This window comes from Kitasatospora purpeofusca, assembly GCF_034043715.1.
In the GTDB taxonomy this organism is placed as follows: domain Bacteria; phylum Actinomycetota; class Actinomycetes; order Streptomycetales; family Streptomycetaceae; genus Kitasatospora; species Kitasatospora purpeofusca_A.
Genome location: NZ_JAXCLC010000044.1, coordinates 1 through 57,671 on the forward strand (window position 1 = coordinate 1; position 57,671 = coordinate 57,671).

General features: G+C 74.3%; 46 protein-coding genes (1 of these 46 running past the window's edge). 10 read left to right on the plus strand and 36 right to left on the minus strand.

The features are described from left to right. Positions 1 to 98: 98 nt before the first annotated feature. The 11 genes from SM793_RS22280 to nrdR all read right to left on the minus strand — a co-directional run bounded on the left by SM793_RS22280 (position 99) and on the right by nrdR (position 12,481). Positions 99 to 1,529, minus strand: coding sequence for an ABC transporter substrate-binding protein (locus SM793_RS22280; RefSeq protein ID WP_320440021.1), 1,431 nt, complete (start codon positions 1,527 to 1,529; stop codon positions 99 to 101). Positions 1,530 to 1,821: 292 nt separating this feature from the next. After that, positions 1,822 to 3,033 (minus strand): cytochrome P450, encoded by a 1,212-nt coding sequence (locus tag SM793_RS22285; RefSeq protein WP_320440022.1) that lies wholly within the window; start codon positions 3,031 to 3,033, stop codon positions 1,822 to 1,824. A gap of 140 nt (positions 3,034 to 3,173) precedes the next feature. After that, positions 3,174 to 4,418, minus strand: a complete 1,245-nt coding sequence (locus tag SM793_RS22290; RefSeq protein ID WP_320440023.1) for a cytochrome P450 — start codon at positions 4,416 to 4,418, stop codon at positions 3,174 to 3,176. Beyond that, positions 4,415 to 5,080, minus strand: a complete 666-nt coding sequence (locus tag SM793_RS22295) for a GTP-binding protein (protein ID WP_320440024.1) — start codon at positions 5,078 to 5,080, stop codon at positions 4,415 to 4,417. The genes SM793_RS22290 and SM793_RS22295 overlap by 4 nt, the downstream gene beginning before the upstream one ends. Further along, the gene (locus SM793_RS22300) at positions 5,061 to 5,441 is read right to left on the minus strand and encodes a DUF742 domain-containing protein (RefSeq protein WP_320440025.1); all 381 of its coding nucleotides are present in this window, start codon (positions 5,439 to 5,441) and stop codon (positions 5,061 to 5,063) included. Before SM793_RS22300 ends, SM793_RS22295 begins: the two co-directional genes overlap by 20 nt. Further along, positions 5,438 to 5,884 (minus strand): roadblock/LC7 domain-containing protein, encoded by a 447-nt coding sequence (locus tag SM793_RS22305; protein ID WP_320440026.1) that lies wholly within the window; start codon positions 5,882 to 5,884, stop codon positions 5,438 to 5,440. Before SM793_RS22305 ends, SM793_RS22300 begins: the two co-directional genes overlap by 4 nt. Continuing rightward, positions 5,881 to 7,728 (minus strand): ATP-binding protein, encoded by a 1,848-nt coding sequence (locus tag SM793_RS22310; protein ID WP_320440027.1) that lies wholly within the window; start codon positions 7,726 to 7,728, stop codon positions 5,881 to 5,883. Before SM793_RS22310 ends, SM793_RS22305 begins: the two co-directional genes overlap by 4 nt. Positions 7,729 to 7,916: 188 nt before the next feature. Further along, entirely contained in the window at positions 7,917 to 8,480 is a 564-nt protein-coding gene (locus SM793_RS22315; RefSeq protein ID WP_320440028.1) for a Clp protease N-terminal domain-containing protein, read from the minus strand. Between the two features lie 3 nt (positions 8,481 to 8,483). Beyond that, positions 8,484 to 8,723, minus strand: coding sequence for an RNA polymerase subunit sigma-70 (locus tag SM793_RS22320; protein ID WP_320440029.1), 240 nt, complete (start codon positions 8,721 to 8,723; stop codon positions 8,484 to 8,486). A gap of 136 nt (positions 8,724 to 8,859) precedes the next feature. Continuing rightward, on the minus strand, positions 8,860 to 11,769 hold the full coding sequence (locus SM793_RS22325; RefSeq protein ID WP_320440030.1) for a vitamin B12-dependent ribonucleotide reductase: 2,910 nt from the start codon (positions 11,767 to 11,769) through the stop codon (positions 8,860 to 8,862). Between the two features lie 214 nt (positions 11,770 to 11,983). After that, positions 11,984 to 12,481, minus strand: coding sequence for a transcriptional regulator NrdR (nrdR, locus tag SM793_RS22330; protein ID WP_320440031.1), 498 nt, complete (start codon positions 12,479 to 12,481; stop codon positions 11,984 to 11,986). Positions 12,482 to 12,827: 346 nt separating this feature from the next. Between nrdR and lexA the strand changes: the two genes are divergently transcribed. Next, a complete protein-coding gene (lexA, locus tag SM793_RS22335) occupies positions 12,828 to 13,709 on the plus strand; it encodes a transcriptional repressor LexA (RefSeq protein ID WP_413816014.1) in 882 nt (293 codons plus the stop codon). A 207-nt stretch (positions 13,710 to 13,916) separates the two neighbouring features. On the opposite strand, the gene SM793_RS22340 is transcribed toward lexA, so the two are convergent. Genes SM793_RS22340 through SM793_RS22360 form a run of 5 tightly spaced genes read right to left on the minus strand, consistent with a single transcriptional unit; the run spans position 13,917 to position 21,848 of the window. Next, positions 13,917 to 16,049: an ATP-dependent DNA helicase gene (locus SM793_RS22340; protein ID WP_320440032.1), complete on the minus strand. Its 2,133-nt coding sequence runs from the start codon at positions 16,047 to 16,049 to the stop codon at positions 13,917 to 13,919. Positions 16,050 to 16,061: 12 nt separating this feature from the next. Then, positions 16,062 to 17,888, minus strand: a complete 1,827-nt coding sequence (locus SM793_RS22345) for an IucA/IucC family siderophore biosynthesis protein (protein ID WP_320440033.1) — start codon at positions 17,886 to 17,888, stop codon at positions 16,062 to 16,064. Next, positions 17,866 to 19,317, minus strand: a complete 1,452-nt coding sequence (locus SM793_RS22350) for a lysine N(6)-hydroxylase/L-ornithine N(5)-oxygenase family protein (protein ID WP_320440034.1) — start codon at positions 19,315 to 19,317, stop codon at positions 17,866 to 17,868. The genes SM793_RS22345 and SM793_RS22350 overlap by 23 nt, the downstream gene beginning before the upstream one ends. Positions 19,318 to 19,332: 15 nt before the next feature. Beyond that, positions 19,333 to 20,070: a GNAT family N-acetyltransferase gene (locus SM793_RS22355; protein ID WP_413816016.1), complete on the minus strand. Its 738-nt coding sequence runs from the start codon at positions 20,068 to 20,070 to the stop codon at positions 19,333 to 19,335. Continuing rightward, positions 19,962 to 21,848 carry an IucA/IucC family protein gene (locus SM793_RS22360; RefSeq protein WP_320440035.1) on the minus strand — a complete coding sequence of 629 codons (1,887 nt, stop codon included), beginning with the start codon at positions 21,846 to 21,848 and terminating at the stop codon, positions 19,962 to 19,964. Before SM793_RS22360 ends, SM793_RS22355 begins: the two co-directional genes overlap by 109 nt. A 329-nt stretch (positions 21,849 to 22,177) precedes the next feature. Between SM793_RS22360 and SM793_RS22365 the strand changes: the two genes are divergently transcribed. Continuing rightward, positions 22,178 to 23,365 (plus strand): trypsin-like peptidase domain-containing protein, encoded by a 1,188-nt coding sequence (locus tag SM793_RS22365; RefSeq protein WP_320440036.1) that lies wholly within the window; start codon positions 22,178 to 22,180, stop codon positions 23,363 to 23,365. A gap of 152 nt (positions 23,366 to 23,517) precedes the next feature. On the opposite strand, the gene hflX is transcribed toward SM793_RS22365, so the two are convergent. The 5 genes from hflX to miaA all read right to left on the minus strand — a co-directional run bounded on the left by hflX (position 23,518) and on the right by miaA (position 30,610). Continuing rightward, positions 23,518 to 25,026 (minus strand): GTPase HflX, encoded by a 1,509-nt coding sequence (hflX, locus tag SM793_RS22370; protein WP_320440037.1) that lies wholly within the window; start codon positions 25,024 to 25,026, stop codon positions 23,518 to 23,520. Between the two features lie 107 nt (positions 25,027 to 25,133). Next, complete coding sequence (locus tag SM793_RS22375; protein WP_320440038.1) at positions 25,134 to 27,611, minus strand: RelA/SpoT family protein; 2,478 nt, start codon at positions 27,609 to 27,611, stop codon at positions 25,134 to 25,136. Positions 27,612 to 27,825: 214 nt separating this feature from the next. Then, positions 27,826 to 28,737, minus strand: a complete 912-nt coding sequence (gene dapF, locus SM793_RS22380) for a diaminopimelate epimerase (protein ID WP_320440039.1) — start codon at positions 28,735 to 28,737, stop codon at positions 27,826 to 27,828. 137 nt (positions 28,738 to 28,874) lie between these two features. Next, entirely contained in the window at positions 28,875 to 29,423 is a 549-nt protein-coding gene (locus SM793_RS22385; RefSeq protein WP_320440040.1) for a hypothetical protein, read from the minus strand. Between the two features lie 227 nt (positions 29,424 to 29,650). After that, positions 29,651 to 30,610, minus strand: a complete 960-nt coding sequence (miaA, locus tag SM793_RS22390; protein WP_320440041.1) for a tRNA (adenosine(37)-N6)-dimethylallyltransferase MiaA — start codon at positions 30,608 to 30,610, stop codon at positions 29,651 to 29,653. A gap of 136 nt (positions 30,611 to 30,746) precedes the next feature. Here miaA and SM793_RS22395 point away from each other — a divergent pair, with 136 nt between their 5' ends. Further along, on the plus strand, positions 30,747 to 31,115 hold the full coding sequence (locus tag SM793_RS22395; RefSeq protein ID WP_320440042.1) for an antitoxin: 369 nt from the start codon (positions 30,747 to 30,749) through the stop codon (positions 31,113 to 31,115). Positions 31,116 to 31,141: 26 nt separating this feature from the next. On the opposite strand, the gene SM793_RS22400 is transcribed toward SM793_RS22395, so the two are convergent. Together SM793_RS22400 and miaB are read right to left on the minus strand one after the other, a co-directional pair. Next, entirely contained in the window at positions 31,142 to 31,840 is a 699-nt protein-coding gene (locus tag SM793_RS22400; RefSeq protein WP_320440043.1) for a class III extradiol dioxygenase subunit B-like domain-containing protein, read from the minus strand. A 153-nt stretch (positions 31,841 to 31,993) separates the two neighbouring features. After that, the gene (gene miaB, locus SM793_RS22405) at positions 31,994 to 33,496 is read right to left on the minus strand and encodes a tRNA (N6-isopentenyl adenosine(37)-C2)-methylthiotransferase MiaB (RefSeq protein ID WP_320440044.1); all 1,503 of its coding nucleotides are present in this window, start codon (positions 33,494 to 33,496) and stop codon (positions 31,994 to 31,996) included. 84 nt (positions 33,497 to 33,580) lie between these two features. On the opposite strand from miaB, the gene SM793_RS22410 reads away from it, so the two are divergent. After that, complete coding sequence (locus SM793_RS22410) at positions 33,581 to 34,588, plus strand: TAXI family TRAP transporter solute-binding subunit (RefSeq protein WP_320440045.1); 1,008 nt, start codon at positions 33,581 to 33,583, stop codon at positions 34,586 to 34,588. Between the two features lie 3 nt (positions 34,589 to 34,591). Here SM793_RS22410 and SM793_RS22415 read toward each other — a convergent pair whose 3' ends face one another. Together SM793_RS22415 and SM793_RS22420 are read right to left on the minus strand one after the other, a co-directional pair. Then, positions 34,592 to 36,031 carry a HAMP domain-containing sensor histidine kinase gene (locus tag SM793_RS22415; protein ID WP_320440046.1) on the minus strand — a complete coding sequence of 480 codons (1,440 nt, stop codon included), beginning with the start codon at positions 36,029 to 36,031 and terminating at the stop codon, positions 34,592 to 34,594. A 6-nt stretch (positions 36,032 to 36,037) separates the two neighbouring features. Further along, the gene (locus SM793_RS22420; protein ID WP_320440047.1) at positions 36,038 to 36,793 is read right to left on the minus strand and encodes a response regulator transcription factor; all 756 of its coding nucleotides are present in this window, start codon (positions 36,791 to 36,793) and stop codon (positions 36,038 to 36,040) included. A gap of 413 nt (positions 36,794 to 37,206) precedes the next feature. Between SM793_RS22420 and SM793_RS22425 the strand changes: the two genes are divergently transcribed. The 5 genes from SM793_RS22425 (at position 37,207) to SM793_RS22445 (ending at position 42,619) form a co-directional block, all read left to right on the plus strand. Next, positions 37,207 to 37,980 carry an amino acid ABC transporter ATP-binding protein gene (locus SM793_RS22425; RefSeq protein WP_320440048.1) on the plus strand — a complete coding sequence of 258 codons (774 nt, stop codon included), beginning with the start codon at positions 37,207 to 37,209 and terminating at the stop codon, positions 37,978 to 37,980. Between the two features lie 139 nt (positions 37,981 to 38,119). Next, complete coding sequence (locus SM793_RS22430; protein ID WP_320440049.1) at positions 38,120 to 39,028, plus strand: glutamate ABC transporter substrate-binding protein; 909 nt, start codon at positions 38,120 to 38,122, stop codon at positions 39,026 to 39,028. 80 nt (positions 39,029 to 39,108) lie between these two features. Beyond that, the gene (locus SM793_RS22435) at positions 39,109 to 39,759 is read left to right on the plus strand and encodes an amino acid ABC transporter permease (RefSeq protein ID WP_320440050.1); all 651 of its coding nucleotides are present in this window, start codon (positions 39,109 to 39,111) and stop codon (positions 39,757 to 39,759) included. Beyond that, positions 39,756 to 40,607, plus strand: coding sequence for an amino acid ABC transporter permease (locus SM793_RS22440; RefSeq protein WP_320440051.1), 852 nt, complete (start codon positions 39,756 to 39,758; stop codon positions 40,605 to 40,607). Before SM793_RS22435 ends, SM793_RS22440 begins: the two co-directional genes overlap by 4 nt. A gap of 134 nt (positions 40,608 to 40,741) precedes the next feature. Then, a complete protein-coding gene (locus SM793_RS22445; protein ID WP_320440052.1) occupies positions 40,742 to 42,619 on the plus strand; it encodes an FAD-dependent monooxygenase in 1,878 nt (625 codons plus the stop codon). A 42-nt stretch (positions 42,620 to 42,661) separates the two neighbouring features. Here SM793_RS22445 and rny read toward each other — a convergent pair whose 3' ends face one another. The 7 genes from rny to SM793_RS22480 all read right to left on the minus strand — a co-directional run bounded on the left by rny (position 42,662) and on the right by SM793_RS22480 (position 50,706). Then, positions 42,662 to 44,113 (minus strand): ribonuclease Y, encoded by a 1,452-nt coding sequence (gene rny, locus SM793_RS22450; protein WP_320440053.1) that lies wholly within the window; start codon positions 44,111 to 44,113, stop codon positions 42,662 to 42,664. Between the two features lie 270 nt (positions 44,114 to 44,383). Further along, a complete protein-coding gene (locus SM793_RS22455; protein ID WP_413816015.1) occupies positions 44,384 to 45,415 on the minus strand; it encodes a regulatory protein RecX in 1,032 nt (343 codons plus the stop codon). Positions 45,416 to 45,419: 4 nt separating this feature from the next. After that, positions 45,420 to 46,541 carry a recombinase RecA gene (gene recA / locus SM793_RS22460; protein WP_320440054.1) on the minus strand — a complete coding sequence of 374 codons (1,122 nt, stop codon included), beginning with the start codon at positions 46,539 to 46,541 and terminating at the stop codon, positions 45,420 to 45,422. A 154-nt stretch (positions 46,542 to 46,695) separates the two neighbouring features. Then, positions 46,696 to 47,997: an AI-2E family transporter gene (locus SM793_RS22465; protein WP_320440055.1), complete on the minus strand. Its 1,302-nt coding sequence runs from the start codon at positions 47,995 to 47,997 to the stop codon at positions 46,696 to 46,698. A 93-nt stretch (positions 47,998 to 48,090) separates the two neighbouring features. Further along, complete coding sequence (locus tag SM793_RS22470; protein ID WP_093860300.1) at positions 48,091 to 48,285, minus strand: DUF3046 domain-containing protein; 195 nt, start codon at positions 48,283 to 48,285, stop codon at positions 48,091 to 48,093. A 62-nt stretch (positions 48,286 to 48,347) separates the two neighbouring features. Further along, positions 48,348 to 48,899, minus strand: coding sequence for a GNAT family N-acetyltransferase (locus tag SM793_RS22475; protein WP_320440056.1), 552 nt, complete (start codon positions 48,897 to 48,899; stop codon positions 48,348 to 48,350). 136 nt (positions 48,900 to 49,035) lie between these two features. Beyond that, the gene (locus tag SM793_RS22480; RefSeq protein WP_320440057.1) at positions 49,036 to 50,706 is read right to left on the minus strand and encodes a S8 family serine peptidase; all 1,671 of its coding nucleotides are present in this window, start codon (positions 50,704 to 50,706) and stop codon (positions 49,036 to 49,038) included. A 202-nt stretch (positions 50,707 to 50,908) separates the two neighbouring features. Here SM793_RS22480 and SM793_RS22485 point away from each other — a divergent pair, with 202 nt between their 5' ends. Further along, positions 50,909 to 55,660 carry a DEAD/DEAH box helicase gene (locus SM793_RS22485; protein WP_320440058.1) on the plus strand — a complete coding sequence of 1,584 codons (4,752 nt, stop codon included), beginning with the start codon at positions 50,909 to 50,911 and terminating at the stop codon, positions 55,658 to 55,660. Positions 55,661 to 55,879: 219 nt separating this feature from the next. Here the strand turns inward: SM793_RS22485 and SM793_RS22490 are convergent, their stop codons facing one another. The 4 genes from SM793_RS22490 to pgsA all read right to left on the minus strand — a co-directional run. Further along, positions 55,880 to 56,173, minus strand: a complete 294-nt coding sequence (locus SM793_RS22490; protein WP_320440059.1) for a hypothetical protein — start codon at positions 56,171 to 56,173, stop codon at positions 55,880 to 55,882. A 52-nt stretch (positions 56,174 to 56,225) separates the two neighbouring features. Next, entirely contained in the window at positions 56,226 to 56,594 is a 369-nt protein-coding gene (locus tag SM793_RS22495) for a helix-turn-helix transcriptional regulator (RefSeq protein ID WP_320440060.1), read from the minus strand. A 384-nt stretch (positions 56,595 to 56,978) separates the two neighbouring features. Next, complete coding sequence (locus SM793_RS22500; protein ID WP_320440061.1) at positions 56,979 to 57,548, minus strand: CinA family protein; 570 nt, start codon at positions 57,546 to 57,548, stop codon at positions 56,979 to 56,981. A 94-nt stretch (positions 57,549 to 57,642) separates the two neighbouring features. Then, positions 57,643 to 57,671, minus strand: the 3' end of a protein-coding gene (gene pgsA / locus SM793_RS22505) for a CDP-diacylglycerol--glycerol-3-phosphate 3-phosphatidyltransferase (RefSeq protein WP_320440062.1). 610 nt of this gene lie beyond the right edge of the window; the window shows 29 of its 639 coding nt (coding positions 611–639); the start codon falls outside the window, past its right edge; it ends in the stop codon at positions 57,643 to 57,645.

Consider the following 57,671-nt stretch of genomic DNA (forward strand, 5'->3'; position numbering starts at 1 on the left):
TAAACGAACCGCCGAGGGCGGGGGGGCGGGGGGGGGGGGGGGGGGGGGGGGGGGGGCCCCGCACCGCCCTTCGGCAGGTGGTCCTGCGACGCTCGCCGCTACTGCGGCCAGGCGGCGTCGATGTCCGCGGCGGTCTTCTGGATCGACTGCCCCTCGGCGAACCAGGCGGTGAGCGACTTCCACTCCTGCCCGGCGCCGACCGCGGCCGGCATGAGGTCCGAACCGTCGAACCGGAAGGTCGCCGTCGGGTCGGTCAGCGCGTCCGCGGAGAGCCGGTCGATCGGATCGGTGTAGAGGCTCTTGTCCACACCCTGATTGGCCGAAACCCAGCCGGTCGCGGTCCTCACCCGGCTGCTCGCCCACTCGGCGCTGGACAGGTAGTTCTGCACCGCCTGCACCTCCGGCCGGCTCGCGAAGGCGGTGAGGAACTCCCCGCCGCCCTCGACCGGATTGGGCACCGAGGGGTTCACCGCGGGCAGGTGGAAGGCGAAGATGTCGCCGTCCGGCCCGATCTTGGTGTCCTTGGGCCACTGCGCCTTGTAGAACGAAGCCTGTTGGAGCATCAGGCACTTGCCGGTGAGGATCGGTGCGCCCGCGTCCTGGAAGATCGTGGTGGCGATCGACTTCACGTCACCGTAGCCGCCGTTGACCCAGGCGGGGTTCTGCATCCAGTCGGCGACCGTCCGCATCGCCGCGGCGATCTTCGGATCGGAGAACTTCACCTGGTGGTTCACCCACTGGTCGTAGACCTCACCGCCGTACGAGCCGAGGACCACCTCCTCCAGCCAGTCGGTGGCCGGCCAGCCGGTGGCCGTGCCGGAGGCGATGCCACCGCACCACGGCTTGGCGCCGCCGCCCGCCTTGGCGACCTTGTCGCTTAGCGCCGTCAGGTCGGCCCAGGTCTTCGGGACCTCGTAGCCGGCCTGCTTGAACGTCTTGGGCGAGTACCAGACCAGGGACTTCATGTTGGCGCTCATCGGCGCCGCGTAGAAGGTGCCCTTGACCGACCCGTAGGTCTTCCAGACCGGGTTCCACTTCTCCTGGTTCGCCACGGTCTGCTGCGGCGGCTTGGCCACCTTGCCGCTCTTGACCATCTGCGCGAGCAGGCCGGGCTGCGGGATGATCGCGAAGTCCGGGGCGTTGCCGCCGCTCACCCGCACCGGCAGCTGGGACTCGAAGTCGTTGGTGCCCTCGTAACTGATCCGGATGCCGGTGCACCGGCTGAAGTCGGCCCAGGACTTCTCCAGGTTGTCCGACTCGGGACTGAGGATCGAGGCGAACACCGTCACCGTGGTGCCCCCGTGGCCGGCGTAGGGCTGGTAGCGGGCGCAGTCGCCGGACAGGGTCTGGTTGCCGCCGCCGCCCGAACCTCCCGAGCTGTCGGAGCTGTTGGAACTGTTGGAGCAGGCCGCGGTCACGGCCGCGACGGCCAGCAGCGCCACCGCCGCGAGCGGACGGCGACGGCGGCCAGCGCGGCCGGGGGACGGGGGCGGCACGGTCGTGGACGGCACGGTCGGGGTGGGAGTCAACGCGGTCCTCCTCGCCGGGGCGTGAACGCTCGGCTGTACGACAGAACGACATTGCGCTGTACCGGAGTTCGACGTTCGACATGGATGCGGCGGCCGGCCGATCCGACGACGGTAACGCAGCCGCGACGTGCCGCCAAGGTCCAGGCACGCTCTTCGCTACCGCGTGCCCCAGTTGTGACCCGGACCGCCGGGCGCCCGCGACGCCCGACCGCCAGAACAGCCCCGACAGCCCCGACCACCCCGGCCGTCGGAACAGCCCCAGCTGCCCCGGCCCTCAGAACAGCCCCAGCCCTCAGAACAGCCGGACCGGCAGCTCCTTCAGCGCGTTCACCACCAGCGAGCCGCTCGGCCGCAGTTCCTCGTCCGGCACCACCGACGACAGCCCCGGGAAGCGCTCGAACAACGCCGGCAGCGCGATCCCCGCCTCCAGCCGGGCCAGCGGCGAGCCCGGGCAGACGTGCGGACCGTGTCCGAACGACAGGTGCCGGACCGGGTCCCGGGTCACGTCGAACACCTCGGCCGTCACCCCGTGCTGCGCCGGGTCCCGGCCGATCGCGTTGTAGGAGACCAGCACCGGCTCCCCGGCCGGAATCACCGTGTCGCCCACCGCCACGTCCTCGGTGGTGAACCGGAACAGGAAGTTGCTGGTCGGCGGCGTCCAACGGAGCGACTCCTCCACCACCGCGTCCCAGCCGACCTTGCCCGCCCTCACCAGCGCCAGCTGGTCGGGATGGGCCAGCAGCGCCCGCACCGCGTTGCCGATGAGGTTCACCGTGGTCTCGTGGCCCGCCGCGATGATCACCCGCAGGGTGGCCGCCGCCTCCGCGTCGGTCAGCGCCCCGCCCTCGGCGTCGGCCTGCAGCAGCACGCTCGCCAGGTCGTCACCGGGGACCGAACGGCGCTGCGCCACCACGCCGTTGACGAAGGCGTTCAGTCCGGCGATGGTCGCCTGGATGCCCTCCGGGTTCGGGCGGGCGCCGAAGAACCGCTCGTAGAGGTCGCGCAGGAGCGCGTGCTCCGACTCCGGGACGCCGAGCAGCGAGCAGATCACCGTCATCGGCAGCGGGAAGGCGAAGGCGGACTTCAGGTCCACCACCGGGTCCCCCGCCGCCAGGGTGTCCAGCAGGTCCCGGGTGATCGCCTCCACCCGTGGGCGCATCAGCTCCACCTGGCGCGGGGTGAACGCGTGCGCCACCAGCGCCCGCAGCCGCCGGTGCTCGGCGCCGTCCGCGGTCACCATGCTCGGACCGGGCACCGCCAGGCCGATCAACGGCCACGTCTTCGGCACGTCACCGCGCTGGAACGCCGCCCAGTGCCGGGCGTCCTTCACCAGCCGGGCATCGGTCAGCAGCTCGCGGGCGGGCGCATGCCGGGTCACGGCCCAGGCGGCCACGCCACCGGGCAGCTCCACCGGGACCACCGGGCCGGCGGCGCGCAGCAGCGCGCCCTCGGCGGCGTTGTCGCGGGCCAGCGGATCGAGGACGAACGGGGCGGGGGCGGTCATCGGGTACAGCACTCCTTCGGTTCCGGTACGGCGGTGCGGCGGTACGGCGACTCCGGGCCAGGGGTCCCATGCCCCCTCGACTTCCGGGCTTCCGGGCTTCCGGGCCACGGTGTCCAGGGCCACGGTGCCCCGGGCGGGGCTCAGCCCGCGTATCCCGGGGCGAACGCCACCGGCAGCGCCACCAGCCCGCGCACCCAGGCCGACGGCCGCCACACCAGCGCGTGTTCGGCCACCGCCAGCCGCAGGTCCGGCAGCCGGTCCAGCAGCACCTCGACGGCCGTCGTCGCGATCACCTCGGCCGCCTCCTGCGCCGGGAACGGACAGCCGTGCTCGCCGTACGAGTAGCTCAGGTACGCCCGGTTGCCCTCGGCCGGCCGCCCGTCCGGCTGCCGCACCGACGGGTCCGCGTTGGCCCCCGCGAACCCCAGCAGCAGCATGTCCCCGGCGGCGATCCGCTGCCCGCCCAGCTGGGTGTCCCTGGTCGCCCACCGGCCCGCGAAGATCTGGGTCGGGGTGTCCTCCCAGAGCGCCTCGTTCAGCGCCTGGCTGATGCTGCGCCGCCCGCCCGACAGCGAGGCGGCGAACCGCTCGTCGGTGAGCATCAGCCGCAAGGCGTTGGACATCCAGTACGAGGTCGGCTGGTGACCGGCGATCAGCATCACCCGCAGGTCGCGCATGATCTCGTCGTGGTTGAGGCCCGCCGGGTGCGCCAGCATCCGCGAGGCGACGTCGTCGCCCGGGTGCGCCGCCTTCTCCTCGACCAGCTCCAGCATCACGGCGAGCAGCCGCTGCGCACCGGCCGGGGCGTCGGGGCCGCCGTCCAGCATGGTCAGCAGGCCCTCGATGAGCACCGGCGCCTGCTCCTCGCTCAGCCCCAGCACCCGGCAGAGCACCAGCAGCGGCAGCCGGTGGGCGTACTCGGCGACCAGGTCCGCCTCGCCGCGCCCGGCGAAGTCGTCGATCAGCCGGTCCGCCAGCTCCTCGCAGTGCTTGCGCAGCTCGTACGGGTCGACGGCGGCCAGCGCGTCGGTCACCGCGCGCGAGCGCCGGACGTGCTCCTCGCCCTCGGCGTAGAGGATCGACGGCACCGGCGCCATCATCGGCTTGAGCGGCCAGTCCTCGGCGACGGTCGCCCAGCCGGTCCAGCGGGCGGAGTCCCGGCCGAAGAGCTGCGGCTGACCGGTGACCAGCTGGAGTTCGCGGTAGCCGATCACCAGCCAGGCCGGCACCCCGCCGGCCAGTTCGACCGGGGCGACCGGGCCGTGCCCGGCCCGCATCTCCCGGTAGACCTGGGAGGGGTCGGTCTGGAAGCGCGGCCCGTACAACGGGGTGGCGCCGGCGTGGGCCGGGCAGCCCGGCGGCGGGGTGGCGGCGGGCTCGGTCACGGGGTGCTCTCCTCAAGGACGGGGGCGGCAGCGGCGGCGGGGGTGCCCGCCGTCTCGGCCTCGACCCGGGCGGTCAGGTGGCGGACCAGCTCGATCAGCACCTGCTTGCCGGACTCCCGGTCCCGGGCGTCGCAGTCCACCAGCGGCACCCCGGGCGGCAGGTCGAGCGCCTCCCGGACCTGGTCCAGGGTGTGGGTCGGGTCGCCGAAGTTGTTGCGGGCGACGACGAAGGGCGTGCCGTGGTGCTCCAACCGGTCGATGGCGTACCAGGAGTCCGCCAGCCGCCTGGTGTCGACCAGCACGACGGCCCCCAGGGCTCCGGAGAACAGCCGGTCCCAGAGGAACCAGAACCGCTCCTGCCCCGGCGCGCCGAACAGGTACAGCACCTGGCTCGCGGAGAGGGTGATCCGGCCGAAGTCGAAGGCGACCGTGGTCGAGCGCTTGCCCCAGGCGCCGGTGGGATCGTCGATCCCCTCCCCCGCCCTGGTCAGGGTCTCCTCGGTGTTCAGCGGACGGATCTCGCTGACCGCGCCGACCAGGGTGGTCTTGCCCACACCGAAGCCGCCGACCACGACGATCTTCAGCGCGTTGTCGGCGGTGCGGCGCAGCGGTGTCCGCCCGCTCGGCCGAGGGTCCCGGCCCTCAGAGCTGTTGGAGTCCATGCAGTACCTGCTTCAGCGTGTCGAGATCGGGCAGCCGGGCCTTGTTCGGGGCGAACCGGGGGTGGCGGGCGGTGACCGACCCGGCCTCCAGCAGGTCGCCGAGGAGGATCTTCACCACCGACACCGGTAGCGCCAGCTCCGCGGCGACCTCCACCACGGCGGTCGGCGCCTCGCACATCCGCAGGATGCGCGCGTGCTCCGACTGCATGCCCGGCGCCGGCTCCCGTTCGGCGACGATCAGCGTGACCAGGTCGAAGGCGTTCTCCGGGGCCCGGCTGCGGCCCCGGGTGATGGTGTACAGGCGGTCCGGGTCGTCGGCCCGGCCGGGCCGCCCGTCGGTGTTCCCCCCGCGCCCGCTCATGCCCGGGCGCTCCCCTCGGTCACCGGGCCGTCCGCCCCGACCGCGCCCTCCCGGGCCGGCGCGCTGAGGTGGACGCCGATCTGCTCGATCAGCCCGTGCATGTTGTGGCCGACCACGCCCACGTCGGCGTCCTCCTCGGTGACCACGGCGAGGTGGGCGCCCTCGCCGGCGGCCACGATGCACAGCACTCCGCCGTGGAACTCGGTCATCGACTGCCGCACACCGCCGGTGCCGTCGCCGAACTCGATGGACGCGCCGTGCGCCAGGCTCTGCAGACCGGAGGCGATGGCGGCGAGCTGGTCGGCCCGGTCGTTGCCGAGGCCGGAGGTGTGGCAGAGCTTGAGGCCGTCGGCGGAGAGCACCAGGGCATGCCGGGTGCCGGGGGTGTTGGTCAGCAGGTTTTCCAGCAGCCAGTCGAGGTCGCGGTCGGTGGCACTGCTCATCGGAAGTCCTTCTCGGTGACGGGGGAGGCGTCGGACGCGGGGTCCGTGGCGGACCGCGCGCCCGGGTTGTCCGGGACCGGTACGGCGCCCTCGGCCGGTGCGGAGGCACCGGCGGGCGCGGAGTTCGGGGCGCCGGCGGCGGGCGCGGCAGCGGTGGGGTCCACGGCGGCGGGCGCGGCGACGGCAGCGGGCGCGGCGGCGGGCAGCGCGGCCCGGCGGAAGGCGCCCAGCCTGGCGGCGGCGCTCGCCCCGTCGGGACGGGCGGGCCGCTCGGCAGGGGCCTGCGCCGGGAGGGCGGCGGCCATGGTCCGACCGCGACGGCGCTGCGGCAGGCCGCTGTCCGTGACGTCGGGCACGGCGGAGTCGGCGGGCGCGGCGGACGCCACCGGCGCGGCCACCGGCACAGCGGGAGCAGCGGGCCCAGCGGGAGCGGCGGGCACCGCGGGCGCCGGAAGGGCGGGACTGAGCGCGGGACGCGGGCCCGTACCGGCCGCCCGTTCGCCTGCCCGCTCGCCCGCCCGCTCGGCCGGCGCGGGCAGCGCGGGCAGCGCGGCCGGCATCGTCGCGGGGTGCGTCACCAGCTGCTGCGGAATCAGCACCACCACCCCGGTACCGCCGCGCGCCGACGGCCGGAAGGAGACCTGCAGCCCGTGCTTGCGGGCCAGCACGCCGACCACCGCGAGACCGATCCGGGTGCCCGCCGACAGCGTGGTGAGGTCCAGCGACTCGGCGGAGACGGCCCGTTCGGCGCGGCGCAGCCAACTGTCGCTCAGGCCCAGGCCGCTGTCCTCGACGGTGACGACCAGACCGGCCGGCACCTCCTCGACGTAGACGTGCACCTCGGCCGGCGGCGCGGAGAACGTGGTCGCGTTGTCCAGCAGTTCGGCGAGCGCGTGCATCACGCCCTCGGCCGCGAACCCGGCCACCGCGGCCGTGCTCGCGTTGTGCAGCCTGACCCGCTGGTACGCGCCGATCCGGCCGAGCGCGCCGCGCAGCACCGACTCCACCGGGATCGGCCGGCCCCAGCGGCGGCCCGAGCGGGCGCCGGTGAGCACCGCGATGCTGTCGGCCATCCGGCCCGCCTGGGCGGTCGAGTGGTCCAGTCGCAGCAGGTCGCCGAGGACCTCCTCGTCGTGCCGGTGCTGCATCTCGCGCAGTTCCGCGTGCATGCTCGTGGCCAGCGCCTGCACCCGGCCGGCCGCGGTGGCGCAGACCGCCAGGGCGGCGGCCCGCAGGCGCTCGCCGCGGCCGATCTCCTCCGCGAAGGCGCGCAGCAGCGATCGCTGCGGATGGTCGCGGTGCGCGGCCAGGGCGGCGTCCACGGTCGCGCCGCCCCGCAGCCGCTTCACCAGCGCGGGCAGCACCTCGTCGGCGAGCCGGTCCACGGCGGCCCGCTCGGCGCGCTCCGCCTCGGCCTGCGCCCGGGCCCCGGCCGCCTCCGCGCGGGCGGCGGCGGCCTGCTCCTCGGCCCGGGCGAGCGCGGCCCTGGCCTCGTCCCGCTCGGCCTCGGCGGCGGTGGCGCGCGCCTTGGCGGCGGTCTCACCCTGCCTGGCCGCGCCGGCGACCACGAGGGCCGTCATCGACTCGCCCTCCCACCGGGCCAGTTCCAGCTCCAGCCGGCGGGCCCGTTCGGTGGCGCTGCCGGCCTGCCGGACGGCGATCAGCCAGAGCACGGTGACCGCCGCCACGGCGGCCGCGGTCAGCGGGCGCCCGGCGTCGAAGGCCCGCATCACCCCGACCGGCCCGGCCACCGCCGCCAGCAGGGCGGCGGCCGCCACAACGGCCCTGGTACGCACATCGGGTCGACGGCTGGGCCCACCGTCGGGGCTGGTGGTTTCTGTCATCGGTGCGGTGTCCTCGGCAGAAGTCGGGCGAATGCGCGACCGCCCGGCCGACGTCGTGGAACGTCTCCGGGCGGTGTTTCGGTTCACGCAGTCGGCCGATCATATCCATTCAGACGATGTGCTCAACCGGTAAGTTGACGGACAGTCTCTTCCAGCCACGCTCCGTATACCACTCCACCTCCATCCCCTCACCCCATCGCCACCTCGACCCCACGTCGCACCTCGGCGAGGTCCAGCCCGTGCTCGGCGACGACCCGCGCCCCGAGCCCCTCCCCCTCGCGGAGCACCCCGAGCAGGAGGTGGCCGACCGCGATGCGGCCGGACTTCAGCCGCAGCGACTCGCGCAGCGACAGTTCCACCGCCTTGCGCGCCCGCGCCGTGAACGGGCTCCGCCCCGCCCAGCCCTCGGGCCGGAACCACCCGCGCCGCCGCGGTTCCGGCTCCGGCGGGGAGTCCAGCGCCCCCGCCCCGAACACGGACTCCACCGCCTCGCGCACCGCCCCCAGGTCCACCCCGATCGAGGCCAGCGCCTGCGCGTCGCCACCGGTCCCGAGCAGCCGCCCGACGGCCCGCCGGGCCTCCGCGTGGTCGAGCCCCGCCTCGATCAGCACGTGTGCCGCCGGATCCGCCGTCTCGGCCAGGATCGCCAGCAGCAGGTACTCCGTCCCGACGTGCCCGTGCCCCAGCTCCGCCGACTCGCGCCCCGCCTGCCCGACCGCCCGCCGGGCCTCCTCGGTGAATCGCTCGAACATCGCTCAGTCCCCGTCCTTCCCGCTTCCCACGGCACCTCGCCGCGCGTACTTCTTGTGCACCGCCTGCCTGGTCACCCCGAGGCAGACCGCGATGTCCTGCCACGACCAGCCCTGGTCCCGCGCGCTGCCGACCTGCAGCCCCTCCAGCCGGTCCGCCAGGTCCCGCAACGCCCGGACCGCCCGGAGCCCCACGGCCGGATCCCGACTGGCTGCCGCGGCCGCCAGTTCTCCGCTCTCGCTCATAGTGTCAACCTAGGTTGACGGCGGCCGAACTGTCAACCAGAGTTGACAGAAAAGCCGAAAAGGCGGGGCGAGGACATCACTGTCCTCGCCCCGCCTTCAGCAGTGGCTCACCTCATCCGCGAGGCGGCGGCTCCGCTCAGCTGCAGCCGCTGGTGGAGCCGCAGCCCTCGCAGAGGTAGCAGCTGCCGGCGCGGCGCATCTTGGTGCCGCAGGAGAAGCAGAGCGGCGCGTCGGCGTTCAGGCCCAGCTGGATCTCCATCAGCTCGGTGGAGTTGTGGGCCTGGGCCGGGGCGGCCTTGGGCGCCGGGGCGGCGACCGGGGCCGGAGCCGGGGCGGCGACCGGCTTCACAGCGGCCGGGACCACCGGGGCGGACTGGGCGAGCGTCTCGGTGTCCAGCTCCTCCTCCGCCTCCAGCGGCTCGTAGGAGCCGGTCTCCAGGTGGCGCTGACGCTCCTCGACCGAGTGGATGCCGAGCGCCGAACGGGTCTCGAACGGCAGGAAGTCCAGCGCCAGGCGGCGGAAGATGTAGTCGACGATCGACTGGGCCATGCGCAGGTCCGGGTCGTCGGTCAGACCGGCCGGCTCGAAGCGCATGTTGGTGAACTTCGAGACGTAGGTCTCCAGCGGGACGCCGTACTGCAGACCCACCGAGACGGCGATGGAGAAGGCGTCCATCATGCCCGCGAGGGTCGAGCCCTGCTTGGACATCTTCAGGAAGACCTCGCCGAGGCCGTCGTCCGGGTAGGAGTTGGCGGTCATGTAGCCCTCGGCGCCACCGACCGTGAAGGAGGTGGTGATGCCCGGGCGGCCCTTGGGCAGGCGCTTGCGGACCGGACGGTACTCGACGACCTTCTCCACCACGGTGGCCGGGGCCTGGTCGGCCTTCGCCGCGTCGCCGGACTTCTTCTTGGCCGAGAGCGGCTGGCCGACCTTCGAGTTCTCGCGGTAGATGGCGAGCGCCTTGACGCCCAGCTTCCACGCCTCGAAGTAGATCTCCTCGACGTCCTCGACGGTCGCGGCGACCGGCATGTTGACCGTCTTCGAGATGGCGCCCGAGATCCACGGCTGGATCGCGGCCATCATCCGGACGTGGCCCATCGGGGAGATGGAGCGCTCGCCCATGGCGCAGTCGAAGACCTCGTAGTGCTCGGTCCTCAGGCCGGGCGCGTCCACCACGTTGCCGTGCTCGGCGATGTGGGCGACGACCGCCTCGATCTGCTCGTCCTGGTAGCCGAGGCGCTTGAGGGCGCGCGGGACGGTGCCGTTGACGATCTGCATCGAGCCGCCGCCGACGAGCTTCTTGAACTTGACCAGCGCGAGGTCGGGCTCCACGCCGGTGGTGTCGCAGTCCATCATCAGGCCGATGGTGCCGGTCGGGGCGAGCACCGAGGCCTGGGCGTTGCGGAAGCCGTTCTGCGCGCCGATCCGCAGGACGTCGTCCCAGGTCGCGGTGGCGGCGGTCCAGATCGGGGCGTCCAGCTCGTCGAGGGACACGCCGGCCTTCGAGGCGTCCGCGTGCTGCTTCATGACCCGCTGGTGCGGGGCCGCGTTGCGGGCGTAGCCGTCGTACGGGCCGACGACACCGGCGAGTTCGGCGCCGCGGCGGTAGGCGGTGCCGGTCATCAGGGAGGTGATGGCGCCGGCCAGGGCGCGGCCGCCCTCGCTGTCGTAGGCGTGGCCGGTGGCCATCAGCAGGGCGCCGAGGTTGGCGTAGCCGATGCCGAGCTGGCGGAACGCGCGGGTGGTCTCGCCGATCTTCTCGGTGGGGAAGTCGGCGAAGCAGATGGAGATGTCCATCGCGGTGATGACCAGCTCGACGACCTTGGCGAAGCTCCCGGCGTCGAAGGAGTCGTCGTCGCGCAGGAACTTCATCAGGTTGAGCGAGGCGAGGTTGCAGCTGGAGTTGTCCAGGTGCATGTACTCGGAGCAGGGGTTGGACGCGTTGATCCGGCCGGACTCCGGGCAGGTGTGCCACTGGTTGATGGTGGAGTCGTACTGGATGCCGGGGTCGGCGCAGGCCCAGGCGGCCTCGGCCATCTTGCGGAACAGCTTCTTCGCGTCGACGGTCTCGATGACCTCGCCGGTCATCCGGCCGCGCAGGCCGAATTCGGTGCCGTTCTCGACGGCGGTCATGAATTCGTCGTTGACGCGGACCGAGTTGTTGGCGTTCTGGTACTGGACGGAGGCGATGTCGTCCCCGCCGAGGTCCATGTCGAAGCCCGCGTCGCGCAGGGCGCGGATCTTCTCCTCCTCCTTCACCTTGGTCTCGATGAAGGCCTCGACGTCGGGGTGGTCGACGTCCAGGACGACCATCTTGGCCGCGCGGCGGGTCGCGCCGCCGGACTTGATGGTGCCGGCGGAGGCGTCGGCGCCGCGCATGAAGGAGACCGGGCCGGAGGCGTTGCCGCCGGAGGAGAGCAGTTCCTTGGACGACCGGATCCGGGAGAGGTTGAGGCCGGCGCCGGAGCCGCCCTTGAAGATCATGCCCTCTTCCTTGTACCAGTCGAGGATCGACTCCATGGAGTCGTCGACGGACAGGATGAAGCAGGCGGAGACCTGCTGGGGCTGCTTGGTGCCGACGTTGAACCACACCGGGGAGTTGAAGCTGAACACCTGGTGGAGGAGGGCGTGGGTCAGCTCGTGCTCGAACACCTCGGCGTCGTCCGGGGTGGCGAAGTAGCCGTTCTTCTCGCCGGCGGCGCGGTAGGTCAGCACCACGCGGTCGATGATCTGCTTGAGGCTCCACTCGCGCTGCGGGGTGCCGAGGGCGCCGCGGAAGTACTTGGAGGTGACGATGTTGACCGCGTTGACCGACCAGAAGTCGGGGAACTCGACACCGTGCTGCTCGAAGTTGATCGAGCCGTCACGCCAGTTGGTCATGACGACGTCACGCCGCTCCCAGCGGACCTCGTCGTACGGGTGCACGCCAGGGGTGGTGTAGATGCGATCGATCCGCAGGCCGCCCTTGGGAGCCTTGCCGGCACCCTTGCCCGCGGCCTTGTCGGACTTCGGCGCGCGTGCGGAACCGCTCGTGGTGTCTGTCACTTCTGTTCCTCCTCCTGGTTGGGCAAACGCCCGAAGTGCCCCGTAAAGTCCGGGCACGGCTGGTTCGCTCTTCCGGTGTGCGGCAGGCAGGGATCCTCACCCACCGCGCACGTTTTGTCATGGTCTGTGCACCGTTTTCGGGCACACGTCGGCCCCGGGGGACCGAAGGGTTTGCGCCGACCCCGGAAAGGGGCCGGTGGAGGGGCCGGGCCGGCTAGGGCGCGGCTGCGGCGACGGGCACGCAGGCGCCGTCGGCCTCGGTGGCGGGCTGCTCGGCGCGGAGTTCCGCGATGGCGGCCTCGAAGTCTTCCAGCCCGTCGTACGCCTGGTAGACGCTGGCGAAGCGCAGGAAGGCGACGACGTCGAGTTCCTTGAGCGGGCCGAGTATGGCAAGCCCGACGTCATGGGTGGTGAGCTCGGCGTTGCCGTTGGCCCGCACGCACTCCTCGACCCGCTGGCCGAGCTGGGCGAGGGCGTCCTCGGTGACCGGGCGGCCCTGGCAGGCCTTGCGGACTCCGGAGATGACCTTCTCCCGGGAGAACGGCTCGGTGACGCCGCTGCGCTTGATGACCATCAGGGCGGCCGTCTCCACCGTGGTGAATCGGCGACCGCAGTCCGGGCACTGCCGGCGGCGTCGGATGCAGCTGCCGTCCTCGGTGGTCCGGCTGTCGACGACGCGGCTGTCGGAGTGCCGGCAGAAGGGGCAGTGCACCTGAGGATCCCTCCTTGGCAGGACGTGCGGACTTGGTCGAGTCTATGCGATCCCGGGGGCCTGCGAGCAACCTGATCTTGAGGCCTCGACCACAAGCACTGGGACACAGGGAGGACTGTAACCACTACATCTAGGTTTTGGAGCGAAGAACGGGCGTCGGCGTGTCGGCGCGGGCGATACCCTCGGAGCCGATTTCCGATCGAACATTTAATCGATGTACAACAAAGCCTTGATCGAGTCAGCCAACTCCCGAATAATTCACTCGAACGTGTGTTTGGCGCAACCTTTCGATACGAGGTGCGTTGGGCTGGAAAAAGGAGAGGACAGCCGTCGAGAAGGGGCAGCCGTGAACGCCGTTGAAAGCAACACCATCCCGGTGCAGGAACACTCCCAGCTCAAGGTGGGGCAGCGCACCACGAATCAGCAGAGTGTGGACATCAACATGGACCGCAGCGAGGATCATCGCCCCCTGGGCCCGGGCATTTCCGGGGTCGGGCGTGTTCCGGACCAGCCCATCGAACACTCCCCCGCCCTGGACGACGCCCACCCGGCGCCGGCCCGTTCCGCGCCGGGCCGCCCGCCCGGCATCCGGACCGACGAGGCGGGCCTCACCGAGCGCCAGCGCCGGGTGATCGAGGTCATCCGGGACTCCGTGCAGCGCCGGGGCTACCCGCCGTCCATGCGCGAGATCGGCCAGGCCGTCGGCCTGTCCAGCACCTCCTCGGTGGCCCACCAGCTCATGGCCCTGGAGCGCAAGGGCTTCCTGCGGCGGGACCCGCACCGTCCGCGCGCCTACGAGGTCCGCGGCGTCGAGGTGGCCCGGCCGAACACCGCCGAGACCGCCGGCCGCCCGTCCACCTCGTACGTGCCGCTGGTCGGCCGGATCGCCGCGGGTGGGCCGATCCTGGCCGAGCAGACCGTCGAGGACGTCTTCCCGCTGCCCCGGCAGCTGGTCGGCGAGGGCGAGCTGTTCGCGCTCACCGTGCGCGGTGACTCGATGATCGAGGCGGCCATCTGCGACGGCGACTGGGTCACCGTCCGCCGCCAGCCGGTCGCCGAGAACGGCGACATCGTGGCCGCGATGATCGACGGCGAGGCCACCGTCAAGCGCCTCAAGCGCGAGGACGGCCGGATCTGGCTGATGCCGCACAACCCCGCGTACGAGCCGATCAACGGCGACAACGCGACCATCCTGGGCAAGGTCGTGGCCGTCCTGCGCCGGCTCTGACCGCACCGGCTCTGACCGCACCAGCCCGGACCACACCGGCTCCGGCCGCACCGGAGAAGCACTGGAGGCCGGAAGCACCCGGCACCCAGGGGTCGCCGACCCCCGCCCGGACCCACAGGAAGGGGCTCCCCGCACACCGCGTGGAGCCCCTCCGGCCTGTCTCGGCCCCGCCTCAGCCCCGCTTCGGCACCGCGTCGGCCCTCTGTATCAGCCCCGCTTCGGCACCGGCCGGACCGCCGCCGCCGAGTCGTCGATCGCCGCCAGCGAGCGGCGCACCTGGTTGCGGTCCGTGGTGTACCAGAACTCCGGCATCGAGGACCGGAAGAAGCCGCCGTAGCGCTTGGTCTCCACCCGCGGGTCGAGCACCGCCACCACACCCCGGTCCTCCGCCGCGCGCACCAGCCGCCCCGCGCCCTGCGCCATCAGCAGCGCCGCATGGGTGGCCGCGACGGCCATGAAGCCGTTCCCGCCGCGCTGCTCGACGTCCTTCTGCCGAGCGCTCATCAGCGGGTCGTCCGGCCTCGGGAACGGGATCCGGTCCATCACCACCAGCTGGCAGGCCGAGCCCGGCACGTCCACGCCCTGCCAGAGCGACAGCGTGCCGAACAGGCAGGTGGTCGCGTCCGAGGCGAACTCGCGGATCAACTCGCCCAGGGTGTCCTCACCCTGGAGCAGGATCCGCTGGTCCAGCCGCTCCCGCATCGCCTCGGCGGCCGTCTGCGCCCCGCGCATCGAGGAGAACAGCCCCAGCGTCCGCCCGCCGGCCGCGCCGATCAGGTCGGCCAACTCGTCGAGCATGTCCGGCCGGGCGGGATCCCGCCCGGGATCGGTCAGATGCCTGGCGACATAGAGGATGCCCTGCTTCTGGTACTTGAACGGCGAGCCGACGTCGATCCCCCGCCAGCGCGGCACCGGCTCGTCGCCCATGCCCTCCCCCGCCGCCTCCGGATTGTCGCCGGGCGTGCGGACGTCCGGCAGCCGGGCGTCGGACGGCAGGCCCACCGAGGCGGCCACGCCGTTGAAGTCGCCGCCGAGCTTGAGGGTGGCCGAGGTGAGCACCACCGAGCGCTCCTTGTACAGCCCCTCCCGCAGCAGCCCGGAGACGTTCAGCGGGGCGACCCGCAGCGAGGCGGTGCCGAGCCCGTAGCGGTCGCTGCGCTCGATCCAGACCACGTCGTACTCGGAGTCCTGGAGCAGCCGGTCGGCGGTCTCGTGCAGGGACTCCGCGGCGGCCATCGCCTGCTTGCGCACGGCGTCCTCGTCGCTGAGCCCCTTGTCCCTGGTCTCGCCGAGCGAGCTGATCACCTGCCGGGAGGCGTCCCGGATCGCCGTCACGGCGTAGGCGAGGTACTCGGGCAGCTCCTCCACCCGGCCGGGCTGGGCGGTCTCCATCAGACCGTGGTAGTTCTCGGCGGCGGCCTGCAGCGCGTCCACGGCCTTCTCGTTGGCGAGCCGGGCGGCGCGCTTGACCGTCCGGTTCACCGCGCCGACGGTCAGCTCGGCGGTGGCCGCCCCGGTGACCCGGTTGACCAGCTCGTGCGCCTCGTCGACGATCAGCAGCCCGTGCTCGGGCAGCACCGGCGCGCCCTCGATCGCGTCGATCGCGAGCATCGCGTGGTTGGTGACGACGACGTCGGCGAGCTTGGCGCGCTCCCGCGCCTTCTCCGCGAAGCACTCCTGGCCGTACGCGCAGCGGGTCGCGCCCAGGCACTCCTTCGAGGTGACCGCGAGCTGGGCCCAGGCCCGGTCGGAGACGCCGGGGGACATGTCGTCCCGGTCGCCGGTCTCCGTCTCCTCCGCCCAGTCGCGCAGCCGGATCACTTCCTTGCCGATCTTGCCGGCGGGCCCGCCCAGCGCCTCGACCGGGTCGAACAGGCCCTCGCCCTCGTCGCCCGGGGTGCCCTCGTTGGCCCGGTGCAGGCACAGGTAGTTGGAGCGGCCCTTGAGCATCGCGAACAGCGGACGGCGCCGCAGCACCGGGTGCAGCGCCTCCACGGTGCGCGGCAGGTCCCGCTCGACCAGCTGGCGCTGGAGCGCCAGGGTCGCGGTGGCGACCACCACGCGGTCCCCGTGGGCGAGCGCCGGCACCAGGTAGGCGAGGGACTTGCCGGTACCGGTGCCGGCCTGCACCAGCAGGTGCTCACCCTGGTCGACGGCGTCCGCGACGGCCTCGGCCATCCGGAGCTGTCCGGGGCGCTCGACGCCGCCGACGGAGGCCACCGCGGCGTGCAGCAGCTCGGGGACACGGGCGCGGGGGACGGCCTCCGCCGGGGCGTCCGCGACGCTCCCGGCCTCGTCGGCGTCCTCGGCGGGGAGCTGGGATTCGGAGTCGTTCGTCATGACCCTCCCAGACTACGGGGCGGGTGTGACAATCCGGTCCCGCCGGCGGGGCACCCGGCCCGTACCGTCCGCGGCGAGCGGGTTGGGCACGGTGCCGTGCCGGGCCGCGTGCGGGCGGTGCGGGCGGTCGCCGTAGCCGTCCAGCAGCAGCCGGTTGCGGTTCAGGCAGAGCCGGTCGATCCGCGGCCGGAACAGGTCGAACAGCGCGAACCGCTCGGCCAGTTCCGGGAACCGCGCCTGGTAGCGGTGGATCTCGGCGCGCAGCAGCGCCCAGAACTCCGGCTCGGCGAGGCCGGGACCGGACTCCAGCAGCGGTGCCAGATAGCGGTACACGCCGATGAACAGCCCGGAGTGCAGGAACTGGCACAGGCCCTGCGGGTCCTCGCGCAGCAGGACCGCGTCCACCTCGGCGGGCAGCTCACGCAGTTCCGGCAGGTCCTGGTCGCTGAGGTTGACGTCGTCGACGAAGTCCTTGACCGCCAGCCGGACCGGGACGTCCCGCTCGTCGAAGACCAGGACGGCGTTCTCACCGTGCGGGGAGAACACCAGGCCGTACCGGTAGAGGAAGTGCAGCAGCGGCGGCAGCATCGCGGCGAACAGCCGACCGGTCCACTCGGCGGGGGCGAGCCCGGAGCGGGCGATCAGCTCGGCGGCCAGCGGCCGTCCGTCGCGTCCGGTCTGGAGCAGGGCGGCCAGGGTGCGGCCCCGCTCGCCGGGTGCCAGCGCCGGACCGAGCGGCTCCCGCCAGATCGCGCCGAGCAGCTCCTTGTACTGGTAGGGGGCCTCGGGCAGGTCGCGGTAGACCGGGTGGTCGACGGTGACCGAGGCGATCTCGCCGAGCAGCACCACCCGGCACTCCTCGCGCAGGAAGGGGTCGGCGTCGCGCAGTCCGTGGATCCAGGCGGTGACGGCGGGCGCGGCCAGGGTGCGTTCGGTGGGCAGACCGCGCCAGACCAGGGTGTTGAGGACGGCCAGCGGCAGTTTGACCGTGCAGCGCTCGGGGCGGCTCTCGTTGAAGAACGAGCGGATCGACTGCTGGGGCAGCCGGAGGTCACCGTCGGTGCCGAGCGGCACGATCTCGCCGGAGGCGATCCACGGGGCGAACAGCGGCACCACGGTCTCGTCCCACTGCCACGGGTGCACCGGCAGCAGCAGGTAGTCGTCGGCGGCGGCGCCGAGCGGGGCGCGGAGCGCGGCCGGGTCGTCGATCTCCCGGCGGTACAGCCGCTCGGGGTCGGCGAGGCCGGCGACGCCCCGGTACTCGGCGAGCCGGCGGTGTACGGCGATCCAGGGCAGCGGGCGCGGAGTGCGGGCCTCGGGGGCCCAGCGCGCGGCGTCGGCGGCGGAGAAGCCGATCCGGCCCTTGTTGGGCACGATCCACGGGTGGCCGCCCTGCCGTCCCTCCAGCTCGGTGTGGCCGAGGTCGGCGAGTTCGGCGGCGGTCAGGCCGGTGGCCAGCAGGTGGGCGTCGGCGATCAGGGTCGCGGTGAGCTCGCGCAGCAGGTGGCCGGTGGTGTCGCCGCGCAGCCCGAGGGCGTGCCGGGCGTGGACCAGGAACCGCAGCGGATCGAGGCCCTCGGGGTCGTCGCAGCGGACGGAGCCGGGATCGACGATCCAGCTCCCGTAGGCGCCGCGCCGGGCGGTGAAGCGGTACTCGGCCCCGGTCAGGGCGAGCGTCCAGCCGTCCGGTGTCCCGGTCGCGGCCGGGGCGAGGAGTTCCTCGTAGGCGAACTCGCCGAGCATCTTGGCGAGCAGCGCCCGGCCGGCCCGCTGCCAGTGGCCGGCGGTGAGCTGCGGCGGCAGGTACAGCGGCGGTTCAGCGGCCGGCGGTTGCGGCACGGGTCGGCTCCTGGGGTCGGGGGAGGCTGGAAGCGGGAACGGGAGAGGCGGGGGCGGGGGCGGCCGGCTCGGAGGCCGGGGCGGGCACCGGGCCGGGCGGTCCGGTCGGGGCGGGCGGCGCGAAGCCGGTCCAGGCGGTGCGCCGGGGCAGCCGGTGGACGGTCCGCCCGGCGACGGCGTTGAGGATCACCGCGGCCCGGTGGGCGCCGAGCCCCAGGTCGGGGGTGCCCACCCCGTGGGTGTGCAGCTCGCCGTTCTGCACGTACAGCCCGCCGGTGAGCTCCGGCCGGGTGGCCACCCGGTGGTCGAGGTCGACCCGGTAGCGGCCGGCCGGGTCGCGGTCGATCAGGTGGGCGAGCGGTTCCAGGGCGGCCGGGCCGGTCGCCCGGTAGCCGGTGGCGAGCACCACGGCGTCGGTGCGCAGCACGTGCGCGGTGCCGGAGTCGGTGTGCCGGCAGTGGAGTTCGAGGCCGCCGCAGGGGCCGGGCCGGGCGTCGGTGACGGCGGTTCCGGGTGTGATCTCGACCGGCGCCGCGCCGACCGGCCGGCCGACGGTGCGTTCGTACAGCTGGTCGTGGATCTCGGCGAGGGTCTCGGCGGAGGCGGCCTTGTGCAGCTGCCACTGGGCCTCGACCAGGCGGTCCCGGACGGCCTCGGGCAGGCCGTGGAAGTACCGGGTGTAGTCGGGGGTGAAGTGCTCCAGGCCGAGTTTGGAGTACTCCATCGGCGCGAGCGCCCGGGTGCGGGTGAGCCAGCGCAGTCGCACGCCGTCGCCGTCGTGGCGGCGCAGCAGGTCGAGGAAGATCTCGGCGCCGGACTGCCCGCTGCCGACCACGGTGATGTCGCGGGCGCCGGCCAGGCCGTCGCGCCGGTCGAGGTAGTCGGCGGAGTGGAAGACCGCCGGGTGGCCGTCGAGGGCGGCGAAGGCCGCGGGGCGGACGGGCAGGGTGCCGACGCCGAGTACGACGTTGCGCGCCTCGACGGTGTACTCCCGGCCGGTGGCGGGTTCGCGCAGCTCGGCGCGGTAGCGGTCGCCGGTCCAGTGCAGGGCGGTGGCCTCGGTGCCGAAGCGGCAGTTGGCGAGCCGTTCGGCGGCCCAGCGGCAGTAGTGGTCGTACTCGCGGCGGGTGAGCTGGAAGCGCTCGGTGAAGTAGAACGGGAACAGCCGGTCCTCCTCCCGCAGGTGGTTGAGGAAGGACCAGGGGCTGGTCGGGTCGACCAGGGACACCAGGTCGGCGAGGAACGGCACCTGCATCCGCGCGCCCTCGACGAGCATCCCGGGGTGCCAGCGGAACTCCGGGCGCCGGTCGCAGAACAGGGTGCGCAGCCCGGGGACGGGCTCGGCGAGCGCGGCGAGCGAGAGGTTGAACGGCCCGATGCCGATGCCGAGCAGGTCGTACGGTCCGGGCGGGGGGGCTGGGGTGTCCATGAGGCGGGTGCTGTCCTAGGCGGGGTGCGGGGTGCGGTCGCGGACCATCAGGGCGGCCCGCTTGTCGGGCAGGTCGAGTTCGCCGGCGAGCCGGAAGCCGGCCCCCCGGAAGGCGCGGACCGAGCGCCGGTTGCGGACGTCCGGCTCGGCGACCACCCGTTCGCAGCGCGGGCGCTCCCGCAGCACGCGGTCGGCCAGGGCCGCGAGCAGGGTGGTGCCGAGGCCCCGGCCGCGGCTGCCGGCGGGCCCGAGCAGCAGGTGCAGTCCGGCGTCGTGCGGCCGGGCCGGGTAGTGCGCGGCGAGCGGGTCGAGGTCGGCGCGGTAGACCTCCCAGTAGCTCATCGGGGTGTCGTCGAGCAGGCCGAGGCAGGGCAGGCAGCGGCCGTCGCCGTCGAGCCGGCGGCGCAGATGCCGTTCGGTGACGGCGGACGGGCCGGCGAGTTCCCAGAACGCGGCCACCTCGGGGTCGTTCATCCAGCGGGTGAGCAGGCCGAGGTCGGCGGGGAGCCGGACCCGGCGGAGCCGGAACTCCCCGGCGGCGGTGGCCATCGCGCCCCACCCCGCCGGATCGTCCGCCGGCCCGTCCATCAGCCCGTCCGCCGGCCCGTCCGCCGGCCCGTCCGTCAGCCTGTCCCCCGGCCCGCTCACGCGCCCGCCACCGGGTTGGGCAGCTCGATGTAGACGGACTGGGTGGCGACCGGCCCCACCAGCTCGTCCAGGCCCTGGATCCGGGTGAGCAGATTGGCCTTGCAGGGCAGCCTCGGCGCGTCGAGCAGCAGGCCCGGCAGCGCGGAGCCGGTGGCCCGGGCGGCGGCGCCGGCCAGGAAGCGCCGGAGCGCCGCCAGCAGCACGGCCTCGTCGGCGAGCCGCTGCGAGCCGAGGGCGCCGACCAGGCCGAGGACGTGGTTGATGCCCAGGTAGTAGGCGAAGTGGTGGTCGATCACCGCATCGTCGAGGAAGGTGTCGCTGCGCGCGCCGAGGCCGGGCAGCCGGGCGGTGAGGCGGTCGGTGGCGCTGTGCCGGTAGTAGTAGCCCTGGTTGTCGCGGTACCGGCCGCCGTTCGGCCAGCCGTCGGCGTCGAGCAGGACGAGGCTGTTCTGCTGGTGGGCCTCCAGCGCGATGCCGGCCTGTCCGTCCAGCCAGAGCACGGGCAGGACGACGGCGTCCAGGTAGCGCAGGAACCATTCGGCCGCCACGGTGGGCAGCGCCCGGCCGGTGCGGGCCGCGAGCGTCCGCAGCAGGTCGCCGAGCCGGGACCGGACCCGGCCGGCCTCCTCACCGGCTCCCGCCGGGTGCGGCCGTTCGGCAACCAGCCCGGCCACGCAGTAGGCGCGGTCGCCGGGGGCGAACGGCTGGGCGCGCAGCACGGTGTCCAGGCCGCCGGGGTCGCCGAGGCCGTCGTGGTCGACGCCGATCCAGGCGGGGTCGCGGACGATGTCGAAGCCGGGGTGGGCGGCCCGCCACTCGGCGCCGAGGCCGCTCTCCAGCAGCCGGTGCATCTCCAGGCCCCGGTGGAGTTCCTTGCGGAGGTTCTCCCGGCGGGAGTTGGTGATCCGCAGGCCGAGCGAGAGCTTCAGCATCCAGGGGGTGCCGGGCCGGTAGACGGTGCGCACCGAGGAGGTCGGGTACCAGGCGGCGCCGGACGGGCCGAGGTCGTGCAGCCGGCCGTCGGCGAGCAGGGCGGCGACGGCCGGGCGGTGGGCCAGTTCGCGGGCCTGCCAGGGGTGCAGCGGCAGGGCCGCGGTGCCGGGCGGCAGCAGGGCGGGGTCGCCGAGGAGCTGGGCGGTGATCCGGTCGGCGCCCTCGGTGAGGGCGGAGCCGGCGGCGAGCAGCTCGCGGTCGACGGCGTACCAGTGCAGTTGGAAGGAGCCGTGCAGTTCGGGCGAGTAGGCGGCGCTCTGGGCGGGACCGAGGCCGTCGCGGCTCTTGGGGGTGGGGTGCAGCGGGTGGCCGAGCAGCAGGGACTGCTCGGCGGCGAGGAACTCGGAGCGCTCGGGCCCGCCGGGCGCCGGGGCGGTGGCGGAGCGGTGGTGGGCCAGGATGTCGGCGGTGCGGACCACCGAGTCGGCGACCCGGGCGGCGAGGTCGGCGATCTGCCCGGGGTCGGGCCGGTCGGCGGCCGCGGCGGCGAGCAGGGCGGCGGCGGTGACGGCGTCCACCGGGGCCTCGTGGAGGTCCCCCGTCGCGCCGGCCCCGAGGGTGGCCGGGCCGAACCGGTGCCAGCCGGCCGCCGACCAGTGCCGGACGGGGGCGGAGAGCCGGGCGGCGCCGCCGAGGACGGCGATCCGCAGCTGACCGTCCGGGCCGGGCACGGCGCCGGTCTCGCGGGCCCAGCAGCGCAACAGGGCCTCCACGCCGGCCTGTTCGGCGGCGACGGCCGGGTCCGGGTGGAGCAGCCGGTCGGACGGGACCGGGGCGGCGGCGGAAACGGTGGCGGTGGGGACCGCGGTGGCGGTGGGAACGGTGGCGGTGGGGACCGCGGTGGCGGGGGCCTGGATGTCGGGCGGGGCTCCGGTGAGGGCGGTGCTCAATGCTGCTCCTTGGTGCGCGTGGAGTGCCGACGCGCGGGGGGTGGAGGAATCCGGCGGGCGCTCGCACCGTCGCGTCAGGTAAGGGTTACCTATCCCTGACGGGTGATCACAAGGACGCTTCACTCGTCCGGGTGAAGATCGGTGAAGGTTCACCATGAGGGAGGCAGCCGCGCCCCAGTGCCAACGAGTGGGCGGGCCCCGCGTCACAGATCGGTGACCGCCGCCCGGGACCGCAACCGGGGGCCGCCCGGTGCCGTCCTGGTGGCCAGTGGCAGACTCCAGGACGGCGGCCCGCCGCCCACACCGAACCACCCAGGGGGACAGCACACATGCCAGCGATCCACCGGTCAGCCGCAGCCGCGGCCCTCGCCGCGGGGACCCTGTTCGCCGTCACCGCCTGCGGCCCCGACGGGCCTTCGGGCGGCGGGGGGACCGCCGCCCCGCCGCCCTCGCCGGGCACCTCCGCCTCCGCATCCGCCGCGGGGGGCGGCACCGGCGCGATCGGCGGCATCACCCTGCCCACCGGCATCCCGACCAGCCTGCTGGAGGGCCTGCCGAAGAGCTGGGACGACCTGACCCGGTGGAAGTTCGAGGACTGGGACAACTGGGCGTCCAAGCACGTCTTCAACAACCCGATCGTCAAGGACTTCTGGAACCCGGACAAGATGGGCGACTCCAAGCCGGCCGACCCGGCGCCGCCCACCGCCAAGCCCGCCGACGACGGCGGGGTCACCGACCCGGAGCCCGCGGTGGTCAAGGCCGTGCCGGTGCCGCGTCCGTACACCAAGCAGCCGTCCGGGAAGGTCTTCTTCTCCGCCGAGGGCGGCCGGGGCAACTGCTCGGCCACCGTGGTCCAGGACCCGGCGCACCCGGGGAAGAGCAACCTGGTCTGGACGGCCGGGCACTGCGTCCACCCGGGCAAGGGCGGCAACTACTTCAAGGACCTGGTGTTCGTCCCCGCCTACAACAACTCGGGCGCCTCCAGCGGCGGCAAGAAGGCCCCACTGGCCGAACTGGCCCCGCTCGGCACCTGGTGGGCCAAGGACGTGGTGACCTCGCCGCAGTGGCTGGTCGAGGGCGGCGGGACCGGTGACGCGGCGAACCAGTACGACTTCGCGATCATGCGGGTGAGCAACCAGAACGACAGCGCCAAGTCGCTGGAGGAGACGGTCGGCGGGGCCGTCCCGGTCTGGTTCGACGCCCCGCGCGACAAGGTCACCGCCACCGCCGTCGGCTACCCGCTGTACAAGCCGTTCGACGGCCAGGAGCTGTACAAGTGCGAGGGCGGGAAGCCGACCCGGCTCTCCTTCGACCCGAAGCGCCCGTCGATGCTCACCATCGGCTGCAACATGACCCAGGGCTCCAGCGGCGGCGGCTGGTTCGCGCCGATGCCGGACGGCAAGCTCGCCCTGGTGTCCAACACCTCGATCGGCACCCAGGACCACACCTCGCTGAGCGGGCCGTACCTGGAGACGGTCGCCAAGCAGGCGCTGGACTGGATCGCCAAGAAGAAGTAGCCCGGCACGACCACCGGCACCGTTACCGGCGCCGACACGGACACGGACACGGACACCGGCACCATCGCCGGGAAGACGCAGCCGGACACGCCGACGGCCCCGGCCCCTCCCGTGAGGAGGGGCCGGGGCCGTTCGCGTTCGCGCGGTCCGGATCAGCCCTGCGGCGTCAGCGCCACCGTGAAGGGCTCCAGCTCGGCGGCCAGCTCGGCCGGCACCTTGGCGTGCAGCAGGGTGCCCTCACCGGTGTGCTCGGCGCCGAGCAGCTCGCCCTCGGCGTGCACCCGGGACACCAGCGCGCCCTGGGTGTACGGGACCAGCGCGTGCACCTCGACCGCCGGCCGCGGCAGCTCGTCGTCGATGAGCTGGAGCAGCTCCTCGATGCCGAGGCCGGTGCGGGCCGACACCACGATGGCGTGCGGCTCGCGGCGCAGCAGCCGCTGCAGCACCAGCGGGTCGGCCGCGTCGGCCTTGTTGATCACCACGATCTCCGGCACGTTCTGCGCGTCGACCGAGACGACCACCTCGCGGACGGCGGCCAGCTGCGTCTCCGGCTCGGGGTGCGAACCGTCCACCACGTGCAGGATGAGGTCGGCGTCGGCGACCTCCTCCATGGTGGAGCGGAACGCCTCGACCAGGTGGTGCGGCAGGTGCCGGACGAAGCCGACGGTGTCGGCCAGGGTGTAGACCCGGCCGCTCGGCGTCTGCGCCCGGCGCACGGTCGGGTCGAGGGTGGCGAACAGCGAGTTCTCCACCAGCACGCCCGCACCGGTGAGCCGGTTGAGCAGCGAGGACTTGCCGGCGTTGGTGTAGCCGGCGATGGCCACGGACGGCACCTGGTGGCGCTTGCGCTCCTGGCGCTTGGTGTCGCGGCCCTTCTTCATGTCGGCGATCTCCTTGCGGAGCTTCGCCATCTTCTCCCGGATCCGGCGCCGGTCGGTCTCGATCTTGGTCTCACCGGGACCGCGGGTGGCCATGCCACCGCCGGACGAGCCGGCGCCGCCACCACCCATCTGCCGGGAGAGCGACTGGCCCCAGCCGCGCAGTCGCGGCAGCATGTACTGCATCTGCGCGAGCGAGACCTGCGCCTTGCCCTCGCGGGACTTGGCGTGCTGGGCGAAGATGTCCAGGATCAGGGCCGTCCGGTCGACGACCTTGACCTTGACCACGTCCTCCAGGTGGATCAGCTGGCCCGGGGTGAGCTCACCGTCGCAGACCACGGTGTCGGCGCCGCTGGCGGCGACAATGTCGCGCAGGTCCTTGGCCTTGCCGGAGCCGATGTAGGTGGCCGCGTCGGGCTTGTCGCGGCGCTGGATCAGACCGTCCAGCACCTCGGAGCCGGCCGTCTCGGCCAGTGCGGCGAGCTCGGCCATCGAGTTCTCCGCCTCCTCCAGGGTGCCGTCGGTCCAGACCCCGACGAGCACCACGCGCTCCAGGCGGAGCTGGCGGTACTCGACCTCGGTGACGTCCTCGAGCTCGGTGGAGAGGCCGGCGACCCGGCGGAGCGCGGCGCGCTCGCTGCGGTCGTACTGGTCGCCGTCGTAGTGGTGGTCGTGGTCCTCGTCGATGGCCGCGAGGTCCTCGTCCATGAGGGCTTCCGCCCGCAGACCGTCGATGCGGCGCGTGGCGTCGGTCTGGTCGCGGGTGTCGAACGTGGAGGTCATTCTGTCCTTCGGCTGCTGGAACGGGTGGCCTGTGCGCGACCGTACGGACGGTCGTGCCGGGAGTCTGCCCAGCTGCCGCCCCGACTACCACTCGGGCGAGGTGCGAGCTACCCCTCGGGGCCGCGGTTCGGACTGGAACTCCTCTGTCCCGAGAACGCCGCGGTCCGGCCGTGAATTCCCCACGATGGTCGCACGCCGGGCGCGGGCGGGTCATCCGTATTTCCCTCCGGCGCCGCCGGGTCGTGCTCCGGGCGGCGCGCCGCGCCGGGCGGGGCGGCCGGGGCCCGGCCGGGGCCGCCGCCGGGCGGGGCGTGCGGCCGCTCCACGTCGTACACCCCGGAGACCCGCAGCATGGCCCGCAGCACCCCGGCCAGCGCGGCCGGGTCCGGCAGCTCGACGGTGTAGGTGTGCCGGACCCGCAGCTCCTGCGGCGGCTCGACCTCGGCCGAGACGATGCCGACGCCCTCCCCCGAGATCGCGGCGGTGAGGTCGGCGAGCAGCCGGGGCCGGTTCAGCGCCTCGGCCCGCAGGGTCGCCCGGTAGCCGGCCGGCGGGGCGCCGCCGGGACGCCACTCGACGTCCAGCGCGCCGCGCCCGTCGGCCCGCATCCGCTCCCCCGCCGGACAGCCGGCCCGGTGCACGGCGACCGCGCCGCCGCGGATCGGGTAGCCGACGATCTCGTCCGGCGGCACCGGGGTGCAGCAGCGGGCCAGCCGGACGGGTGCGCCCGGGCGCTCGGCCGCGGTGACCGGGACGGCGGGCCGGCCGGCGGCGACGGGGTGGGCGGGCGGCGCGGGCTGGCTCGGCGCGGGGCCGGTGCGGACCACCGGGCCGCGGGGCGGGTGGTCGGCCAGCCAGCGTTCGATGGCGATCCTGGCCGCCGGGGTGCGGGCGTGCGCGAGCCATTCGGGGGCGGGGCCGGAGGGCTCCGACCGGCGCCGCCCGGCGGGAGCGGCGGAGCGCCCGGAACTTTCGGGGCCGTCGGAGCCTTCGGAGCCGTCGGGACCGTCCGAGCCTTCGGGACCGTCGGGGCCGTCCGGCCGGTCCGAGCCGTCGGTGAGGATGGCCACCCGGTCGCCGTCCTGGAGCACGGTGGAGAGCGCCACCAGCCGCCCGTTCACCCGGGCCCCGATACATCGGTGCCCGGTCTCCTCGCCCAGCAGGTAGGCGGCGTCCACGCAGGTCGCCCCGGCCCGGAGCTGAAGCGTCTCACCGAGCTCGGTGACCGCGGTGATCTCGCGGTCACCGGCGAGGTCGGCGGTGAGGGCGGACCAGAAGGCGTCCGGGTCCGGGGTCTCCTGCTGCCACTCCAGCAGCCGGGAGAGCCAGCCCGGCCGGGCCGGGTCGGTGCGGTCCAGCTCGTCCGGGGCCTGCTCGCCGCCGCGCGCGGGCTGCCGGGGGTCGCCGAGCGCCACCACCCCGGTCTCGGCGATCTCGTGCATCCGGCGGGTGCGCACCAGCACCTCGACCACCTCGCCGCCGGCCAGCGCCACCGCGGTGTGCAGCGACTGGTAGAGGTTGAACTTGGGCGCGGCCACGAAGTCCTTGAACTCGCCCGGCAGCGGCGTCCAGCAGGTGTGCAGCTCACCGAGCACGGCGTAGCAGTCGGCGTTCTCCTCGACCACCACCAGCAGCCGCCCGAAGTCGGCCGGCTGCGGCTCCTGCGGCCGGCCGTCCCGGCCCGGAGCGGCGTCCCGCTTGAGCAGCACCCGGTGCAGCGAGACGCAGTGCCGGGGCCGGACGGTCACCTCGGCGGCGACCCCGGCCTCGGCGAGCTGACGGCCCAGCGCGCCGGCGAACGGCGCCAGCAGGGTGTCGGGGCCGTCCTCGTGCCGGGCCAGCAGGGCGCGGCTGCGGGCGTGCTCCTCCGGGTGCAGGGTGGCGAAGACGATGTCCTCCAGCTCCGCCTTCAGCACCTGGATGCCGAGCCGCTCGGCCAGCGGGATCAGTACGTCCCGGGTGACCTTGGCGATCCGCACCTGGCTGGCCGGCTTCATGTGCCGGATGGTCCGCATGTTGTGCAGCCGGTCGGCGAGCTTGATCACCATCACCCGGACGTCGTCCCCGGTGGCGACCAGCATCTTGCGGAAGGTCTCCGCCTCCGCCGCCGCCCCGAAGTCGACCTTCTCCAGTTTGGTCACCCCGTCGACCAGGTAGGCGACTTCGGGGCCGAACCCCTCGGCGACCTGCTCCAGCGTCAACTCGGTGTCCTCCACGGTGTCGTGGAGCAGCGAGGCGACCAAGGTGGTGGTGCCGGCGCCGAGTTGGGCCAGGATCATGGTGACGGCCAGCGGATGGGTGATGTACGGCTCGCCGCTCTTGCGCTTCTGGCCCCGGTGGCTCTCCTCGGCCAGCCGGTAGGCACGGCCGAGGAGGCCGAGGTCGGCCTGCGGATGGTGCCGCCGGTGGGCCTGGACCAGCGGTTCGAGGGCGTCCGGCACCGGCGGGCGGCCGGTGGCCAGCAGCGCGGCGCGCCCTGCGCGTCCGAGCGCGGCCCGGCCCAGTCCGCCGAGCGGCCGTCTGGGCCCGGCTTGCCGTGCGGACGTCGGCTGCCCCGCCAGGGGCTGCCCGGCTTCGATGGTCATCGGCACCTCCGGCAGCGGTACCGGGGGCGTGGGCCGACCCGGTGGTCCATGCTACCGAGCAGAGCACGTTCCGCGATGCCCCGCTTCCCATCCGTCATCCCTGTCACTCGAACGGGGGGATTCGATCCCATACGAATTGGGCAAACGCGACCGTCGACGGCAAAGCGGCCCGAAGGGGACTCCGCGGGCCGCCCGCACCGCTCGTGAGGGGCGGTCAGGCGCCGCCGAGCAGCGCCGTCCAGGACGGGTCCAGTTCGCCGCGGGCGACGATGACCGCCGGGCCGGTCTTCTCCACCCGGCCGTCCGGGTGCTCGGTGATCGTCAGCCGGCCGCCCAGCACGTCGACCGCGTAGGTCACGGCCGTGCCGGTGACCGCCGGGTCCAGGCCGTCCCGCCGGGCGGCGGCCACCGCGACGGCGCAGGCGCCGGTACCGCAGGAGAGGGTCTCGCCGGAGCCGCGCTCGTGCACCCGCATCGCGACGTGCCGGGGCCCCCGGTCCACCACGAACTCGACGTTGACGCCCTCCGGGTAGGCGCCCTCGGGGCTGGTCGCCGGCGCCGTCCGCAGCTCGCCGGCGTGGTCCAGGCTCTCGACGAACGCGACCGCGTGCGGATTGCCCATGTTGACGTTCAGGGCCGGCCAGCTGCGCCCGCCGACCGCCACCGCGACGCCCTCCGGTCCGGGCAGCGCGGCGCGGCCCATGTCCACGGTGATCTCCCCGGGCGTGCCGTCCGCGGCGTCCGCCGCGATCCGCACGGTCCGCAGTCCGGCCCTGGTGGCCACCGGCAGCTCGCCCGGCTCGGCCAGTCCGGCCTCGACCAGGTAGCGGGCGAAGACCCGGACGCCGTTGCCGCACATCTCGCCGATCGAACCGTCCGCGTTGCGGTAGTCCATGAACCACTCGGCACGGTCGGCCTGGTCGGCCGCCGCAGGGTCGGCGGCGGAGCGCACCACGCGCAGCAGCCCGTCCCCGCCGATGCCGGCGCGGCGGTCGCACAGCGCGGCGACGGCCTCGGGACCGACGGTCAGCCGGCCGTCCGGGTCGGGGAGGATGACGAAGTCGTTCTGGGTGCCGTGGCCCTTGAGGAAGGGGAGGCCGAGGGGCTGCGCGGAGGATGCGGTCACCCTCCCGATGGTACCGAGGCGCATCGGACCCCTGCCCTCCGGTTCCACCCCGCGGACCGGCGGGCGAACACCCGGGGAGCAGCCGGGCCCGGAGCCGGGTACGGGACGGGCGGACCGCCGCGCGGACCGCGGGCCGCCTACCGTCCGGAGAGCCGGACGACCCGCCACAGGGCCAGCGCGCAGGCGGCCAGCACGATCAGCGTGTAGATCACGATCGCCCGCCACCCGGCCCGCTCGCCGGTGCCGCGGCGCGGCAGTCCGGGCCACTTGTAACCGGCGTGCCGGGCGGCCATCGCCCCCCAGCCGAGCGAGGCGGCGGTCAGCAGCAGACCGAGCATCCCGATCATCGCCGAGCCGGCCCCGGCCGAGCCGAAGGCCAGCGGGAAGGCGAACATCAGCGACCCGGCGGTGGCCAGCAGGGCTATCGGCAGGGTCTGCCACCAGCGGAGCCGGCGGCGCGGTCGGATCTCCCGCTCGTGCACCGCGCCGGCGGGGGCACTGGTGTCGAGCGCCGGCAGCGCGAGGGCGTACGAGGTGGGCAGGTCCAGTCCGGCGAGCACCGGCAGGTCCGGCAGCGTCGAGGAGTCGAGGTCGGCGGTCCGCGCCGTGGCACTGCCGCCGACGGCCCCGCCGTTCACGGACCGTCCGGCGCTGTGGCCGGTATCGGGGCCGGTACCCGTGGACACGCGGCCTCCCCTGACAGTTCGACACGAGTGCGACTCGCGGCCTGGCCCGGCCGGCCCGCCCGGGCCGACCCTCGTGACCTCGATAATGGCATGTCCAGGGTGGCGTTCCGGGCCTGACCGGGGTCATCGGGTGATCCGTGGCCATCACGTGATCCGGTCGTGACCGCCGGACTGTGCTGCACGGCCGTCTGCCCGCGCAACTGCACCGCCGGATGGCCGGAAACCGCCTACCGGGCGGCCGTTTCCTGACGATCGATCAGCCCGAGCGAACGATCGAGCAGCTCGGCCGGGTCGGTGCCGGCCGGCCTGGAGAGCCAGTGGATCCGGTCGTCCCGGCGGAACCAGGACTCCTGCCGGCGGGCGAACCGCTTGGTCGCCCGGACGGTCTCGGCCCGCGCCTCGTCCTCGGTGCAGGTCCCGGCGAAGTGGTCCAGCACCTGCTGGTAGCCGAGCGCCCGGGAGGCCGTCCGCCCCTCGCGCAGCCCGAGCCCCTCCAGCGTCCGCACCTCGTCCAGCAGCCCGTCCCGCCACATCCGGTCCACCCGCAGGGTGATCCGCTCGTCCAGCTCGGGACGCGGCACCGCGACGCCGATCTGCACCGCCTCGTACACGGCGGTGTTGCTCGGCAGGTTCGCGGTGAACGGCTGCCCGGTGATCTCGATGACCTCCAGCGCCCGGACGATCCGCCGGCCGTTGCCGGTCAGGATCGCCTCGGCCGCCGCCGGGTCCAGTGCGGCCAGCCGGCCGTGCAGCGCGAACGGGCCGAGCCGCTCCAGCTCCCCCTCCAGCCGGGCCCGGACCTCCGGGTCGGTGCCCGGGAACTCCATCTCGTCGATCGCCGCCCGCACGTACAGGCCGGAGCCGCCCACCAGGACGGGGGTGCGGCCGGCCGCGAGCAGCCGGTCGATCTCGGCCCGGGCCAGCCGCTGGTACTCGGCGACGCTGGCGGCCTCGGTGACGTCCCAGATGTCCATCAGATGGTGCGGGACCCCACCGCGCTCCGCGGCGGAGAGCTTGGCGGTGCCGATGTCCATGCCCCGGTAGAGCTGCATGGAGTCGGTGTTGATCACTTCGCCGTCGAGGGCGCGGGCCAGGGCCACGGCCAGGTCGGACTTGCCGGCGGCGGTCGCGCCGACGACCGAGACGACACGGGGGCGGCTGGGCCGGACAGTAGTGGAGCTGCTCACCGGACAAGTCTGCCAGGGAACGGCCGCCGACCGGTCGGCCCCCGTCCAGGTCCGTTCACGTCCCCTTCGTCCCGTTGCGAACGGTTCCGGTGTGACGGACGTTGTGAGAGAGACAGCGAGGAAAGGGTGAGGCGCCATGGGTCTGATGGACAACCTCAAGGGCAAGGCCGAGGAGCTCAAGGAGAAGGCCAGCGAGTTCGCCGGCAAGCACAGCGACCAGATCGGGAGCGCGGTGGACAAGGCGGGCGGCGCGATCGACAAGGCCACCAAGGGCAAGTACAGCGAGAAGATCGAGCACGGCACCAGCAAGGCCAGGACCGCCGTGGACGACTTCGCCCACAAGCCCGAGGGCACCGACGGTGCCGGAGGTGCCGGGGGTACTGGGGGTGCCGGGGGTACCGACACCGCCCCGGGCGGCACGACGGGCGGCCCGACCGGTGGCACGCCCGGCCCGACCGGCGGCACACCCGGCACACCCGGAGGCACACCCGGCCCGACCGGCTGACCGCCCGACCGGGCCCGGCCCGGGGCTCAGCTCCAGGAGGCGACCAGGTACCCGACCCCGTACGGCGCGTCCTGGTAGCCCAGCCGCGCGGTGAGGCCGGCGCCCTCGGCGGCGCCGGCCAGCACCTGCCAGGGCGCCCGGCCCCCGGCCTTCAACTCGGCCGCCAGGTCCGGGTCCAGCGCCGCCAGCGCGGCCGTGTCCGCCGTACCCAGCGCCCGGGCGAGCGCCGCGTCGTAGCCCTCGGCCCGCTCGTCCAGGTACCCGGGCGCCTTCAACGAGCGGCAGGCGCTGCCGTCGCCCATCACCAGCAGCCCGACCCGGTCGGCCAGCCCGGCCAGGCCCTGGCCCAGCCCGAGCATCCGGTCGGCGGGCGCGTCGGCGGGCACCGCGCAGGCGTGCGTCGGCAGGGTCGCCCCGGCCCGGCCGAGCAGCCAGGCGCCGACGGTCAGCGCGGGCGACAGCTCGGGGCCCTCGGCCCGGCCGCCCGGCAGCGCGGCCACCAGCGGCACGCCGTACCGGTGGAAGGACCCGGCCCCGCCCTCGGTCCACACCTCGGCCTCGGGCCCGGTGCCGACGACCACGAGCAGGTCCGGCCCGGCGGCGAGCACCGCCCCGAGCGCCTCGTCGCAGGCCGCGCGCAGCGGCTCCAACTCGGCCGCGGCCCCGGCGGCGACCTCGGGGACGAGCAGCGGCGGACAGGGACACACGGCGGCGGCAACCAGCATGCGGATCACTCTAGGGCTTGCCCGGCCGAGAACGCCGACGGCCCGGGAGACCGTGCGGTCCCCCGGGCCGGACGAAGGCCGGGCAAGGCCCGACGGCCGTCGCGCGGGGCCAGCGCCGGGCCGCCGCGCGGATCAGTGCCGGCCCGGTGCCGGTCAGTCCCCGCAGCAGGCGCCCCCGGCCGGGGCGGCGAGCGGCAGCGCCTTCGGGGCGCCGATCGACGGCAGCCCCAGCATCACGCCGGCCGGCTTGGCCGCGGCCACGCCCTTGCGCTTCTCCCAGGCGTCCCCGGCCCGGGTGCGCCGCACCGCGAGCGTGGGCCCCTCCGCCAGCAGGTGGTGCGGGGCGGCGTAGGTGATCTCCACCGTGACCGTGTCGCCCGGGCGGACCGGCTCGGCGGGCCGGGTGAAGTGCACCAACCGGTTGTCCGGGGCACGGCCGGAGAGCCGGTCGGTCCGGTCGTCCTTCTTGCCCTCGCCCTCGGCGACCAGGACCTCCAGGGTGCGGCCGACCTGCTTCTTGTTCTCGTCCCAGGAGATCTCCTCCTGGAGCGCGATCAGCCGGTCGTAGCGGGCCTGGACGACCGCCTTCGGGACCTGCCCGTCCATCTCGGCGGCCGGGGTGCCCGGGCGCTTGGAGTACTGGAAGGTGAAGGCGTTGGTGAAGCGGGCCTCGCGGACGACCTTCATGGTCTCCTCGAAGTCCTCCTCGGTCTCGCCGGGGAAGCCCACGATGATGTCGGTGGAGATGGCCGCGTCCGGCATCGCCTCCCGCACCTTGCGGATGATGCCCAGGAAGCGGTCCTGCCGGTAGGAACGGCGCATCGCCTTGAGGACCCGGTCCGAGCCGGACTGCAGCGGCATGTGCAGCTGGTGCATCACGTTCGGGGTCTCGGCCATCGCGGCGATCACGTCGTCCGTGAAGTCGCGCGGGTGCGGCGAGGTGAAGCGGATCCGCTCCAGGCCCTCGATCTGCCCGGCGGCGCGCAGCAGCTTGGAGAACGCCTCGCGGTCGCCCAGGTCGGAGCCGTAGGCGTTGACGTTCTGGCCGAGCAGGGTCACCTCGATGACGCCCTCGCCGACCAGCGCCTCGATCTCGGCGAGCACGTCGCCGGGCCGGCGGTCCTCCTCCTTGCCGCGCAGCGCGGGCACGATGCAGAAGGTGCAGGTGTTGTTGCAGCCGACCGAGATCGCGACCCAGGCGGCGTACGCGGACTCCCGGCGGGTGGGCAGGGTGGAGGGGAAGGTCTCCAGGGACTCCAGGATTTCGACCTGGGCCCTGCGCTCGACCGCGGCCCGCTCCAGCAGGGCCGGCAGGTGGCCGATGTTGTGGGTGCCGAACACCACGTCGACCCAGGGGGCCCTGGCCACGATGGTGTCGCGGTCCTTCTGCGCCAGGCAGCCGCCGACGGCGATCTGCATGCCCTTGTGACGGGTCTTGACCGGGGCCAGCTGTCCGAGGTTGCCGTACAGCTTGTTGTCCGCGTTCTCCCGCACCGCGCAGGTGTTGAAGACCACCAGGTCGGGGTCACCGTCCCGGTCCGCCTTGACGTACCCGGCGTCCTCCAGCAACCCGGAGAGCCGCTCCGAGTCGTGGACGTTCATCTGGCAGCCGTACGTGACGACCTTGTAGCTCTTGGATCCGCTGTCACCGCTCACCCGACCAGGGTACGGGCAGCTCCCCCGGTGCTTCCGCCGTCCTTCCCCCTCCCGTTCGCCGCGGGCGCCTGGCACTATCCCTCCATGGCCTCCAGCACCTCCTCCCGACTGCGCACCGCGGCCCGCCGACCACTGTGGCGGATCGTGTCGGCGCTCGTCCTGGTGCTGGCCGGCCTGGGCGGCTGGTGGCTGTCGGAGAGCCGCTCCCCCGGCTACCCGCGCGGCGAGACCCGCCTGGCCACCGGCGTCCAGCGCGGGGTGTACGACCGGTACGGTCAGCTGCTGGACGCCCATCTGGCCAGGGCGATGCCCGGGGTCCGCCTGGAACTCGACAACTCCGAGGGCTCCATCGACAACCTCCGCCGGGTCACCTCCGGCCGGGACGACTTCGCGATAGCCACCGCGGACGCCGTGGCCCAGTACACCGGCCCCGGCCGGGAGAAGCTGCGGGCCATCGCCCGGCTCTACGACGACTACCTCCAGCTGATCGTGCCGGCCGGCTCCCCGGTGCACCGGGCCTCCGACCTCAAGGGCCTGCGGGTCGGCGTCGGCCAGCCGCTCTCGGGCGTCAATCTGGTGACCGGGCGGCTGCTGGCCGCGGCCGGTCTGGACCCGGAGCGCGACATCACACCGGCCCCGCTGGGCATCGGCGACGCCGCCGACGGGCTGCGGCGCGGCGAACTGGACGCCTTCTTCTGGTCCGGCGGCCTGCCGACCAACGCGCTCACCGACCTGTCCGAGCACGTCCGGATCCGGATCGTGCCGCTGGGCGACCTCGCCGAGTCGGTCCACATGGTCGAGGGCGGCGGCACCGACGCCTACCGGGCGGCCACCATGCCCAAGGGCACCTACCCCAACGCCGAACCCCAGGACGCGGTCGCCACCGTCGCCGTGCCCAACCTGCTGATCACCCGCGCCGACGTGGACGACGACCTGGTCCAGGGCCTCACCAGCGCCGTGATCGACAGCCGCGACCAGATCGGCGCCCAGGTCCACGCCGCCCAGCTGGTCGACCTCCGCACCGCCGTCTACACCGAGCCGCTCCCCCTCCACGAGGGCGCCGCCCGCTACTACCGCTCGGTCAAGCCCTGACCCTCAGCCGCGCTTGTCGGCGGCGCGGGGGACGGCGAGGGTGACGGCGAGGCCGTGCGGGACGGCGGCGCCGAAGGTGAGGGAGCCGCCGGCGGCCTGGAGCAGGGTGGTGGCGATCGACAGGCCGAGGCCCGAGCCGTCCACGTTCTGGTGCCGGGTGCTGCGCCAGAAGCGGTCCCCGGCGCGGGCCAGCTCCTCCTCGGTGAGGCCCGGGCCCTGGTCCGAGACGGTCACCGCGACCTCCTCGCGGCGCACCGCGACCAGCACCCGCACCCGGCTGCCGGGCGGGCCGAACTTCAGCGCGTTGTCGACCACCGCGTCCAGCGCGCTGCCGAAACCGATCGGGTCGGCCAGGCCGAGCGCCAGCGCCGGTCCCTCCCAGACCAGCTCCGTCCCGCGCTGCGCGGCCAGCGGACGCCAGGCGTCCACCCGGGCCAGGGTGAGCACGGCCAGGTCGGTGGGCTCCGGCTCGGGGCGGGCGTGCTCGGCGGTGGCCAGGCCGAGCAGGTCGTCCAGCACCCGGGCCAGCCTGACGCCCTCCTCGCGGACCCCGCCGAGCTCCTCGTCGTGGCCCTCGGGCAGTTCCAGGCCCAGCACCTCGACCCGCAGCAGCAGCGCCGCCAGCGGGTTGCGCAACTGGTGCGAGGCGTCGGCGACGAAGGCCTTCTGCTGGTCCAGGGCGAGCACCACGTGGTCGGCCATCTCGTTGAACGAGCGGGCGAGCCGCTGCAGCTCGGGCGGTCCGCCGCCGGGCGCCACCCGGGCGTTCATCCGGCCGGTGGCGATGTCGTGGGTGGCCCGGTCCAGGGTGCGGACCGGGCGCAGCACCCACTCGGTCAGCCGGGCCGCGAGCAGCACCGCAACGATCATCGCGACGGCCTCGCCGGCCCCGATCACCAGCCACTGGCGCAGCACCCGGGTGCGCAGCGCGCCGGTCGGGGAGTCGCTGAGCACCACCGCGACCACGTCGCCGTCGCGGACCACCGGGGTGGCGACGATGAGCGTCCGGTCCGGGGTCCACGGCCAGACCTGCGGCGGGTTGTGGCTGCGCCGGCCGTCCAGCGCCTCCTGGAAGGCCTGGTCGGCCCAGCCGCTGGCGGGCACCCGCCAGTCGGCCGGGGCCACCGCGATCGGTACGCCGTCGCGCTGGAAGATGCCGATCCGCACCCCGTACAGATCGTGGTAGCGCACCACCTCGGCGTCCAGCGCGTGGCGGCGGCTGAGGTCGCCGGGGGCGGGCTGGGGGTCACCCTTGAGCGCCGATTCGAGGCCGGAGACGCCGGAGGTCGGCAGGTCCTGGGCGAACCGGGCGGCGTCGTCCAGGCGGTCGACCACCACCCGGCTCTGCTCGGCGGCGGCGAACGCCGCGGCGAGCGGCATTCCGAGTGCGGCGAGCACGCAGAGCATCAGCGCGATCAGGATGCCGAGGAGGCGGGTGCGCACGTGCGGTCAGTGCTCCGCGCGGGCCGGGGGCGGGCTGTCGGCGGCGGGCGCCGGGCATTCCGGGATCAGCCGGTAGCCCACGCCCCGGACGGCCTCGACCAGGCCGGGCAGGGCGAGCTTGGTGCGCAGCGAGCCGATGTGCACCTCCAGGGTGCGGCCGTTGCCCTCCCAGCCGCTGCGCCAGACCTCGCTGAAGATCTGCTCGCGGCGGTAGACCACGCCGGGGCTCTGGGCGAGCAGCGCCAGCAGGTCGAACTCCTTGCGGGTGAGCGGCACGTCCCGGCCCTCGACGCTGACCCGGCGGCGCTCGCGGTCGATCACGATGCCGCGGGACTCCAGCGGGCCGCGCTGCCGCGGAACGGTGTCCGGGGCGGGTGCGGCGACGGCGGCGGGCGCGGCGCCGCGGCGGGCGACGGCGTGGATGCGGGCGAGCAGCTCGCCCATGTCGTAGGGCTTGGTGACGTAGTCGTCGGCGCCGAGGTTGAGGCCGTGGATCCGGGAGCGTATGTCGGCCCGCGCGGTCACCATGATCACCGGTACGCCGCTGCCGGCCCGGATCCGGCTGCAGACCTCGAAGCCGTCCCGGTCGGGCAGCCCGAGGTCGAGCAGGACCACCCGGTACGGCTCGTTGCCGTCCGGCACCAGGGCGTCCAGGGCCTCGTGGCCGCTGCGGGCGTGCCGGACCTGGAAGCCGTGCCGGCCCAGGACCGCGACCAGCGCGGCGGCCACGCGTTCGTCGTCCTCGACGAGCAGCAGTCGCATCGTTCTCCTCCTCTCCCGGACTGATTCCCGGGGAGTGTCCACCGGTCGCCGTGCGATCGTCACGGCCCCTGCCGGGCAGGTCCCGGTCCTGCGCAGTATGGGCCAGCGGGCGCCCGGACGCCAGGCTCGGCCGACGGCCGCCCGGGCCCGCCGGGGCTCCGCGACCATGCCCGCCACGGCCTCCGGACGCTGTCACCGTGCCCCTGGCGGGCCTTTGTGAACAGCGTCCGCCCGGCATGTGTCCGGATCGTGATCCTCAAATTCCACTCAGATCGGCTGACGTGGCGCCGTCAGGGCTCCTATGGTCGGCCCACCGAGGGTCGCGGCTCCGCCGGCTGCGACCCTCGGATTCCTACCACCATTGCTGCCCAAGGGAGTTCGCACCCACGGGCCGACCCGAGGGAGCAGGCCCGATGACCACGAGCCTCGACCAGGACTCCCGCGCCGACGCCGCTCCCCTGGTGGTCCTGCGCAACGTGAACAAGCACTTCGGTGCGCTGCACGTCCTCCAGGACATCGATCTGGAGATCCAGCAGGGCGAGGTGGTCGTAGTGATCGGCCCCTCCGGCTCCGGCAAGTCCACTCTGTGCCGGACGATCAACCGGTTGGAGACCATCGACTCCGGGGAGATCAGCATCGACGGCCGCCCGCTGCCCGCCGAGGGCCGGGAGCTGGCCCGGCTGCGGGCCGAGGTCGGCATGGTCTTCCAGAGCTTCAACCTGTTCGCCCACAAGACCGTGCTGGAGAACGTGGTCCTCGGCCAGGTGAAGGTCCGCGGCATCGCCAAGGACCGGGCCGTGCGGACCGCCCGGGAACTGCTGGACCGGGTCGGTGTCGGCGCCCAGGCGTCCAAGTACCCCGCCCAGTTGTCCGGCGGCCAGCAGCAGCGCGTCGCGATCGCCCGGGCGCTGGCGATGAACCCCAAGGTGATGCTCTTCGACGAGCCCACCTCGGCGCTCGACCCCGAGATGATCAACGAGGTGCTGGAGGTCATGCGCCAGCTGGCCGCCGACGGCATGACGATGGTCGTCGTCACCCACGAGATGGGCTTCGCCCGCTCCGCCGCCAACCGCGTGCTGTTCATGGCGGACGGCCGGATCGTCGAGCAGAACACCCCCGAGGCGTTCTTCACCGCGCCGCGCTCCGAGCGCGCCAAGGACTTCCTCTCGAAGATCCTGCACCACTGACCACCCGGTCCGGACCCCCGGCCGACGGCGGCGGGGCGCCACCGCGCGTCCTCCCGCCCGCCCGCCGGGCCCCCACCCGAACCGCACCCATCGCCAGAGCCCGGTCGACCCGTGGCCAAGCCCGAGGAGAACTACCCTCATGAGGACTCGTCGCACCTTCGCCGTCGCGCTCTGCGCCATCGCGCTCACCGCCACCGCCGCCTGCGGCAAGGACGGCACGCCCGGCACCGGCAACGCCTCGTCCGGTGGCACCGCCGCCCCCGCGCTGCCCACCTACACCGTGAAGACCGACGTCAAGGTCGACTCGGCCGTGCTGGCCGAGGCCAAGAAGCGCGGCCAGCTGATCATCGGCGCCAAGTCCGACCAGCCGTTCCTCGGCTGGGAGGACCTCGCCAGCGGAGACCGCAGCGGCTTCGACATCGAGATCGCCAAGATGGTCGCCGCGGACCTCGGCTTCACCCCGCAGCAGATCAAGTGGCAGACCCTGGTCTCCTCGCAGCGCGAGCCGGCCATCTCCAAGGGCCAGATCGACTTCTACGTCGGCACCTACAGCATCAACGACGAGCGCAAGAAGACCGTCTCCTTCGCCGGCCCGTACTACGTCGCCGGCCAGGACCTGCTGGTCAAGTCCGACAACACCGCGATCACCGGCGCGGACTCGGTCAACGGCAAGAACGTCTGCACCGCCACCGGCTCCACCTCGATCAAGAACATCGAGAAGTACTCGCCGAAGATCACCCAGTTCGACACCTACTCGGCCTGCGTCGAGAAGCTGATGTCGGGCGAGGTGGACGCGGTCACCACGGACGACGCCATCCTCAAGGGCTACGCCTCGAAGTACGCGCCCAAGCTCAAGGTCGTCGGCCAGCCCTTCACCAAGGAGAACTACGGCGTCGGCCTGGGCAAGGACGACAAGGCGCTGCGCGACGCGATCAGCGACGCGCTCAAGGCCCACCAGGACAACGGCGACTGGAAGAAGGCCTACGACGCCACCCTCGGCCTCTCCGGCGCCGCCGCCCCGCAGCCGCCGGCGCTCGACCGCTACTGATCCACCCGCCTCGCCCGATCTCCTGATCCTCCCCGAGTCGACACACCCCTGAGACGAACCCCTGAGAGGAGGGCCGCCGGATGGGCTTCCTGTTCGAGGACGGCAACTTCGCGCTGTTCCGCGACGGCTTCCTGCAGACGATCGAGCTGAGCGCGCTCAGCGCGCTGCTCGCCCTGCTGCTGGGCACCCTGCTGGCGGCCTTCCGGGTCTCCCCCGTCCCCGTCCTGCGTGCCTTCGGCACCGGCTGGGTGACGATCTTCCGCAACACCCCGCTGACCGTGCTGTTCTTCGCCGTGACCTTCGGCCTGCCGCCGCTCGGCGTGCACTTCAGCCACCTCACCTTCGCGGTGCTGGCGCTCGGCGGGTACACCGCGTCGTTCGTCTGCGAGGTGCTGCGCTCGGGCGTCAACACCGTCCCGCTCGGCCAGGCCGAGGCCGCCCGCAGCCTCGGCATGACCTTCGGCCAGACCCTCACCCAGATCGTCCTGCCGCAGGCGGCCCGGACGGTGCTGGCACCCATGAGCAGCGTGTTCATCGCGCTGCCCAGGAACTCGGCGATCGCCGGCGCGTTCAGCGTCAGCGAGCTGTACAGCGCGCAGCAGACCTTCTCGGAGCGCGGCTACTCGATCTTCGCGATCTTCTTCTGGGTGGCCTGCGCCTACCTGCTGATCAGCGCCACCGTCGCCCTGCTGTTCCGCTCCCTGGAGAACCGACTGGCGGTGGCCCGATGAGCTCGATCTTCACCCGCCCTTCCACGGCCAGCGTCCTCTACGACGCCCCCGGCCCGAAGGCCCGCTCCCGCTACCGGGTGTTCGGCGTGCTGTCGCTGCTCGCGATCGCCGGCCTGCTCTGGTACGCCGTCACGGCGCTCGCCGACAACGGCCAGTTCGACGCCGACCTCTGGGACGCGTTCCAGTACAACACCATCCAGCAGCGGATCGTCGACGGCCTGCTGTCCACCCTGGAGGCCTTCGGGCTGGCCGCGGTCGGCTCGCTCTCGCTGGGCGCGCTGCTCGCCGCCGGGCAGCTCTCCGACCACCGGCCGGTGCGCTGGGCGGCCGTCTCCTTCGTCCAGTTCTTCCGGGCGATGCCGCTGCTGATCCTGATCGTCGCGCTCTACTACGCCTTCTTCGCCAAGGAGCCGATGTGGGCCCTGGTGCTGGGCCTCACCCTCTACAACGGCTCGGTCCAGGCCGAGATCATCCGCAGCGGCGTCAACGCCGTCCCGCGCGGCCAGGGCGAGGCGGCCTACGCGCTCGGCCTGCGCAAGACCCAGGTGATGGCCGGCATCCTGGTCCCGCAGGCGGTCCGCTCGATGCTGCCCACGATGATCGGCCAGCTGGTCGTCACCCTCAAGGACACCTCGCTCGGCTACATCATCACCTACTCCGAGCTGCTCTACGCCGGCAAGCAGATCGCCACCCAGCCGCTCAACGCCGCGGGCTTCCCCTACATCCCCGTGGTCCTGGTGATCGGCCCCATCTACATCGCGATGTGCCTCCTGCTCACCGCGCTCGCCCGGTGGATCGAGGCACGCGGCCGACGCGGCGCGAACCGGCGCACTTCGGCTGCTGCTTGACGGACACGCAGGTGAACTGTTGCATTGCTCTTCGTGACACCATCCGGGAGCATCCACGCGGCATATGACGGCGGGCTGACGGCCGGTCCGTGCTCCGAGACCCACGGCGCCCGCCCGGGCCCGGAGGGACCGGCATGGACCCGGTGATCGTGGTCGGGGCCGGGCCGGTCGGCCTGGCCCTGGCCCTCGCCCTGGCCCGGCACGAGGTGCCGACCGTCGTGCTCGACGAGGGCTCCGGACTCTGCCCCGAGAGCCCGCGCAGCCTCGTCCTCGGCGCCGACACCGCCGCCTTCCTGACCCGGACCGGCTACACCCGGGCCGCCTCCGACGCCGCCCGCTGGGACGCCTTCGCCGTCTGGCGCCGCCGCCAGGAGGTGCTCCGGATCGACCTCGCCGACACCCCCGTCCTGCACCTGCCCCAGCACCGCCTCCAACGCGGCCTCCGCGACGCCCTCACCGGCACCCCGCTGGTCAAGCTGGTCCCGCTGCACCGGGTCACCCGGCTCGAACAGGACCGCGACGGCGTCAACGTGCTCACCCGCAACCCGCAGGACGGCACCGAGACCTGGTGGCGCGGCAGCCACCTGGTCGGCTGCGACGGCGCCCGCTCGGCCGTCCGCAAACTCCTGAAGATCCGCTTCCCCGGGCGGCCCGCCGTCGACCGCAGCGCGATCGCCACCGTCCGGGTGGACCTGCCGTTCACCGAACCCCGGCTGCACCGCGAGCCGCCGTGGCGCGGCGACCGCGAAGCCACCGCCCGCCCCCTGCCGGACGGCGTCTGGCGGCTCGACTGGCGGCTCCCCCCGGGCCGGCCCGCCCCCGCCGAACCGGTCGACCCGCACGCCACCTGGCCCGGCATCGTCACCGGCGACACCCTGCTGACCAGGGTCTCCGCCACCCTCACCGGCTGGTGCGGCGAACTCCCGACGTTCGACCTGCTCGCCGCCGCCGACCACACCGCCCAGCAGCGGCTGGCCGCCCGGTTCCGGGTCGGCCGCTGCTTCCTGGCCGGCGACGCCGCCCATCTGCACGGCGCGCTCGGCATGCAGAACCTCACCGACGGCCTGCGCGACGCCGACAACCTGGCCTGGCGGCTCGCCCTCGCCTGGCACCTCCACTCGGGCGGCCCCCAGCCCGGTGGCTCCCTGCTCGACGGCTACGAGACCGAACGCCGCGGGGCGGTCGGCGCCCGGCTGCGCGCCGTCGACCAGGCCATGCCGCTGCTGCGCCCGCTGCGCGGCTGGGCCCAGACCCGGCGCTCGCTGCTCACCGGGTCCTTCCGCAAGCACGCGCCGATGCTCGCCGACGGGCACCTCGGCACCGGGCGGTTCGGCGGCGCCCCCGCCTATCCGGCCGCCCCCTCCGGGGTGCCCGGGCGGGTACCGGTCCAGCGCGGCGCCCGCAGCACCACCTCGCTCAGCGAACTGCTGCCCGCCACCGCCCCCGGGGTGCTCGTCCCCGACCTGCCGGTGCTCACCACCGACGGCACCCCCGACCGACTGCACTCCCGGCTCGGCGCGGGCTTCCTGCTGCTGCTGGTCGCGCCCGGCACCGCCGTCTGGTCCGCGGAGCGCTGGCTGGGCGCCGGGCTGATGCCCCGGCTGGCCGAGGTCGCCGCCGCGCTGCCGGTCCCGGCCGAGGTCCTGGTCACCGAGGCCTACCCGGGCGCCGGCCCGCACACCGTGCTGCTGATCCGGCCCGACGGCCATCTGGTCGGGGTCACCCAGGGCGCGGCGGCGGAGGACCTCCAGGCACTGGCCGACGGGGCCAGGGGCGGCCCGGCCTCGCTCCCCGGCGGGCCCGAGCAGGAGGCGCCTGCCTCCGAACCGGCCGCGCCCGGCGTCACTGCCCCCGGTGTCACTGCCTCTGGTGTCACTGCCCCCGGCACTCCGGCCCCCGGCCCGGTCGTCACCGGTCCGGTCTCCGCCACTCCGGCCGCCACGCCTGTCACCACTCCGGTGACGGCTCCGGTCACCGCTCCCGCCCCGCCGGTGCGCCCGTCCGGGCGCTGACCGCGCGGCGGCCGGACGGGCCGACCGTCGGGGCTGCCGGGGCTACCGGGCCACCTCGGTCGCCCGGCTCTCGCGGACCACGGTGACCCGGATCTGGCCCGGGTAGGTCAGCTCCTCGGCGACCTGCTTGGCGACCTCACGGGCGATCACCTGCGCCCCGAGGTCGTCCACCACCTCCGGCCGGACCATCACCCGCACCTCCCGGCCGGCCTGCATCGCGTAGACGGTCGCCACGCCGTCGTGCGCCCGGGCAATCTCCTCCAACCGCTCCAGCCGCCGCACATACGCCTCCAGCGACTCCTTGCGCGCGCCCGGCCGCGCGCCCGAGCAGGCGTCGGCGGCCTGGGTGAGAACCGCCTCCACCGTCCGGGGCTCCACCTCCCCGTGGTGCGCGGCGATCGCGTGCACCACGTCCGCCGATTCTCCGAACCGCCGGGCCAGGTCGGCACCGATCGCCGCATGGCTGCCCTCGACCTCGTGGGTCAGCGCCTTGCCGATGTCGTGCAGCAGCGCCGCGCGCCGCACCGGCTCCGGGTCCACCCCGAGTTCGGCGGCCATCATCCCGGCCAGGTGCGCCGACTCCACCAGGTGGCCGAGCACGTTCTGCCCGTAGGAGGCCCGGTAGCGCAGGGTGCCGAGGATGCGGACCAGCTCCGGGTCCATGGCGCCGACCCGGACGGCGAGCAGCGCGTCCTCACCGGCCCGCACGCAGCGCAGCCCGACCTCGGCCCGGCTGCGCTCGTACACGTGCTCGATCCGCAGCGGGTGGATCCGACCGTCCTCCACCAGCTGCTCCAGGGTGAGCCGGGCGGTCTCCCGGCGGACCGGGTCGAAGCAGGAGAGCTGTACCACCGAGGGCGTGTCGTCGATGATCAGATTGACGCCGGTGACGGCCTCGAAGGTCCGGATGTTGCGGCCCTCGCGTCCGATCACCCGGCCCTTCATCTCCTCGTTGGGCAGCCGGAACACCGACACCGCGGTCTCGGCGGTCTGTTCGGCCGCCAGCCGCTGGATCGCCCCGGCCAGGATGACCCGGGCCCGCTGCTCGCCCTCCTCGCGGGCGGCGCGCTCGATCTCCCGGACAGTGACCGCGGCCTCCCGGCGGGCCTCCGACTCGGCCTCCCGGACGAGTTCGGCGCGGGCCTCGGCGGCGGAGAGCCCGGCGGTCCGCTCCAGCTCGGCCGCCCGGCGCCGGAGGAGTTCCCCGGCCTCCGCCGCGGCGGAGGCCAACGCGGCCGAGCGCTCGGCGAGTTCGTCCTCGCGGGTGCGCAGCCGGTCGAGCTCCCCGGCCAGCCGTTCCTCACGCCGGTCGAGTTCGGCCCGCAGCCGGTCGGCCTGCTGCTCGGCCTGCCGCCGGGCCCGTTCGGCCGCCGCCGCGGCGCGGCGGCGAGCGACCCCCGACCGCCGGGCCAGTAGCCATACTGTCGCCAGGACCATCAGCAGGACGGCCGCCGCAAGGGAAGCGGCCGATCCGGCGCTCACCGCGATCCTCATGCTGCCCACTCCCCGTCCCGCCGCGGCACACCGCCCGGGACCACCGCGCGGCCGCCCGGAACCGCCCGGTCACAGGCATGGCCGGGCCCACGGCCGGAGGCGGCCGAGGGACGATCGAGGTGCTCCCGCACTGAGTGCGAGGCTAAGCGCGGGTTACGAAACGGTCAAGACTGGCCAGGTAGTTGACCAACCCTCGGGTAACAGTCGGGGCGGAGCGGGAGGGCCGCGCTCCGCACGGGGAGCTGCCCCCGCGGGCCGGTCCTCGCGGGCTCAGTCCTCGTCGCCGTGCTCGTCCCCGTGCTCGTACTCGTCCTCGTCCGTGAGCCCCTCCGCGTCCAGGGCGTCGCGGACCACCCGGAAGGCCAGGCCCTCGGAGTAGCCGCGCCGGGCCAGCAGTCCGACCAGCCGGCGGGTGCGGGTCTGCCGCTCCAGGCCCCGGGTGGCCCGGAGCCGCCGGTCGACCAGGGCCCGGGCCGCCTCGGTCTCGTCGTCGTGGTCGAGTTGGGCCAGGGCCTGTTCGGCGGACTCGCCGGAGATGCCCTTGGTCCGCAGCTCCTGCGCCAGCGCACGCCGGGACAGACCGCGGACGCTGTGCCGGGACTCCACCCAGGCCCGGGCGAAGGCCGCGTCGTCGATCAGCCCGACCTCCTCCAGCCGGGTCAGCACCTCCTCGGCCACCTCGTCCGGGATCTCCCGCTTGCGCAGGGCGTCGGCGAGCTGCTTGCGGCTCTTGGCCGCACCGGTGAGCAGACGCAGGCAGATGTCCCGCGCCCGGCTCTCGGGATCGGCCGGCTCCTCGGTCCGGGCACTCCGGCCCGCCCCGCGACCGCCCGGACCCCGGCCCGTGCCGTCGTGGTCCCGACCCCCGGAGGCACCGCCCCCCCGGGTACGGCCGGACCGACGCCTCGGGCGCTCCTCCGGGAACGCCGGATCGGGGTCGGCCGCACCCCCGTGACCGGCCGTCCCCGCTCCGTCGCCCCGGCCGCCACCGACGGCCGCGCCACCCTCGGCCTCCAGCGCCGAGCGCCGCCGGCGCCGCCCCGTGGGCAGGTCGGAGGCCTGGACCAGCCCCAGCTCACCCGCGTCCGCCGGGCGGGCCGCCGGGCGCTTCACCGCCCGGGCCCGCTCCGGCGCGGGCTCCGGCTCCCACGCCGGCTCCCACGCCGCTTCCGGCCAGGTCCACGACTCGGTCTGCGACTCGGCCCGCGGCCCGGTCCGTGGCGCGGCGACAGCCGCGAACCAGTCCGGCGGCCCCTGGTCGTCGTCCTCCTCGGGGCCGGTCGGCCCACTGTGCTGCGTCAACGGCTCAGGCCTTGGCGGCAGCCGCCGTCGTCTTCTTCGCCGCGGCCGTCTTGGCGGCGGTCGCGGTGATCGGCTTGGCCGCGCCCTCGGCGCCGTCCGCCGCCGCCTCGACCTCGGCCGGCTCCTCCACCTTCGGGCCGATGCCCAGCTTGCTCTTGATCTTCCGCTCGATCTCGTCGGCCAGCTGCGGGTTGTCCCGCAGGAAGTTGCGGGCGTTCTCCTTGCCCTGGCCGAGCTGGTCGCCCTCGTAGGTGTACCAGGCGCCCGACTTGCGGATGAAGCCGTGCTCCACGCCCATGTCGATCAGGCCGCCCTCGCGGCTGATGCCCACGCCGTAGAGGATGTCGAACTCGGCCTGCTTGAACGGCGCGGCGACCTTGTTCTTGACGACCTTGACCCGGGTGCGGTTGCCGACCGCCTCGGTGCCGTCCTTCAAGGTCTCGATCCGGCGGATGTCCAGCCGGACCGAGGCGTAGAACTTCAGCGCCCGGCCACCGGTCGTGGTCTCCGGCGAGCCGAACATGACGCCGATCTTCTCGCGCAGCTGGTTGATGAAGATCGCGGTGGTGTTCGACTGGTTCAGCGCACCGGCGATCTTCCGCAGCGCCTGGCTCATCAGCCGGGCCTGCAGACCGACGTGGGAGTCGCCCATCTCGCCCTCGATCTCGGCGCGCGGCACGAGCGCGGCCACCGAGTCGATGATCACCAGGTCGACCGCGCCGGAGCGGATCAGCATGTCCGTGATCTCCAGCGCCTGCTCACCGGTGTCCGGCTGGCTGACCAGCAGGGCGTCGGTGTCCACCCCGAGCTTCTTGGCGTAGTCCGGGTCGAGCGCGTGCTCCGCGTCGACGAAGGCGACCGTGCCGCCGGCCCGCTGGGCGTTGGCCGCCACGTGCAGGGTCAGCGTGGTCTTGCCGGAGGACTCGGGGCCGTAGATCTCGACCACCCGGCCACGCGGGATACCGCCGACCCCGAGGGCGACGTCCAGGGCGGTGGAACCGGTGGAGATCACCTCGATCGGCTCGTTCGCCTTCTCGCCGAGGCGCATCACCGAGCCCTTGCCGAACTGCCGCTCGATCTGCGCGAGCGCCGTCTCAAGGGCCTTCTCGCGGTCCGTACCTGCCATGGCTTCCACCCTCGGGTTCTGTGCTGTGCGCTTCATCGTTCTCGACGCTAGCGCCTCCCACTGACAATCGGCCCCGACCGGGCTCTGCCTGGGGAAAACTCTGCGCCGGAGAGTACAAAGAACAAGTGTTCGAATCAAGCCGGGGCCGTTCGGACTACTTCCTCCGGGAGTCCCCGCCGACCATCCGGCGCAGCCGCCGGGCCGCCTCCCGGCGCAGCTCCCGGCGGTGCCGGCGCTGCTCGCCGCGGTCGATCCGCGGGTCGGTGGCCACCTCGTAGCGGCGCACGTACGTCCCGACGAAGCCCTGCAGGGTGGCCGCCGCCGGGATCGCGATCAGCGCGCCGACCGCGCCCAGCAGCGCCGCGCCCGCGATCACCGCGCCGAACGCCACCGCCGGGTGCACGTCGACCGTCCGCGCGGTGATCCGCGGATGCAGCAGGTAGTTCTCGATCTGCTGGTAGACCACCACGAAGGCCAGCACCCAGAGCGCGTCCACCGGCTGCGGGGTGGTGAGCGCCACCAGCACCGGCAGCGCCCCGGCGAGGTAGGTGCCGATGGTCGGCACGAACTGCGACATGACGCCGACCCAGACCGCGAGCGCGGCCGCGTACGGCAGGTCCAGCAGCGCGAACATCACCCAGTGCGCGAGCGCCGACACCACCGCGAGCAGCGCCCGGGAGTAGAGGTAGCCGCCGGTCTTGGCGAGCGCGATCTCCCAGGCCCGCAACACCTCCGCCTGCTTGGCGGGCGGCAGCATCGAGCAGACGGTCCGCCGCACCCGGGGCCCGTCGGCGGTGAAGTAGAAGGTGAAGAGGCCGACGGTGAAGGCCTGGAAGAGCCCGCCGATCAGGGTCGAGGAGACACCCCAGACGTTGTCCGCGGCCTGCTGGGCGTAGGTCTCGATCGCGCCGGAGTCCTTGAGCAGCTTCTTCTGCAGCTCGTCCAGCGAGAGGTCCTGGTGGAAGGTGCTGTTGATCCAGGCGATCAGGTTGTCCAGCAGGTGGGGCAGGTCACCGGCGATCTTCGCGACCTGGTCGACCAGCAGGGTGCCGAGCGCGGTGAGGAATCCGGCCACAGCGATCGCCACCGCGACGAACACCAGGAAGGTGCCGATGCCGCGGCGCACGCCGCGGGCCGCCATCCGGTCCACCGCCGGCTCCAGCGCCAGCGAGAGGAAGAACGAGACCAGCAGCATCACGAAGAGGTCGATCAGCTGGTGGAAGGCCCAGTCGGCGAGCTGGAACGCACCGACCAGGACCAGGGCGAGCACCATCGCCCGCGGCAGCCAGCGCGGCATCCCGGAACCCCACAGGCCGTCACCCGCGGTCCGGGCCCCGGTCGGGCCCTCCGGCGGGCCCTCCGGCGGGCCGGGCGGGGAGGCGGGCGGAGGGCCCGCGGCCTCGTCGGCGACCTGCGCCGACCTGTCCGGATTCTGCTGTTCTGCACTGCTTGCCACTCGCACAGTTTGACCCATGCCCGACGAACGTTCGAGCATCGGCGGAGGGTTCTGCGGAGCGGGGTCGGGACCGGTCCGGCCCGGTGGCCGGGGTCAGCGGAGCACGCCGGAGACCCCCTGGGTCTCGCAGACGACCCGCCAGACGTCCTTGGCCTCCTGGCCCGCGTCCAGCGCCTGCCGGACGGTCCGCCCGCCCAGCTCGCTCATCACATGGTCGCTCGCGAAGGACTCCGCGTACGCCTCGCCGAAGTGCTCGTACATTCGCCGCCAGAACTCCGTCAGCCTCATGCCCCCAGTATCCCGGAGCGCCCACCGACCGGTCCGGCCGCCCGGCGCCGCCCGGGGCCCGCTCAGGGCCGCCAGTCGGCGGCCGTCAGGGCGTACTCGACCTCGCCGTGCTCGCTGCCCTCGATCATCTCCGGGTAGTCCTCCTGGAAGGTGCGCACGTACGACAGCCCGGCCTTCTCCATCACCCGCCGGGACCCGCTGTTGACCGCCATCGTGTACGCCACCACCCGCTCGACGCCCAGCCCGGTGAAGCCCCGGCGGATCAGCGCCCGGGAGCCCTCGGTGGCATAGCCGTGCCCCCAGGCCGCGCGGCGCAGCCGGTAGCCAAGCTCGACCTCGGCGCGGTCGCCGTCGACCGGCCGGAACTCGAACCAGCCGAGGAAGGCGCCGCCCTCCCGCTCCTCGGCGGCCCACCAGCCGAGGTCGCCGAAGCGCCGGTAGTGGTCGAGGTAGAGCGGCAGCAGAGTGTCCTCGACCACCGGGCGCGGGGTGGGCCGGCCGCCGCTGAGGTAGCGGGTCACCGCCGGGTCGGCGTCCAGTTCCACCAGGGCGTCCACGTCGGCGGCGGTGAAGCGGCGCAGCCTCAGCCGTCCGGTGGTGAGGAAGGTGTCCATCCCCCGATCCTCGACCCGGCGGCCCCGCCCCGTCACCCGGTTTTCCGGGGCCCTCCGTCCCCGTACCACCCGTCCGCCGCCCGGCCCCGGCTACGGCTGCGGCTGCGGTTCGGCGGCGGTCCCGCGCGGCAGCGGCTCAGCGCGGCAGCACCAGCGCCCCGGCGCCGTAGTACTCGTGGTCGCCGCAGACGTGCGGCCCGGGCGGGCAGCCGGCCGCCGCGTCCGCGGCGAGCAGGGCGGCCAGCCGGTCGGAGCCCCAGTCCGGGTGCAGCGCGGCGGCCACCGCGACCGCGCCGGTGACGTGCGCGGCGGCCATCGAGGTGCCGGCCAGCGCGGCGTACCGGCCTCCGGGCCAGTCGGAGACCACCGCCCCCCTGGCGCCGCCGTCCGGGTCCCCGCCGGGGGCGGCCAGCGAGACGTGGCCGCGCCCGTAGTTGGTGTACGCGGACGGGCGGCCGTCCCGGTCGACGGCGGTCACCGTGACCACGCCGGGCAGTTCGCCGGGCAGCCGGACGCACTCGGGGCCGACGTGGCGGGACTGCGGCGGGCCGGTCGTCCGGTCGTTGGGGCTGCGCTCGTCGGTGCGGGGCGCGCCGAGGTCCTGCGCGTCGTTGCCCGCCGAGGCGACCACCACCGCGCCCTTCCCCCGGGCGTACTCGACGGCCCGGCCGACGGCGGCGGTCAGCACGGCCTGGTCGGGGTCGTCGGGGCAGTTGTACTTCCACGGGTCGGCGAAGTAGCTGTTGTTGATCGCCCTGGCGCCGTGGTCGGCGGCCCAGAGCATGCCGCAGACGATGTTCTCGGCGTAGTACTGGCCGAGCGGACCGAGCAGCCGGACGGCGGCGATCCGCACGCCGGGCGCGACCCCGCTGACGCCGCGGCCGTCCCTGGCCGCGCCGACGATCCCGGCGACATGGGTGCCGTGGCCGCTCTCGCCGACCCCGGCGTCCGGCCGCCAGGCGCCGGTCCTGGCGTCGGGGCGGCCGTCGGCGCAGGAGGCGGAGCTCCTCGGGTCGACGGCGGCGCGCAGATCGGGGTGGGTGTCGTCGACGCCGGAGTCGAGGACGGCGACCAGCACCTTGCGCAGGGCGTCGGCGGCCGGGGCGCCGGGGCCGCGCAGCAGGTTGGGCGTGGCGTCCGCGGCGGCGGGGGCGGCGCCGAGCAGCACGAGGTTCCAGGGGTCCTGCTCGCCCGGGTCCGGGACGGTGGCGGTGGCGTCGTCACCGCCCTCCCTGCCGTCACCGCCGCTGCCGCGGACGCCGTTCCCGTCGGCAGCGCGTCCGGACGGCACCCCGTCACCGCCGACCCGATCACCGGCCGCCCGGTCCCCGCCGGCCCGGAAGTCGCCGGCGCCGTCCAGCGGCCGGGGCGGCCCGGGCACCGGCGAGGTCCGGCTGGCCCCGACCGCGGCCACCCCGGGCCGCCCTCGGACCTTCTCCGCGAAGCCCCCGCCCGCGTACGCGAGCACCACCCCGATCTGCGGGTACTCCTGGACCACCTGCCCCCCGGCCGCCCGGGCCTCGGCGGCCGCGCGCGCGGCCCCGTCGGCGTCGGCCCGCTCGGCGAGCACCAGGTAGCTGAGGTAGGAGCGGCCCGGCCCGGCGACGTAGGGCACGGCGCCGCCGACGACCAGCGCGGTCAGCAGCATCGCGAGCAGCACCCGGAGCGGCCCGCGGGCGCGGCGCCGGAGCGGCCTGCCAGGACCGGCCGCCCGGACGGGCACGGCAACCGGGCCGACGCCGCGGGCCGTGCGGGGACCGCGGGCCGGGAGAGGACCGCCGAGGCCGGACGGGTCCGCCTGCGCCATGGCACGGTCTCCGCTCGTCGGTCCCGGCGGCCGCGCCGGAGCGGCCGGCCACCGGAGGGCTGATCATCACAGGAGCATCACGGTGGTAAGAATCATCACCATATGGTCCGTTTGTCCGACTCGCCTTCCCGATTGCCCCGAACGGCCACCGACCCGCCACCGCCCGGCCCGCGTTGTCAGTGCCACCCGGCACCATGGGGGCATGGCGACCGATCACCCGACCCCGCCCCCGGCCGACCCGCTGGCCGGCTTCGCCCCGGCCACCCGGGCCTGGTTCACGGGCGCCTTCTCCGCGCCGACCGCCGCCCAGGCCGAGGCCTGGCGCGCCATCGGCCGGGGCACCGACGTGCTCGTGGTCGCCCCCACCGGCTCCGGCAAGACCCTCGCGGCCTTCCTGTCCGCGCTGGACCGGCTCAGCAGCACCCCGCCCCCGGCCGAGCCCGGCCGCCGCTGCCGGGTCCTCTACATCTCCCCGCTCAAGGCCCTCGCGGTGGACGTCGAGCGCAACCTCCGCGCCCCGCTGGCCGGCCTGCGCCAGGCCGCCGTCCGGCTCGGCCTGCCCGAGCCGGAGGTCCAGGTCGGCATCCGCTCCGGCGACACCCCGGCCGCCGACCGCAGGCGCTTCGCCACCCGCCCGCCGGACATCCTCATCACCACCCCCGAGTCGCTCTTCCTGCTGCTCACCTCCGCCGCCCGGGAGTCCCTGCGCGGCGTGGACACGGTGATCCTGGACGAGGTGCACGCCGTCGCCGGCACCAAGCGCGGCGCCCACCTCGCCCTCTCCCTGGAGCGGCTGGACGAGCTGCTCGACCGCCCGGCCCGCCGGATCGGCCTGTCCGCCACCGTCCGCCCGGTCGAGGAGGTGGCCCGCTTCCTCAGCCCCGGGCGCGGCGCCGAGGTGGTCCAGCCGCCTGCCACCAAGGAGTTCGACCTCTCCGTGGTGGTCCCCGTCCCGGACCTCGACGACCTGCCCGCCGCCCCCTCGACCGGCGCCGCCGGCGGCGAGGACCCGCAGCGGAAGGCCTCCATCTGGCCGCACGTCGAGGAGCGCATCGTCGACCTCGTCCAGGCCCACCGCTCGACCATCGTCTTCGCCAACTCCCGCCGCCTCGCCGAGCGGCTCTGCAACCGGCTGAACGAGATCGCCCTGGAGCGGGCGGGCGGCGCCGCGCCGGAGGCCCACGCCCCCGCCCAGCTGATGGGCGGCTCCGGCGCCGCCCGCGGCGCCCCGCCGGTGATCGCCCGGGCCCACCACGGCTCGGTCTCCAAGGAGCAGCGCGCCCTGGTCGAGGAGGAGCTCAAGGCCGGGCGGCTGCCCGCCGTGGTCGCCACCTCCAGCCTGGAGCTGGGCATCGACATGGGCGCCGTCGAGCTGGTGGTCCAGGTCGAGTCCCCGCCCTCGGTCGCCTCCGGCCTCCAGCGGGTCGGGCGGGCCGGCCACCAGGTCGGCGCCGTCTCCACCGGCGTCGTCTTCCCCAAGTACCGGGGCGACCTCGTCCAGGCCGCCGTGGTCACCGAGCGGATGCGGGCCGGCCGGATCGAGGCGCTGCGCATCCCGCGCAACCCGCTCGACGTCCTCGCCCAGCAGCTGGTCGCGATGACCGGGATGGACACCTGGCCGGTCGACGAGCTGCTCGCCCTGGTCCGCCGGGCCGCGCCGTTCGCCACCCTGCCGCAGTCCGCCTTCGACGCGGTGCTCGACATGCTCGCCGGCCGCTACCCCTCCGACGCCTTCGCCGAGCTGCGCCCGCGCCTGGTCTGGGACCGGGTGGCCGGCACCGTCACCGGCCGCCCCGGCGCCCAGCGGCTCGCCGTCACCTCCGGCGGCACCATCCCCGACCGGGGCCTGTTCGGCGTCTTCATCGCCGGCACGGACGACAAGAAGGGCGCCGGCGGGCGCCGGGTGGGCGAGCTGGACGAGGAGATGGTCTACGAGTCCCGGGTCGGCGACGTCTTCACCCTCGGCACCACCTCCTGGCGGATCGAGGACATCACCCACGACAAGGTGCTGGTCACCCCCGCCCCCGGAATCCCCGGCCGGCTGCCCTTCTGGAAGGGCGACACCCTCGGCCGCCCGCTCGAACTCGGCCGCGCCCTCGGCGCCTTCACCCGCGAGCTCGGCGCACTCGAGCCGGCCGCCGCCACCGAGCGGCTCAAGCGGGCCGGCCTGGACGACTGGGCCGCCGCCAATCTGCTCGACTACCTCGCCGAGCAGCGCGCCGCCTGCGGCCACCTCCCCGACGACCGCACCATCGTGGTCGAGCGCTTCCGCGACGAGCTCGGGGACTGGCGGATCGTCGTCCACTCCCCGTTCGGCGCCCAGGTGCACGCCCCCTGGGCGCTCGCCCTGGCCGCCCGGCTGCGCGAGAAGCACGGCCTCGACCCGCAGGTGATGCACGCGGACGACGGCATCGTGCTCCGGCTGCCCGACGCCGACCTGCTCTCGCCCGACTTCGACTTCGGCGGCCCCGCCACCGCACCGGCCACCACCGCCGCACCGGTCACCGACGACGCCCCGGTCGGCGCCGACGCGGCCCTGTTCGACCCGCAGGAGATCGAGCAGCTGGTCACCGACCAGGTCGGCGGCTCCGCCCTGTTCGCCTCCCGCTTCCGCGAGTGCGCCGGCCGCGCCCTGCTGCTCCCCCGCCGCAACCCCGGCAAGCGCACCCCGCTCTGGCAGCAGCGCCGACGCGCCGCCCAGCTGCTGGAGGTCGCCGCCGAGTACGGCTCCTTCCCGATCGTCCTGGAGGCCGTCCGCGAGTGCCTCCAGGACGTCTTCGACGTCCCCGGCCTGGTCGAGCTGATGGGCGACCTCGAATCCCGGGCCGTCCGCCTGGTCGAGGTCACCACCCCCGAACCCTCCCCGTTCGCCCGCTCACTGCTCTTCGGCTACGTCGCGCAGTTCCTCTACGAGGGCGACTCCCCGCTCGCCGAGCGCCGCGCCGCCGCCCTCTCGCTCGACTCCCGGCTGCTGTCCGAACTCCTCGGCCAGGCCGAGCTGCGGGAGCTGCTCGACCCGGAGGTCCTCGCCGAGCTGGAGGCCGAACTCCAGCGGCTCACCCCCGAGCGCCGGATCAAGGACGCCGAAGGGGTCGCCGACGCGCTGCGCCTGCTCGGCCCGCTGAGCGAGGCCGAGCTGACCGCCCGCGGCGCCGAACCGCTCCTGGCCCTCGAACTGGAGGCCGCCCGCCGGCTGATCCAGGTCCGGATCGCCGGCGAGCTGCGCTGGGCCGCCGTCGAGGACGCGGGCCGACTGCGCGACGCCCTCGGCACCCCGCTCCCGGTCGGCGTGCCGGAAGCCTTCACCGAACCGGTCAAGGACCCGCTCGGCGACCTGCTCGCCCGGTACGCCCGCACCCACGGCCCGTTCACCGCCGCCGAGGCCGCCACCCGCTTCGGCCTCGGCGGCGCCGTGGTCACCGGCACCCTGCACCGGCTCACCGCCACCGGCCGCCTGGTCCAGGGCGAGTTCCGCCCGCCCGGCGCCCACCTCCCCGCCTCGGAAACACCGAGCGCCGCCCCGCCCGACGGGCACACCGGCGCGGTCGAGTGGTGCGACGCCGAGGTGCTGCGCCGGCTCCGCCGCCGTTCACTGGCGGCCCTGCGCCAGGAGGTCGAGCCCGTCCCGCCACGCGCCCTGGCCGCCTTCCTGCCGCAGTGGCAGCACCTGGCCGGCCACCGGCTGCGCGGACCGGACGGCCTGCTCCGGGTGGTCGAGCAGCTGCAGGGCTCCGCCCTGCCCGCCTCCGCGCTGGAGAAGCTGATCCTCCCGGCCCGGCTGAGCGACTACTCCCCCGGCCTGCTCGACGAGCTGACGGCGGCCGGCGAGATCGGCTGGGCCGGCGCGGGCGCGCTCCCGGGCAAGGACGGCTGGGTCAGCCTGCACCTGGCCGAGAACGCCCATCTGCTGCGGCCCGAGCCCGTCCCGCCCACCGTCACCCCGGTGCACACCGCCCTGCTGGAGGCGCTGGCCGGCGGCTACGGCCTGTTCTTCCGCCAGCTGGTCGCGCACCTCCCGGAGACGCCCGAGCCCGAGATCGTCGAGGCCCTGTGGGACCTCGTCTGGGCCGGCTACGTCAGCAACGACACCCTGGCCCCGCTGCGGGCCCTGCTCGGCTCCGGGCGGACGGCCGGCTCCACCGCGCACCGGGCGCCCCGGGCCACCCCGCGCGGCCGCTACGGCGGCGCCGGCCGGCCGCACGGCAGACTCGGCGGGGCCCTGCGCAGCGGCCCGCCGACGGTGGGCGGGCGCTGGTCGCTGCTGCCCCCGTTCACCACCGACCCCACCGTCCGGGCCACCGCCCAGGCCCAGGCCCTGCTGGACCGGCACGGCCTGCTCACCCGGGGCACGGTCGTCGCCGAGCGGGTCCCGGGCGGCTTCGCCGGGGTCTACCGGGTGCTCTCCGCCATGGAGGAGCGCGGCCGGGCCCGCCGGGGCTACTTCGTCGAGGGGCTGGGCGGCGCCCAGTTCACCATGGAGGGCGCCGCCGACCGGCTGCGCTCGGTCAGCGGCCGACTGGAGCGGACCCGGGGCGTGGAGTGGCCGGCCGCCCCGGCGGCCGAGCCCCCGCAGGCCCTGGTGCTGGCCGCCGCCGATCCGGCCAACGCCTACGGGGCCGCGCTGCCCTGGCCCGAGCCGCCCGCCGGGACCGCCGAGACCTCGGGCAAGGCGCACCGGCCCGGCCGGAAGGCCGGCGCCCTGGTGGTCCTGGTCGACGGCGAGCTGTGCCTGTACATCGAGCGCGGCGGCAAGTCCCTGCTGGCCTGGCCGGAGGACGGCTCCACGCTCGCCGCCGCGGCGGCCGCGCTGGCCGGGGCGGCCCGGACCGGGGCACTCGGCAGCGTGACCGTCGAACGGGCCAACGGTGAGCCCGCCCTCGGCTCCGCGCTCGGCGCCGCCCTGGAGGAGGCGGGCTTCCACCCCACCCCGCGCGGTCTGCGGCTGCGCCCCTGAGCGGAGCCCCGGCCGCACCCGCGGCCCGCACGGCCCCCTCGCGCAGGCACCGACAGCACCTGCACGAGGGGGCCGGAAATCATCCGGAAGCGGCCGAAAAGCACCCGGCCGGAGGCCGGGGAACACCGGCCCCGGCCCACCGGGCGCACGCGGCCGCGCGCGGACACACGACGAGGGCCGCGGGACGTCGAAGTCCCGCGGCCCTCGTCCGCGTTCTGTTCACCTGATCGGAGGCTCGGCCTCCGCTGGTCCGACCGGCTCACCCGCCCGGCGCCTCGCGGGGCCGGTGGACCACCTGTCGGCGTGGACCGGGATCAGCCCGAGGCCCCAGCCTCCGGCCGCCAGCAGTCCCAGCATCGCCCCGTCGGGCAGTCGTCCGACGCCCGCCGACAGCCGCCAGCCGGACCCGACGGCCAGGACCGTCAGGAGAGCCAGCAGCATCGGGATCCGCCGGGACCGCACCCACTGGAGCCGTATTCGGGCCCCGGCACGCATCGCCGCCGCATTACGCACGACCGCCTCCTTCGCTCGACCCGGGCCGTGAACGGCCCGCTCCGAGGCCGGGTCAGGCGGCGACCACGTCCATCGCGGCGGCCTTGGGCGACATGTTCGCCCGGTCGGAACCGGGGGCCGGCAGCGGTACCGGTTCGAGCACCGGCCTCAGCAGTTCACCTTCGGAGAGGCTGGCCATCGCCGCAAGTTCGGCGAGCGACAGTTCGTCGCTGACCTCGCGCATGACCTCGGACATCCGGACGTCGAGTGCGTCGCAGATGGCGGAGAGCAGCTCCGAGGAGGCCTCCTTCTGTCCCCGCTCGACCTCGGAGAGGTATCCGAGCGAAACCCTGGCGGCTGCCGACACCTCGCGGAGTGTGCGGCCCTGGCGCTGGCGCTGCCGACGCAGTACATCGCCCAGTAGGCGACGGAGCAGGATCATCGGTGCCTCCCTCCTCGGACTGCGGATCGAGATGTCACGTCCCCACCGTACCGCCTTGCCCGCTTCGCGTGCGGGGACCATGGTCGTGTTCACTCTGGGCTGCAAGGCTGTCCCCTCCCCATTTTCGGTGTCGCGCCCGGGCCGGTGGGCACCCCGTCGTACCCTCCGGGCGGCACCGGGTCACCGCCGCGCCACTCGTTCGCCACTTGGTTTCTGCCCAACCAGGGCCTCCGATGTAACACGATCCTGCAGCTGTCCGATGCCCGCACGCCAGTTCGGCGGATCTCGGTTCGGTGGAGATCCTGCGAGCGGCCGTCGGCGGGAGCCGGGTCGGAGGTGGTGCGTGGACGGTCGGAGGCACGGTGACGACAGTGCGGACGACGCTCAGTGCGTGGACGTACCGGACGGGAGCCGCCCGACGAGCAGCTCCAGAGCGGCGGTCACCGCCCTGTGACGGATTGTGGCACGCTCCCCCGACAACCGTGGCGAACTGACCAGACTTCCCCCCGGGCCGGCGACCGCGAGGTGTACCGTGCCGACCGGCTGCCCGTCCTGCGGCTCCGGGCCGGCCACTCCGGTGGTCGCGACCCCGTAGGTGGCGCCGAGCAGCTTCCGCACGCCTTCGGCCATCTGCCGGGCCACCACCGGGTGGACCGGGCCGTGGACCGCCAGCAGCCCCTCGTCGACCCCGAGCACCGAAGCCTTCAACTCGGTCGCGTAGGCGGTCACCGAGCCCCGGAAGGTCGCGGAGGCCCCCGGGACGTCCACCAGCGCGGCCGCCAGCAGTCCGCCGGTCAGCGACTCCGCGACGGCCAACGTGCCGCCCTCCGCCCGCAGCCCGGCATGCACCCGCTCGGCCAGCCCGAAATCGGCCCCTCCCGAACCGGCCGCTCCCGAACCGGCCGCTCCGAAGTCGACCGGCCCCGAATCGACCGGCCCGGCTCCGCCGCTCATCCCGACGTCCCTCCGTCGCGCTCCCCCGGGCCCACCCCGGAGTACCCGTCATTGTGGGCCCGGAGGGCCGCCGCGGAGCCGCTTCGCCCCGGGTTCACCCGGTCGTGCGCCGCGCGGCCAGAC

Excerpts from the sequence above, each read along its gene's own strand:
- SM793_RS22305 (WP_320440026.1), bottom strand. The coding sequence starts at position 5,884 with ATGAGCAGTGCCACCGACCGCGACCTCGACTGGCTGCTGGAAAACCTG.
- SM793_RS22495 (WP_320440060.1), bottom strand. The coding sequence starts at position 56,594 with ATGATCCTGCTCCGTCGCCTACTGGGCGATGTACTGCGTCGGCAGCGC.
- SM793_RS22480 (WP_320440057.1), bottom strand. The coding sequence starts at position 50,706 with ATGGCGCAGGCGGACCCGTCCGGCCTCGGCGGTCCTCTCCCGGCCCGC.
- SM793_RS22315 (WP_320440028.1), bottom strand. The coding sequence starts at position 8,480 with ATGTTCGAGCGATTCACCGAGGAGGCCCGGCGGGCGGTCGGGCAGGCG.
- SM793_RS22475 (WP_320440056.1), bottom strand. The coding sequence starts at position 48,899 with ATGGACACCTTCCTCACCACCGGACGGCTGAGGCTGCGCCGCTTCACC.
- SM793_RS22430 (WP_320440049.1), top strand. The coding sequence starts at position 38,120 with ATGAGGACTCGTCGCACCTTCGCCGTCGCGCTCTGCGCCATCGCGCTC.
- SM793_RS22295 (WP_320440024.1), bottom strand. The coding sequence starts at position 5,080 with ATGGACTCCAACAGCTCTGAGGGCCGGGACCCTCGGCCGAGCGGGCGG.
- SM793_RS22410 (WP_320440045.1), top strand. The coding sequence starts at position 33,581 with ATGGCCTCCAGCACCTCCTCCCGACTGCGCACCGCGGCCCGCCGACCA.
- SM793_RS22340 (WP_320440032.1), bottom strand. The coding sequence starts at position 16,049 with ATGACGAACGACTCCGAATCCCAGCTCCCCGCCGAGGACGCCGACGAG.
- recA (WP_320440054.1), bottom strand. The coding sequence starts at position 46,541 with ATGGCAGGTACGGACCGCGAGAAGGCCCTTGAGACGGCGCTCGCGCAG.
- SM793_RS22425 (WP_320440048.1), top strand. The coding sequence starts at position 37,207 with ATGACCACGAGCCTCGACCAGGACTCCCGCGCCGACGCCGCTCCCCTG.
- SM793_RS22470 (WP_093860300.1), bottom strand. The coding sequence starts at position 48,285 with ATGAGGCTGACGGAGTTCTGGCGGCGAATGTACGAGCACTTCGGCGAG.
- SM793_RS22500 (WP_320440061.1), bottom strand. The coding sequence starts at position 57,548 with ATGAGCGGCGGAGCCGGGCCGGTCGATTCGGGGCCGGTCGACTTCGGA.
- SM793_RS22285 (WP_320440022.1), bottom strand. The coding sequence starts at position 3,033 with ATGACCGCCCCCGCCCCGTTCGTCCTCGATCCGCTGGCCCGCGACAAC.
- SM793_RS22365 (WP_320440036.1), top strand. The coding sequence starts at position 22,178 with ATGCCAGCGATCCACCGGTCAGCCGCAGCCGCGGCCCTCGCCGCGGGG.
- SM793_RS22440 (WP_320440051.1), top strand. The coding sequence starts at position 39,756 with ATGAGCTCGATCTTCACCCGCCCTTCCACGGCCAGCGTCCTCTACGAC.
- SM793_RS22435 (WP_320440050.1), top strand. The coding sequence starts at position 39,109 with ATGGGCTTCCTGTTCGAGGACGGCAACTTCGCGCTGTTCCGCGACGGC.
- SM793_RS22400 (WP_320440043.1), bottom strand. The coding sequence starts at position 31,840 with ATGCTGGTTGCCGCCGCCGTGTGTCCCTGTCCGCCGCTGCTCGTCCCC.
- SM793_RS22445 (WP_320440052.1), top strand. The coding sequence starts at position 40,742 with ATGGACCCGGTGATCGTGGTCGGGGCCGGGCCGGTCGGCCTGGCCCTG.
- SM793_RS22300 (WP_320440025.1), bottom strand. The coding sequence starts at position 5,441 with ATGAGCGGGCGCGGGGGGAACACCGACGGGCGGCCCGGCCGGGCCGAC.
- SM793_RS22320 (WP_320440029.1), bottom strand. The coding sequence starts at position 8,723 with ATGAGCGAGAGCGGAGAACTGGCGGCCGCGGCAGCCAGTCGGGATCCG.
- rny (WP_320440053.1), bottom strand. The coding sequence starts at position 44,113 with ATGAGGATCGCGGTGAGCGCCGGATCGGCCGCTTCCCTTGCGGCGGCC.
- SM793_RS22485 (WP_320440058.1), top strand. The coding sequence starts at position 50,909 with ATGGCGACCGATCACCCGACCCCGCCCCCGGCCGACCCGCTGGCCGGC.
- SM793_RS22310 (WP_320440027.1), bottom strand. The coding sequence starts at position 7,728 with ATGACAGAAACCACCAGCCCCGACGGTGGGCCCAGCCGTCGACCCGAT.
- SM793_RS22375 (WP_320440038.1), bottom strand. The coding sequence starts at position 27,611 with ATGACCATCGAAGCCGGGCAGCCCCTGGCGGGGCAGCCGACGTCCGCA.
- SM793_RS22350 (WP_320440034.1), bottom strand. The coding sequence starts at position 19,317 with ATGGACACCCCAGCCCCCCCGCCCGGACCGTACGACCTGCTCGGCATC.
- hflX (WP_320440037.1), bottom strand. The coding sequence starts at position 25,026 with ATGACCTCCACGTTCGACACCCGCGACCAGACCGACGCCACGCGCCGC.
- SM793_RS22395 (WP_320440042.1), top strand. The coding sequence starts at position 30,747 with ATGGGTCTGATGGACAACCTCAAGGGCAAGGCCGAGGAGCTCAAGGAG.
- SM793_RS22420 (WP_320440047.1), bottom strand. The coding sequence starts at position 36,793 with ATGCGACTGCTGCTCGTCGAGGACGACGAACGCGTGGCCGCCGCGCTG.